We start from the raw sequence: 56,061 nt of genomic DNA on the forward strand, positions 1-56,061 counted from the left end.
CGTCTGGCAAGCCAGCTACGACCCCTTCGGCCAGCCCGCGAGCGTCACCGGAACGGTGGAACAGAACCTCCGCTTCCCCGGCCAGTATTTCCTCATCGAGTCAGGAATGGCCTACAACTGGCACCGCATCTACGACCCGGCAACGGGCAGAATGGTGGCAACCGCGGCCGAACCGGCGGAGCACTGCTGCGGCGCGCCGTCACGGCGCACGGCCCTGTTCGTGTCGAACACCAGCTGTGCCGGCCACCAGAACAGGTCGTCGCCCGAAGCCGAGCCCGTGATGGTGCGGATGGTGTGGACGTTCTGCGCGTCGCCGTTCTCGATGCCCTCGATGAGGCTGGTCGTTTCGGCGTTGTTCGCTTCGAGCGAGGCGGTGTCCGTCATGCTCTTGGGTGCGATCACCACGCCCTGCGAGTTGCCGGCCACCGGCGGTTCTCCGGTCCATGGACGAGGTTCAGCAACCAGACCCTACCTGGAAACCCCGGTAACCGCCGAAAGCCGTTCGCTCGCGACAGCGCTCCCCAAGGGCCCGCTTCGCGAACGGCTTAACCCCTAAATCCTACACCACGCCCGGGGACACGGCCAACACGATCTCGCAGGTCGACACGCGGAATTAACATGAAGAGCGGATCACCAAACCGTCCCCAAGGAAATCTGCGATTCCGGTAAGCTTGAAAATGCTCTATTTTCGTCCTTCAATGCAAAGGAGTTCCGTGGTCATGTCATTTTTGAAGAAGCTGTTCGGAAGCGGGCCGCCCGCGGAGAAAGGCCCTGCAAAGCCCAGCCGGACCCTCGACTACAATGGCTTCGTCATCGCCGCCACGCCCTACAAGGAAGGCGGCCAGTGGCAAACCTCCGGCACGGTGACCAAGACGGTGAACGGCGAGGTGAAGGAACACCGCTTCGTCCGCGCCGACCGCTTCGCCGACGCGGAGGCTGCCGCCGACCACGCCATCCTCAAGGGTCAGCAGATTGTCGACCAGCTGGGCGAGCGGGTGTTTTCCTGATCAGGCCAGAACGTAGTTGAAGCTGACGCTGATGCGATTGCCGCCGGCGCGGTTCACCGGCACTTCGTGACGGAGCCAGCTTTCCCATAGCATCAGCGTGCCCACCTCGGGCTTGAACGAGACATGCTGCTTCAGGTTCTGCGGCAGCTTCGCCAGCTTCGGCGGAGCGGCCATCATCAGACCCAGCCGCGGGTCCTCATAGACGATGGGGCCGGCACCTTTCGGCACCGCCACGTAGAACGTTCCGCTGATCACCGAGTTGGGGTGGATGTGCGAGGTGTGGTGGCCGCCCTCCGGCAGCACGTTCACCCACAGCGAGTCGCAGCGCGGCTTGGTGCCGCGCAAATCCCAGTGCAGCGCCCTGGCATAGGCGAGGCAGTGCTTATCCATGACCGTCACCAGCCGGGCGAATTCCGGGAAGCGCCAGGGCAGGTCATTGAGCGAGGCATAGGAAGTATAGCCCGCATAGCCATACTTCTCCGCCCATTTCTGCCCTGCGCCATCATCCATGGCGAGCGACATGGCGAGCGCCTCGATGGCGTTGGTGAGCTTCTGGGGCACGATCTTTTCCGCCCGGTAGAGGCGGGTGACGAAGAGATCGTGGGTTTTCGCGCCGGGAACCTTGGTTTGCGTCATGGCGTCCGGTTAGCCGAGGCCTCAGCCGCCTTCAAGCGCCTTGACGACGCTGCCGGCGATCGCGGATGCGTTCTGCTTTGTAAGGTCCTTGGTGATTTCCTTGAGGGTGACCTTGGCGAGCTGCGGTGTTACCGCCTTGCGCCAGACGCCCAGGGCCACAGGCGGAGCGACCACGATGATCTCGCTGAAGGCGCCCGCGCTCAGGTCCTTCGCCATGTCGGCGGCGATGGCCTGGACGAAGCGGTCCTCCGTCATCTGGTGATAGTCCGGCTGCTCGGCGGTGGAACGGCCATAGCCCACGCTTTCCATGACGCGCGAGGGCTTGTCGCTGGCCTGATCGCGGTTGGGCGGATTGTCCTGGTGGTAGGACCGCACCGGCTGCAGGTCCGGCTTGCCGGCATCCCCTGCATTGCGGAACACGGTGGCGCGGCCACCGTCGGTGACGAGCACGCGGGCGTTGTGATTCAGTCGCTTCATGACGATACCTCCATGGCTTGGTCCGAGAGGACACCCTGCCGCCGGTTCACGCCTTGCGCAGGATCAAAAATGGGGCGACACAGGAGACAGGGGAGGACTGTTACATGCGGAGGCTTGTGAGCTTCGAATCCCGCCGCCAGCCGGTGGTGAGCCGGACGGTCTTTTACGGGCGGCTGGCGCGCAACGCACTTTACTCGCTTGGCTTCGTCTCGGTGTCGCTGTTCGCCGGCGCCTGCGGCTACATTTATTTCGAAAACATGCGGCTGGTCGATGCTTTTGCCAATGCCTCGATGATCCTCGCCTCGATGGGGCCGCTGACGCCGTTGATGACCGATGGCGGCAAGATCTTCGCCTCGCTTTACGCGATCTTTTCCGGCCTGCTGCTCATCGGCATTTCTTCGCTGATGCTGGCGCCGGTGTTCCACCGCATCCTGCACCGCTTCCACGTCGACGAGCACGATACCGACCCGCCCCGCCGCAAGCGCTAGTCCTGCGACAGGATCAGCCCCGGCTCCCACGCCTCCGCCAGCCTGCGCCGTGCCGCGCGGGCGGCTGCAAGCGAGGCCGCGTTGATGACCGCAAGGCGGAAGCCGCCGGGTGGCATGGCGTGGTCATCCGGCCGCTTGTGCTCGTGGAAGGTGATCTGCAGGCTCCTGACCTCCGGCATGGCGCGTACCTCCGCCTGTAGGGCTGGCGAGGGATGACGGTAGGCGCTGCCATGCCGCGCGAAAAGCGGCATCGAGAAGCCATCACGCGGATTGCCGTCCGCGAAGGCCCAGCGCCCCGCCGCATAAAGCTGCGCCAGCGCTTCCACCCAGCCCTCGCCATAGAGATCGCACCATTGATCGGCGAAGCGCAGATGCGCCTCGATGATGACGCTGCCGATGGTCTCGAAATTCAGCATGCCGGTATAGCCCGCCATGTTGCCTGATACCCAGTCTGCGAGCTTGGCCGTGAGATAGGGAAAGGCCTCGGCATGGACTGTCCAGTAGCGGAACATGCCATCGTTCCACGTCGTTCCCGTGGCATGGCGGAGCCACGCGATGCGGCCATTCTCGATCGCACAGTCGGTCGAGACGTGGTCGCCCTCGAGCAGCGGCATCCACATGTGGCCGGGCTGGTAATGGTACTCCATCTCGGCGGCGGAGCGGATCACCCGGCTGCCGAGCCCCATACCTTTCAGATTGGTGACCGGCTTGGAGAAGACCGGGTAAGACGCTGGCATCACGCCATGCGGCCCGGCGGCAAGGCCCTGCGTCTCCGCCACTTTCAGCTTGTCATAGATCCAGCGATGCGCGGGGAAGAGCTGCCAGCAGTCGGAATCATCCGTCGGAATATCGACGTGATCCGGACACGGAACATGCTCGAAAAACTGCAGGCGCCACGGGTCGCGTTCGAGAACCGGCATGAGCCGAGATTATCACGCCCATGCCGGGCTGCAATCACGGCTGCTTAATTTCCCAGATGATGTTCACATCGGCTGCCAGCGTTTGCTCGCCGGCTGCGACCGGAACGGGCGCTGCATCGGCCTTCATCATCGTCGCACCGCGCACGAAGGGGACGGGCTGCGGCATCGTGGAAGAACCCTCGCTGATCTGCATAACGTTGCCGAGTTCGATGCCCATGGCGTCGGCATAGAGCTTGGCCTTGCGGGTGGCGTCCTGGGTGGCAAGCTTGCGCGCCTCGTCCATCGCCTCTTCGCGCTTCGAGACATCGAAGCTAATGCCGCTGACCTGGTTGGAGCCGGACTGCACCATCTTGTCGAGCAGGGCGCCCAGCGTATCGACCTTGCGCAGCTTCACTGTGACGTTGTTGGACACATCATAACCCACCAGCTTCGGCGCCTGGCCGTTGGAGAAATCATAGCGCGGCTGGACAGAGAAATCCGACGTCTGGATGTCCTTGCTCTCGATCCCGGCGTCCTTCAGCGCGGCGAACAGGCCGGTCATGGCCTTGGTGTTGGCGGCCAGCGCCTCGGCGGCGGTTGCGCCCTGCGTGGTCACGCCAGAGGTGACGAAGGCGATGTCCGGCGTGCTGCGGACTTCACCATGGCCTGTAAGCGAAACGATCCGGGGCATTTTGCCTCCATCGGCGAAAGCGGGGGAAACGGCGGCAAGCAGACCCATGATGGCGGCTGCGGCGAAACTCAGACGTTGCATGCTGTTCTCCTTAGGATGGTGCTTGGATGGCCAGGGATTGCGGCGCCAGTGGGGCATCAACGGAAAGGCGGCTCATCGAAGCTGCGGAGCTTGCGGGAGTGCAGCTGGCCCACATTGCCGCGCAGCTGTTCGATGGTTTCGAGCCCGATCAGCAGATGCTCCCCCACCGCCCGGTCATAGAAGGCATTGGCCGCACCCGGAAGCTTGATCTCGCCATGGAGCGGCTTGTCGGAAACGCAGAGCAGCGTGCCGTAGGGCACGCGGAAGCGATAGCCCTGGGCCGCCAGCGTGCCGGACTCCATGTCGACCGCAATGGCGCGGGACAGGTTGATGCGGCGCAGCTCCTGCGTCCAGCGCAATTCCCAGTTGCGGTCGTCGTTGGTGACCACGGTGCCGGTGCGCAGGCGCTCCTTCAGCGCGTCGCCCTGTTCGCCGGTGACGCGGGCGGCCGCCTGCTGGAGTGCCACCTGCACTTCGGCCAGCGCCGGGATCGGAATCTCCGGCGGCACCAGTTCGTCGAGGATATGATCCTGGCGGAGATAGCCGTGCGCCAGCACATAGTCGCCGATGCGCTGGCTCTGGCGCAAGCCGCCGCAATGGCCGACCATGAGCCAGCAATGCGGGCGCAGCACCGCCAGGTGATCGGTGATGTTCTTGGCATTGGAGGGACCGACGCCGATATTGACCAGCGTCACGCCCCCATGCCCGTCGCCCCGCGACAGATGATAGGCAGGCATCTGGAAGCGGTGCCATTGCGATCCGGCAATGATGGCGTCGGCCTCAGCGCCGGACATTCCGCGCGTGATCTTGCCGCCGCCCGGCAAGTAGAGAACGGACCATGGGCTGTCCTTCGAAAGCTGTTCGAGGCCCCATTTTACGAACTGGTCGACATAGCGGTGATAGTTGGTGAGCAGGATCCACGGCTGGATCGCACGCCAGTTGGTGCCGGTATAGTGCTGCAGCCGCTTCAGCGAATAGTCGACGCGCACCGCATCGAAGAGCGCCAGCGGCAGCGGGTGGCCGGGCCGGTGCGCCCAGTCGCCGTCCGGCACCTCGTCGCCCACCTGGGCGAGTTTGGGTGCAGGGAAATGCAGCGTGAGTTCTGCCGCCGTCACGCCGTTGCGCCCAAGATCATCGCCCTGGTCCAGCACGTAAGGATAGGGGATTTCCTGGTCGGACGGATGCACGGTGATGGCCGCGCCATAGTCCTTCACCAGGTAGCGCAGCTGTTCGGTCAGATAGCGCCCGAAATGCTCCGGGTGGGTGACGGTGCTGGCATAGGTGCCGGGCCCCTGGAACTTGGCATAGGCCCGGGCGATCCGCGGCTGCACGTCGCTGGCGCGGTATTCGACGCGGAGCTCCGGATAGGTGAAGCTGCGGCGCTCCTCCAGCGTGGGCGGCTCGCGCGTATCGAAATAGCGTTCCAGGCAGTCCTTGAGCCTCGTGGTGGACTGGCGGTAGAGCTCGACCAGCCGCTCCACGGCGGCTTCCGGCGACAGGTCATGTTCCATCGCCGGAGCCTATAGCATGGCGCAGCGAATTGCTGTAGCCATCCTGTCCCGTGGGGGCCCATAGCTCAATGGTTAGAGCTGACGGCTCATAACCGTTTGGTTCCAGGTTCGAGTCCTGGTGGGCCCACCACTCCATATCTCAATGTTCTGGCTCGTTTGTGTCCTCTGACGCGGTGTAGGAGGCCGCGCGCGCAGCCCCGGCGTAGCGCAGCGCGGTACGGATGCCAATGCCAGCGCGTATTACGACGATGGTTGCGCTGCGGGTAAGACCGACAAGAAGGCCGGACTGAGCATGGCCTACGAGCGTCACGCCGGCGCCTACGATACGGCGAACGCCAGTGCCTATGAGGCTGGCTACAACAAGTGTTGGATGAAGGCGAAGTAAGAAAACGGGAAGAATGCGCCTCCTCATAGCTCAAGACAGTGATGAGGACGGCGTACCGCAACGAGAAAGCCCATATCCCGTGTGCCTTGCTATCTGGCGCCTCTCTCGTATCGCAAGCGACTCTAATTGCCTGCACGATACGCCAAGAAATCACTGCGCAGTTTGCGGATCCCTTGCGGAAGGATCGGCTTCATACGGGTCGGGAGCGGTAATATCTGGGCTGCTGCCGTCGATTGCGGTCGGATCGCCCATTGGTGGGGCCATGCCATCGCTCTCCTCTGAGGGCGCTGCCTCCTCGCCTGGGGAAGAGAGGAAGATGATGGAGGTGGGTTTGCCGTCGGCTTTGAAACCAAGCGTGAAGGCGGCGCCCGGCAGCAACAGCCTCAGGGCGCGTTCGAGGCTGGCGCCGCGCAAGTGGTTCGGGTTGATCGTTGCCTCCTGGGGCTGTCCTTTGACGTTGGCGCCGGTGGCGGCGGCAAGCGCATCGATAAGTTCCGCTGCCGAGATCTGGTTCTCGATGTCGATGTCATATCCCTTGGCGGCGGGCGTCACCGTCACCTGGGCATAGGCCGGTGCGGCGGCAAAAATGCCCACCGCGGCGGGCAGGGCCCACCGCAACGACAAGCGGTCTCGTAACGTCCTTCTCGGCATCATGATCCAAGCGGCAGGTTGCGCTCTCGCGTTCCGGACAGCGCATCATAGGCGTTGGCAATGGCTGGAGCAACGGGCGGCGCTCCCACGCCCAGAACCTGGCGGGCGCCAAGGTCGTCGTCCTCGACGATGCCGCACACATGGTCTTCATAGAAAAGGCCAGCGATGCGAATGCGCTGATCAAGAAGCATATCGGGAGCCAGGCACCCTGCAAATGATGGGGCGGCAAAGCCTCCCATCACTTCACATATCCCGCCTTCACTTTCTTGATCTCCTCCTCGAGGATGATCGTGCAGGCCTCCTGGTCGGTCTTTGACTTGAAGCCCAGCCGCACCTTGCGGGCGCAAACGAACATGGCGGGTGAGGGAAGGTCGAATTCCTCCAGGCAGATGTTGTCGATGAGCGCGCCTTTCTCGCCGGTCATCAGCCACGTCACGCACCTCCTGAACATCGGGTCGTCGAATGGCGGCTCCTCGGCCGCCGTCGCGGCGTTGGCGAAGCACAGGGGGAGCAGGAGAAAAATGCCGGGCGTGCCCTTCATGCGAGCCTCCAGTTGGTGCCGGTTTCCCGGCCGCTGCCGGATGAACGCCTATTTCGCGAACAGTCGGATTCCAAGAGCCGTCGTCAGCCCCGCTACGGACCCGGTCAGCACCGTGCCCCACGCGAGGTCAATCACGGCGATCCGCGTCGTGAAGCCCTTCATCACCGCGAGGTTGGTGAGGTCATAGGTGCCATAGGCCACGAGGCCGAGGATCGCGCCATAGAGCACCGCCTGCCCGGCGGAACCACCCTGCACCGCGGGCCAAACGACCATTACCATCAGGCCGGTGACGTAGAGAATGTAGAACGCTCCGGCAGCGGCCATGTTGGGAGGCTGACGCAGCAGATCGCCGATTTCGCTCACATAGAAACCGCGGCCCAGCCACAGCAGCCAAACCATGTCGATGACGAGGAACAGGACCGCCGTGGCAATCCAGAGAATGATCCATTGTGTCAAGCCGCTCTCCTGTCCATTTGACGTCATTACGGACAGGAGGGCCGCAAGATCACATCAGGCCACCGCGCGTGCCAGCGCGCACTGCGACCAGAGCTCGGACAACGCCGTCACCAGGTGGTCGATGTCGGCGTCGGTGTGGAGCGGGGTGGGCGTAATGCGCAGCCTCTCCGTGCCGCGCGGCACAGTGGGATAGTTGATCGGCTGGATGTATATGCCGTGCCTCTCCAGCAGGATGTCGCTGATCCACTTGCACTTCTTGGCATCGCCCACCATCACGGGCACAATGTGGCTGTTGTTCGCCATATAGGGAACGCCCGCCTGATCGAGCTTCTTGCGGAGCTTGGCCACACGGTCCTTGTGGCGCATGCGCTCGAACTGGGAATTCTTCAGGTGGCGGATCGACGCGGCCGCGCCTGCCGCGCAATGGGGCGGCAGAGCGGTGGTGAAAATGAAGCCCGAGGCGAAGCTGCGGACGAAGTCGCACAGCGCGGCTGAGCCCGTGATATAGCCTCCCACCACGCCGAAGGCCTTGCCGAGCGTGCCCTCGATTACGGTCACGCGGTCCATCAGCCCTTCGCGCTCGGCAATTCCGGCGCCGCGGGGGCCATACATGCCCACAGCGTGCACTTCGTCGAGATAGGTCATGGCGCCGTACCTATCAGCGAGATCGCAGATCTCTTTGATCGGGCCGATGTCGCCATCCATCGAATAGACGGACTCGAAGGCGATCAGCTTCGGCCGTGACGGATCGGCAGCCTTCAACAGGCGCTCGAGGTCGTGCAGGTCATTGTGCCGGAAGATGTGGCGCTCGGCGCGGCTATGGCGGATGCCCTCGATCATCGAGGCATGGTTGCCGGCGTCCGAAAACACCATGCAGCCGGGAATGCAACTCGCCAGCGTGCCCAGCGCCGCCCAGTTGGACACATAACCTGACGTGAAGAGCAGGGCGCCTTCCTTGCCGTGAAGGTCTGCGAGTTCGCGTTCCAGTTCGACGTGGTAATGGTTTGTGCCGGAGATGTTGCGTGTGCCGCCCGCGCCCGCGCCGCAGCGGTCCAGTGCCTCATGCATTGCCGCAATGACAGCAGGGTTCTGGCCCATGCCCAGATAGTCGTTGGAGCACCAGACGGTGATCTCCTTCCTGTCCGATCCGTGGTGGGTGGCCCTGGGGAAGCTGCCCGCCTTCCGCTCAAGATCGGCGAAGACGCGATAGCGGCCCTCGGTCTTCAGCGCGTCGAGTTCGGTCTGGAAGAAGCTTTCATAGTCCATCGGGGGCACTCCGGAGGGCGGCTTTGAGGGGTGTATAGTCGAACCGGGGGGATATGGAATTGCGCGATTTCGCCGCGTCCCGCCGGGCGGGAAGGCTCCATTTCCACAGCTTTTCCACAGGCACTGGCAGCATCAGCATCCAGTGCTCGAAGAGGGCAAGGGTGGCTAGGGCGGCGAGCAGCGACCAGCCGCTGCGCTCTTCCGCCAGATCGGCGGCATGGGCCTGCTGGAACAGCAGGAAGGCTCCGACGGTGGCCGCAGAAATCGAGAAAGGAAACAGCAAATTCATGGACTTGCGGGTGAGGAAGCTCTTCAGCACCGCCATATGGGCGGGCACGAACTCCTCCGACACATTGCGTACGCCGAGAAACACGTTGAGCCTCGCCGAAAGGTGCATGGCCCAAAGCAGCAGATAGGCCCAGAGGCCCCAGTTGTTCACAGCTTCTCCACACAGGCTCCAGATGGCGAGCGCCACCGCCACGATGGCGATTTCGTGCCACAGGTTTACCCCCAGCGCGTGGCCGAAGTGCCGCCAGCCGGAGCATCCGGCGGGGCAGAGCTGCTTGCGCGGACCCGTCACATAGCCCGTATAGAGGCTCAGCTCCTGCCAGCCCCAGGCCAGCACGCCTGCGGTGAAGGCGGCATAGACCGAGAGGAGGGACGGATCATCCCTCTCGGCCCAGATTACCCACAGGGCGGCCGCCAGCACCACCGTGCCGCCCGCCATGCTCCACTTGAAAGTCCTCACCGGCAGCTGATCGAGATAGAAGATCACGCCGGTAGCGAACCACCAGAGCAGCAGGGCATAGGCGATGGGCAGCGCGTAATCCATCGATCACCAAGTTGGCGCGAGACGGATGTCGGCGGGAAGATCGTGCGACTTGGATGGGATGAGGAAGAGGCGCACCAAAGTCGCGCCCGCCGCCACTGCCGTCCATGCCTTGCCCAGCCTTGCCGTCATGCCACCCTTCTTCTGCCATACGGCGGCACGGTCATTGATCTTCCTCAATTTTTCGAGGCCGGCGAAGAAAGCGGGGTTGTCGATGTCGAGCTCCAGCGGGAACACTTGGCGCGAGATCTCGGAGGTGATCTTGAACACCTTATAGCCATATTGGGTGGGGTCGATCCCCAGCGCCTCATGGAAATGCGGCCGCTGGTGGTCGCGCACATACATGGTGGCGAAGACTGCCATCAGGAAGAACTTCACCCACAGCTTGTTGAGGCCGGACAGCAGTTCAGGATGCGCCCGCATCAGCAGGGCGAAGGCCTCGCCGTGGCGGAACTCGTCGTTGCACCACTGCTCGAACCACTTGAAGATGGGATGAATGCGCTTTTCCGGGTGCTGCTGCAGGTGCCGGAAGATAGTGATATAGCGCGCGTAGCCGATCTTCTCCGACAGGTAGGTCGCGTAGAATATGAACTTGGGCCGGAAGAAGGTATATCTCTTTGTCTTGGTCAGGAACCCTAAGTCAACGCCCAGGCCGAAATCCTTAAGCGTGTCGTTGATGAATCCGGCATGGCGGCCTTCGTCGCGCGCCATCAGGCGGAAGAGTTCGCACAGATCCGGATTGGTGCCGCGCTTCCTCATCTCGGAATAGAGCACGCAGCCGGAGAATTCGGCGGTGAGCGAGCTCACCAGGAAGTCGACGAGCTCTCGGCGCAGCCCTTCGGGCAGGGCGGCGAGATCGACATGGTCCCACTCGGCATTGCGCTTGAAGTGGCCCTTGTTGGGGTCGGACTGCATTTCGGCAATCAGCTTGTCCCACTCCTCGCGGACGGGCGTGACGTCGAGCTTGTCGAGCGCCTCGAAGTCGGTGGTGTAGAAGCGCGGACTCAGTACAGTCGATTCCTGTGCCTTGGCGAGCGTGTCTGCGGGCCTGATGCCCAGTGTCTCGATGGTCATTTTAAAGCTCCTCCCCCGAAAAGCTGAATTCCAACAGTTCCATGAATTCCAGATCGCCGGTGAGCTTCACCCACTTGCGCTCCAGCCAGTTGGCCCGCGTGATCGTCGCCTTGCGGCGCTCGGTCGCGGACTCGCCATAGGGCACGATGATCGGCTTGCCGTGGACGAGCACCTCATCGCCCGGCTCCACCATCACGCCGTCATCCAATTCCACATGTGCGGCGAGGCTCTCGAAAGTGTTCACCACGCGCACGGTGCACATCACGTCCTGCCTGTCCGGCGTGAAGATGTTCAACATCAGCCCTGGTCTCCTGTCGTTGGAAGGAAGCGGAGGAAGGAAGCGGCATTGTCACGGCCATAGGCCGCAAGGTCGAGCGATACGCCGGAGACGGTGTCGACCAGCAGCAATTGCCCATTGCTCAAATGCTCCAGGCGATAGGCGTCGGTCACCTTCGCCTGCCCGGTTTGCCGCATGCGGTTCAGCCCACGCAGCACGCCGGGGATGAAGCCTTCTGCGCTGGTGTGGGTGATGACGGCGCCGGTGGTGGCATCGATCACGGCGACGCCCTGTGCGCCGCTCTCGAAGCGCAGCAGGCGGCTTTGCGCGACCTCCGAGGCGCCGAGCGTCTGGACCGGTGAATAGCCGCTGAGCTTCGCCACCGAAACGGCCAGCAAGGCCGCCACCACCATGCCAACCGCCGCAATGGCTGCCAGCGAGGGCCCGAAGGGGCGGACGGGCTGCTGGGCGATGGCGTTTCTCATGCGGCCACCGGCTGACTGGTCTTGGCCGCACGTGCAGGCGCGGTCGCGATGGGCATTGCGGCAGGGGCGGTTCCGGCAAGCGCTGCGGCAAGCAGGTTTGCCACGTCATCGGCGCGTGCCAAGCAGCGCAGCGTCGGCTGCGGATGGGTGAAGTTGAAGGGCCGTGCATGGGGCCACAGAAGCAGATAGGCCACGCGCTCCGTCTTCGACACCTTCAGCGGAATGTCACCGGATCCATTGGCGAAGACGCGCAAGGCCGCTCCATCGATCTGCGCGAAGGGCAGGTTCAGCGTGACCGGCAGCGCCATGCCGATGCGCATCACCACGCGCTTCGTGGTGATGGTGTAAACGCTCGTCCGCGCGCTCAAGTAGGCCAGGCCGGACAACAGTGCCCCCGCCGCAAGGCCCATGGGCATCAGCCACTGAAAAGGCCGCGCCGCGTAAGCGAGGCTATCGCCCTCCGCCAGCCGAAGTGCCCCCGCGAGCAGGGTGAGCCCGGCGAAATACCAGATCACCTTGCGCACGTGGAAGGCATGCACCGCAAGGTCCTGCCAGCGCGGTGCACCCTGCCACAGCATGCGTTCGCCTTGCGGTAGCATCCGCGGCAGGCCGCGGACCGGCTCGAAGTCGAAATCGTCGTGATGCTCGGTCATACCAGCGGCTCGGCACGGTCAGGAATGGCGTAGAGATGGCCGCCCGCGTAGAAGGCGCAGATCTTATCCTCCTCGAGGCGCGTGACGACATCCGGGTTGCGAAGCCCCGGCACCTTGATGAACTGCTTCGAAGTGATGGACTTCACCTCGATACGCCGCTTGCCGCCCCAGATGCGGGCGAGCGTCGTGGGCAACAGCACGTTGCGGGTGCGGCCTTCCTTGTCGCTGACCTCCACTTCGAGGTAGCGCATGATGTATTCCGAGCGGTCCACCCACACATCCTTCACCGTGCCGCCCTGCTTGCCGTCGCAGCCGATCACCGGCATGCCGCGCGGATCGGGGTCGCGCTCTTCCACGTGCCAGTCCGGGTTGTTGCGCAAGGGCGAGAGCTTTGGCTCGCCGGTGAACAGCGCATCCGGAATGTCGAGGCGCTCGGCATAGGAGGCGGGCCCCACACCATCCACCATCGCGTCGCCATCGGGCTCCAACGGAGCGCCTGGCCATGGGCCGATGGGCGTGGCCTTGATTGGCCGGCCGTCATAAGGTTCGGCGCGTGGCGCCTGAACAGTGCTGCCGTCGGCGAGGAGATAGGTCTTGGGCGCGGGCACCGCCGGCCAGCCTTGCACCGTGATGTTGGCGGAGCGCTCCGACTCCAGCGGATAACCCTCGCGCTTGTCCTCCCGGTGGAGGTAGATGATGATCCCTGCGAGAAACGCCCAGAACACGTAGAGCACGACCTGGGCGACATCGACATACTGGGTCAAGGCTGCAGACATGGGTTCTCTCCTTCGGTCAGCCTGGATATTGCGCCAGGCCGAAGCCCGGCTGTCTCGTTGAGCGCCTGCCGCCCCGCACCAGCGGCCCGATGACGGCAAGCGTTGCGAACAGAAGCACGATTTCGATCTGATAAACGGTCACGTAGCCAGCGGCAGGTCCCGTTGTGGCTGAACCCAACTCGCCATGCATCGCAAGGTTCGACACCGCATCGCGCAGCATGCCGCTGATGCCCACGCCGAGGCCGGCCGCCGTCGCCTGCACGCCACCCCATGCGCCAAGCGCGAAGCCCGACATGGCGCCCGCACCGCTGGAGGCGAGGTCCATCGCCGCCGTCAGCATGCCAACCGAGAAAAGGCCGCCGCCCAGCCCGATGAAGAAGGCGCCGGTCTGGAACAATGAAACCAGTCCAAGCACGGCAGAGAAGATGACCGCTGCAAAGGCGAAAATTCCAGCGAGAATGCCCATCGAGGCGAGACGATAGGGATCGCCCCCCTTGCCGAGACGCCGCGCGGAAATGGCAAATCCCGCGAGCGTGCCGAGCGCCATGGTGGCGGTAAGCCATGTCGTCTGGCCGACGTTGAGGCCGAAGACCTGGCCACCGAAGGGCTCCAGCAGGATGTCCTGCATCGAGAAAGCGGCGGAGCCCAGGCCTACGCCGATCAGCAGGCGCTTAGCGCGGCCCGCGGCACTGAACTGCCGCCAGGCTTCGCCGAAGCTGATGGTTGCTGCATCCTTCGAAGTGAGTGACGGGTTGCGGGCTTCCTGCTTCCACATGGCGATGCCGTTCAGCACCACCGTGAGGACGGCGACGCCCTGGATGATCTGGATCAGCTGCTTCGCGGTGAAGTCATGCAACAGGCTGCCGAAGACCAGCGCGCTTATCACCATTCCGGCGAGCAGCATCACATAGAGCAGGGCGACGACGCGCGGTCTTGTCTCCTCCGAAGCGAGGTCGTTGGCCAGTGCAAGGCCGGCCGTCTGCGTTGTGTTGATGCCGGCGCCGATCAGCAGGAAGGCCAGTGCCGCACCCGCCTCACCCCATACTGCGGAGCCGTGGCCGTTTCCGGTGAGCACCAGCAACGCGAAGGGCAGGATTGCGAAGCCGCCGAACTGCATCATCGTGCCGAACCAGATATAGGGCACGCGCCGCCAGCCGAGTACAGACTTGTGGGTGTCCGACTTGAAGCCGATCAGCGCCCGGAACGGCGCGATCAGCACCGGGATCGACACCATAAGGCCCACGAGCCAGGCCGGCACACCCAGCTCGACGATCATCACGCGGTTCAGCGTGCCGGTGAGCAGCACCAAGGCCATACCAACGGAAACCTGGAACAGGGACAGCCGCAAGAGGCGCGACAAGGGCAGATCCTTGGTCGCGGCATCGGCGAAGGGCAGGAATCGGGGTCCGATCTGCTGCAGCGCCGAAATCATCTTGCGGTTAATCATCATCATGTGCGCTTCAGCTCCTGCGCATGGGAGATGTAGAAGCCGCTGGAGACGCGCGCATTGCGGCCCGGGCGCCAGCCGGCGAGATGCTCGGAGCGGCTGATGCCCGTGTAAAGCGAAGACGTCGCATGCGGCACGATACGGGGCGAGCGGTCGCTTCGCGGAAAGGCCTTGCCGATGAAATGCATGGCGGCGAGTGCCCGTGTGCGCGGCGCATAGGTGAAGTGGATGCCGCTGCGGCTCATTTCGGCGAGCCTCGCCAGCATGCCGATCATGTCGGGCAGGCTGTAGTGGATGAGCGAGTCCATCGCCACGATATGGTCGAAGGTGCCGAGCTTCTTGTCGAGCATGTCGCCCGCCATGAAATGGATGCGGCCATGGCCCAGCTTCTCTGGCAGGCGTTCCTTGGCGATTCCGACGAGGGTGGGGGAAATATCCACCGCCGTCACGTCGGCGCCACGCTTGGCTGCTTCCACGGCAAGGGCGCCCGTCCCACAACCGGCATCGAGGATGCGCGCACCGCGCAGGTCCTGCGGCAGGAAGGAGAGGAGTGTGGCCCGCATGCGGTCCCGGCCGGCGCGCACCGTGGCGCGGATGCCGCTCACCGGTGCATCCGAAGTGAGCTTCTGCCAGGCGTGCGCAGCCGTCCTGTCGAAGTAGGTTTCGATCTCGCCGCGTCGCTCAAGATAGCTGTCGCTCATCAGTCGAACCCCAGGAAATCGAAGATGTCGCGGTCTTTCATCGATCTCGCCTCGCAGGGTTCGTAACCCGCCCAGAGCTGTGCCGCGAGGCGCATGTACTCGTTCTGCACGCGGTCGACCTCCGGCGAGGACGGCATCTCGAACAGCGTCGACTTCTTGAGGCGGCTCAGCCGGATCGCATCGACGTCCGGCAGGTGCGCGATGCGCTTGAGGCCGGTGGCCTCCGCGAAGCGGTCAATCTGATCGGTGTCCTTGGAGCGGTTGGCGATCACGCCGCCCACCCGCACGCCGTAGTTCTTCGCCTTGGCATTGATGGCCGCGACGATGCGGTTCATTGCGAAGATCGAGTCGAAGTCGTTGGCTGTGACGATCAGCGCGCGGTCAGCATGCTGCAGCGGCGAGGCGAAGCCACCGCAGACCACGTCGCCCAGCACGTCGAAGATCACCACGTCCGTGTCTTCCAGCAGGTGATGCTCCTTTAGCAGCTTCACCGTCTGGCCGACCACATAGCCGCCGCAGCCGGTCCCGGCGGGCGGCCCGCCGGCCTCGACGCACATCACGCCATTATAGCCCTGAAATACGAAATCCTCGGGGCGGAGTTCTTCGGAGTGAAACTCCACCTGCTCCAGAATGTCGATGACGGTCGGCACAAGGCTCTTGGTCAACGTAAAGGTCGAGTCATGCTTGGGATCGCAGCCGATCTGCAACACCCGCTTGCCGAGTTTCGAGAAGGCCACGGAGAGGTTGGACGATGTCGTGCTCTTGCCGATGCCGCCTTTACCATACACCGAGAACACCTTGGCAGTACCGATGGAAGCGGTGGGGTCGAGGTGCACTTGCACGCTGCCTTCGCCGTCTCCGCGCTGAGCCACCCGTGGCTTGCGATCGATCACCAATGTCATGCCGCAACCTCCACCCCAATGCCTTCGAGCCTGTCTTCGAGTTCTTCCCCGGCGCGTTCGAGCGCGGCGAGGGTTTCAGCGTCCGGCGACCAGAAGTCGCGCCGCTGCGCTTCGAGCAATCTGTTGACCACTTTCATCGCCGCCTTCGGGTTCAGGGAGGCCAGCCGGTCGCGCATCTTCTCATCCAGCACGTAGGTCTGGGTGAACTGCTGATAGACCCATGGCGCAACCTGACCGGTGGTCGCCGACCAGCCAACCGTGTTGGTGAGGTGGCATTCGATGTGGCGAACGCCCTCGTGGCCGTGCTTCAGCATGCCCTCATACCATTTCGGATTCAGCACGCGGGTGCGGCTTTCAAGGGCCACTTGGTCGGCTAGCGTCCGAACCACGCCGGCGCCGCGCGTCTGGTCGCCGATGTAGACGGGCACCGCTTCGCCACGCTGCTTTTCCGCTGCGCGGCTGATGCCGCCGAGCGAGTCGAAATAGTGATCGATGGTGGTGACGCCGAGTTCGACGCTCTCGAGGTTCTGATAGGCAAGATCGACGCTGGACAGCACCGATGCCATCAGCGTCGACTGCTGGGCCACCTGGCCGTCGCGGCCATGGGCGAAGCTCTTGCGCTTGGCGAAGAGATCGCCAAGCTCATCCTCGTCTTCCCAGCGGCCGCTGTCGACGAGCATGTTGACGTTGGACCCATAGGCGCCGTCGGCGTTGGAGAACACGCGCAGCGCCGCGGTCTCGAGGTCGCAACCTGTCGCCTTCATGTGTTCCCGGGCATGCTTGCGCACGAAATTTTGTGTTTCCGGCTCATCTGCTGAAGCGGCGAGCCAGCAGGCCTCCGCCAGCATGCGTGTCTGCAATGGCAGCAGGTCGCGGAAGATGCCGGAGAGTGTCAGCATCACGTCGATGCGCGGACGGCCGAGTTCTTCGATCGTCAGCAGGCTTGCGCCGCACAACCGGCCGAAACTGTCGAAGCGCGGCGCAGCACCCAGCAGCGCCAGCGCCTGGGCGATCGGGCCGCCCTCGCTCTTGAGATTGTCTGTGCCCCACAGCACCAGCGCCACGGTTTCCGGCAGCGGCTTGCCGGCGGCCACATGGGTGTCGAGCAGCAGCTGCGCCTGGCGCGCGCCGTCCTTCACCGCGAAGGCGGAGGGGATACGGAAGGGATCGAAGCCATGCAGGTTGCGCCCTGTCGGCAGGATATTGGGAGAGCGGATCAAGTCGCCACCCGGCACGGGGCGGATGAAGCGGGCATCGAGCGCCCGGAGAAGCCCGTCGATCTCATGGTCCTCGGAGAGGAGGCGGTCCATCTCCGCGAGGTCAGTGGCGGTGCCGGCCTCGGCCACGCTCGCCAATGTCTCGCGCCGGGCCTCGGCATCCATCGCCTGGCCGACGACGTGCAGGCCATGCGGGATCAGGGTGTATTCGAGTTCGAGGATCTGCTGTTGCAGCGCATGAACCTTCGCCTCCGGATCATCCCATTCTGGTTCAGCAGTGGCGAGGTCGACGGTTGCCGCCTGGGCCTGGATGAGGCGGGCGAGGTCATGGCGCTCCGCCGCCATCGGCTCCAGCCCGCGCCAGCGGCCGATCGAGGCCTTGAGGTCGATGAGGCCGCGGTAGAGGCCGGCCTGCGCCAGCGGAGGTGTCAGGTAGCTTACCAGCGTGGCACCGGCGCGGCGCTTCGCGATGGTGCCTTCCGATGGGTTGTTGGCGGCATAGAGATAGAGGTTCGGAACATCGCCGATCAGCCGGTCGGGCCAGCACTGGGCCGAGAGGCCGGACTGCTTACCGGGCATGAATTCGAGCGCCCCATGCGTGCCAAAATGGAGAACAGCCGAGGCGCCGAAATCCTCGCGCAGGTAACGGTAGAAGGCAGAGAAGGCATGGGTCGGTGTGAAGCTCTTCTCGAACAGCAGCCGCATCGGGTCGCCCTCATAGCCAAAGGCGGGCTGGATGCCGACCAGCACATTGCCGAAGCGCTCGCCCAGCACATGGATGGAGGATCCATCCGCCTGCTGGCGGCCGGGGGCGGGGCCCCACTGCGCCTCGATCTCGCGCAGGTATGTTTCGCGCCGCACGTGATCGTCCGCGGCGATGCGGTGAACAACATTGGCATCGGAGCCGAAACGCTCAGCATTGCCCTTCAGGATGCGCTCCTGCAGCTCCTGCACCGAGCCTGGCAGCTCGACATCGTAGCCATCGGCCTTCATCGCGGTCAGCGTGTTAAACAGCGACTCGAACACCGACAGGAAGGCCGCGGTGCCCACCGCACCGGCATTCGGTGGGAAGTTGAACAGCACGATGGCGATCTTGCGCTCGGCCTTGGCGGTCTGCCGCAGCGCCACCTGCTTGGCGACACGGGAGGCCAGCATCGAGGCCCGCTCAGCATGAATCCGCATGCCGCGCTCGCCCTGGTCGGCCACCGAACGGCCGCCGAACACCACGCCACCGGCAGCGCCGTCAAGCTCGGGGATGGCAATCATCATGGTTGTCTCGATTGGGTGCAGCCCGCGTTCGGACTCCTCCCATTCCTCGAGCGTCTGGAATTCCACGGGTTGGGCCGCGAGATAGGGCACGTCGAGCCGTGCCAGCATGTCCTCCGCAGCGCGTGCATCATTGTAGGCTGGCCCGCCCACCAGCGAGAAACCCGAGAGCGAGACCAGCGCATCGATCGCCGGCTTGCCGTTCTTCATGAAGAAGCGTTCGATCGCCGGGCGCTGGTCAAGGCCTGTGGCGAAGGCCGGGATCACCTTCAGGCCGCGCGATTCGAAGGCCGCTATCACCCCGTCATAGTGTGCCGTGTCGCCTGACAGAACGTAGGAACGCATCAGAAGGAGCCCAACCGTGCCCTTGCGGACGGTGGGCGGTGAGGGCAGCGCATCTGCTGTCTCGCTCATGCGTATGGCAAGACGCGGGTGATAGACGCCCACTTCCGGGTAGGTTTGCGGCTCGCGATAAGAAATGCCGCGCATGCTCTTGCGCGGACCGTCCGCGAATTTCGATACGAGGAAGCGGACGAGCTGCCCGATGTTTTCTTCCGAACCCGCCAGCCAATATTGCATGGCGAGGAAATAGGCGCGCACGTCCTGGGCGGAGCCGGGGATGAAGCGCAGGATCTTGGGCAGCCGCTTCAGCATCGCCAGCTGCTTTTCGCCAGCCGTGGCCTTTTCTGTGTCCTTGTTGGTCTTCGACCCGCGCAGCTTCTTCAGCAGGTTGACGATGGTGCCCTGGCTGCCATTCATCGCAAAGCGGCCGGCGCGGGTGAGCTTGATCACTTCGCCCGCCGACATGAAGCACACCATGGCATCGCAGGCCTCGCGCCGCGCCTGGAGTGCGGGCATCACCGCCTGGATATGGTCTTCCATGAACAGCATGGTGGCGATGACGATGTCGCCCTTGCCGATGTCCTCGATGCAGGCGGCGAGCGAATCCGGGTTGGTGCCCCAGTTCGAGGCGGCATGGACCGACAGTGTCAGCCCCGGCACCTCGCGCGCCAGCTGCGCGTTGACGCGGGCCACCGCCCCGGTGATGTGGTTGTCGAGGGTGACGATCACCACATGGGCTTTCGCCCTATCGGCTGTAGTGTGCTTTGGCATCATACAGCGTCTCGATGGTGATGAGGTTGATGCCGCGCTCGGTGGCGAAGCGTTCGGTATTGCGGCGCGCCTTGCCGCGCACGAAGAATGGAACTTTCTGCAATTCCTTTTCGGCTTCGGGCGCCCAGCCGCCCTCGGCGGGCTGAGTGGCCGTTGCTTGAGCGGCAACAGGCTTGGCTGCGCCATGGCCGAGGTGCGAGGCGGCAGCCTTATCATTGAACTCGAAGTCGTTGCGGAACATGTGGAGCAGGTGCTCCTCCAGCCCCATCATCAGCGGGTGAACCCAGCTGTCGAAAATGACGTTGGCGCCCTCGAAGCCCATCTGCGGCGAATAGCGGGCGGGAAAATCCTGCACGTGAACGGGCGCCGAAATCACCGCGCAGGGGAAGCCGAGCTTCTTGGCGATGTGGCGCTCCATCTGCGTGCCGAGCACCAGTTCCGGCTGCAGCTCGGCGACCTTCGCCTCGACTTCGAGATAATCGTCGGTGATCAGCGCCTCGAGGCCAAGCTTCTGTGCCGCCTCGCGCACCGGCCGCGCGAATTCGCGCGAGTAGGTGCCAAGGCCCACGACTTCGAAGCCGAGCTCCTCCTTGGCGATCCGCGCCGCCGCCAGCGCATGGGTTGCATCGCCGAAGATGAAGACGCGCTTGCCGGTGAGATAGGTCGAATCGACCGAGCGTGAATACCACGGCAGGCGCGACTCACCCGCCTTCAGGGCGGCATCTGCGTCGAGCCCGGCCAGTTTCGCCACCTGGGCGATGAAATCGCGCGTGGCGGCAACGCCGATTGGCACGATGCTTGTCATCGGCTGCTTGAAGTTGCGCTCCAGCCAGCGGCCGGCCACCTCGGCTGCTTCCGGGTAGAGCACCACGTTGAAGGCGGCGTCTGGAATGCGCCGGATATCGTCCGGCGTCGCGTCGAGCGGGGCCACCACGTTGACCGCAATGCCCATGCTTTCCAGCAGCTTCACGATTTCGGCGAGGTCGTCACGATGGCGGAAGCCCAACGCAGTGGGGCCGAGGATGTTGCAGCTCCGCGGGTTCACCTCCGCCTCGCGGCGCGGCTGCGCCAGCGCGCGGACGATTTGGTAGAACGTCTCGGAGGCGCCCCAGTTCTCCTTCTTCTGATAGGAGGGGAGCTCGAGCGGGATCACCGGGATCGGCAGGGCCAGCGCCTTGGCGAGGCCTCCGGGATCGTCCTGGATCAGTTCTGCCGTGCAGGAAGCGCCGACGATCATCGCCTGCGGCTGGAAGCGGGCATAGGCGTCGGCCGCCGCGGTCTTGAACAGTTCCGCCGTGTCACCGCCCAGGTCGCGGGCCTGGAAGGTGGTGTAGGTGACGGGTGGACGCGCGCTGCGCCGCTCGATCATGGTGAACAGCAGGTCGGCATAGGTGTCGCCCTGCGGCGCATGCAGCACATAGTGCAGGCCTTGCATCGCGGTCGCGATGCGCATGGCGCCAATGTGCGGCGGGCCTTCATAGGTCCAGAGGGTGAGCTGCATCTCTAGACCCCCAGCCTGGTGCGGCGGTCCATGGGCCTGGAGAAAAGGCGGGCGAGGTCGCCGGCCTGCTCATAGCCATGGATCGGCGTGAACACGAGTTCAATCGACCATTTCGTGGTGAAGCCCTCGGCCTCCAGCGGATTGGCGAGGCCCAGGCCGCAAACCACGAGATCGGGCCTCGCTTCGCGGCAGCGGTCCAGCTGCTTCTCGACGTCCTGTCCTTCGCTGACGACGGTGCCGGCGGGAAGTTGGCCGATCTCTTGCGCGAGGTGCGCGCGCTGCAGGTAGGGCGTTCCCACCTCGACCGGCTCCATGCCGAGCTCCTGCGAGACGAATCGCGCCAGCGGAATTTCCAGCTGCGAGTCGGGGAAGAAGAAGATGCGCTTTCCCTCCAGCATCTCGCGGTGAGGCTCCATCGCCAGCTTGGCGCGGATGTGGCCAGCCTCGGTCGCTGCGCGCAACTTCGATTCGGCAATGCCGAAGGCATCGGCCGCCGCCCGGAACCAGCCCGTGGTGCCCTCAGCGCCGAGCGGGAAGGGGGCGGGAATATGGATCGCTCCACGCTCGTCCAGCGCGCGGGCCGTGTCGTTCAGGAAGGGCTGGGCGAGCAGGTATTTGGTGCCCGGCGCGATGGCGGGCATGGAGCCCGCGGTGCGCGCGGGCAGGAAGCCCACATCGGTCAGCCCCATGCCGGCGAAGATCCGGCGGAACTGGTCTTCGGCCACATCAGAGAGTGCCCCCGCCACGAGGAGCGGGGGCACATAGCCGTTGGCTGGAAGGGGGGAGAAGGGTACCAGCGCGGCTAAACAGGCGTCTTCACCCTGGGTGAAGGTCGTCTCGATTCCGCTGCCGGAGTAATTCAGCACACGGACCTTTGGGGAATGGACCTGGGACAGGCGCGCCGCGGCGCGCTTCAGGTCGAGCTTGATCACCTCGGAGGGGCAGGAGCCGACGAGGAACAGCATCTTGATGTCGGGCCGGCGTTCGAGCAGGCGGTTCACCACGCGGTCAAGTTCGGCGTCGATCTCGGAGAGACCCGCGAGGTCGCGCTCGTCGATGATGGCGGTGGCAAAGCGCGGCTCGGCGAAAATCATGACACCCGCGGCCGACTGGATGAGATGGGCGCAGGTGCGCGATCCGACGACAAGGAAGAACGCGTCCTGAATCTTCCGGTGCAGCCACACGATGCCGGTGAGGCCGCAGAACACCTCGCGCTGCCCGCGCTCGCGCAGCACCGGAATGTCGTTGCAGGAGGAAGGAGCCGCGCGGAAGGGCAGGTTCATGAGGCCGCTCCCGCCGATTGCAGGCGTGCCGCGCGCAGCTTCAACAGGAACTGCGCGGCATTCGTCACATAGGCGGCATAGGCCACGAGGGCGAGCCACATGAGACCCCGCTCAGTCAGCCAGCCCTTCAGCAGGCAAATCAGATAGGCGGTGTGGAGCGCGATGACGCCGAAGCTCACCACGTCCTCCCAGAAGAAGGCGGGCGCGAAGAGGTATTTGCCGAAAACATCCCTCTCCCACAGCGAGCCCGTCACCATGATGGTGTAGAGCAGCATGGTCTTGAGAATGACCGAGGCATTGGCGAGTTCCGCGCCTTCGCCCGTTAGGAGGGTGCGCAGAACGAGGCCGAGACTCACCAGGAAGACCAGGAACTGAAGGGGTGCGAGGATGGCTTGCACCAGCGTCCAGGGAGAGGAATCGCGGCGCTTCCGCTGGGCGTCGGTGTAAAGCCCCGTCCGGATTTTGTGCTGGCCGCCAAGCACTTGCATTGTCTCTTCTCCCGGGCCCGCTGCACTCCCGCTCAAAGCGGGGTGAAGGATTGCAGCCCAGCTTCGGAAGCTAGTCCCCATAAAAATAAGTGTCAATACTTGTTGACGTCTAGATTTTGGTACATAGTGCGTCGCGCTGGGGTGGTGCCTCGGCTTGCCGTGCGTCCTGCCCTCCCGGGGAGAGCCGGGCTGGCGCAGAAGGTCTGGACCAGGAGCGATTTGCGACATCAGGAGCGGTTTGCGACATTATGAGCACGCTTGAGGGTTTTGCCGCACAGGGAGGAGAGGTTTGAACGACGCCTCTCCATTCCGCGTGCCGACCATTTCGCCGGAGCTGGTGGAAAGCTTCACCGGCATGGTGTTTGACGGCCAGGAGGCTGACTTCGAGCAGATGGTGGAGCAGCTGCTGGCGGGCGGCGCGTCGCCGGAATCGCTGATGTTGGAGCTGCTCGCGCCGGCGGCGCGGCTGATGGGCGAGCACTGGTGCCAGGACAGCCGCGATTTCGTGGAGGTGACGCTGGGCATGGCCAGGCTGCAGCAGCTGGTGCGACAGTTCCGGCTGCCGTCCACGCCCCGGGTCCAACTGCGCGGCCATGCCTTGCTCGTACCCGTGCCGGGCGAACAGCACACATTCGGATTGCGCGTGGTTGAGGAACACCTGCTGCGCGCCGGCTGGAAGGTCACCGTCCACATCGCGGCGGGCGAGGCCGATATTGCGCGCCTTGCGGCTGAGGAATTCTATGATTTCGTCGGGCTTTCCCTGTCATCCGAGCGTCTGCTCCCCGCCCTGCGCCAGGCGGCGCGCAGCCTGCGGCCGGCGGCGCGGAACCGGAACCTGCGGATCGCCGCCGGGGGCGTTCTGTTCGATGGGCTGGACCTTGCGCCCGGCGAGATTGGCGCCGATGCCATCGTGACGGACGCGCGGGATGCCGTGAACCAGGCCCAGGAGTGGTCCAGCCTGGCGGGTGCGGAGTGACGCATGTTCCCAGCCGCCGCAGCCCATGGAAGGACAAGGACGTGACGCTCAAGAGCGCGCCCTCTCACCCGAGGGACCGGGAGGCCAGTCTGGCCGGGCTGCTGCAGCAGCTGGACGCGGGAGAATCCGCGCTGCTCCTCTCGGCCGCCGCTGACATCGCGCTGGTCATCAACCCGGACGGCGCGCTGGCGGACAAGATCTTCGCCGGCGCCGAGTTTCCGGCGGACCTCATCGCCAGCTGGCCCGGAAAGGCCTGGACCGAGGTCTCGACCGTCGAGAGCCGGCCCAAGATCCAGCAGATGCTGCAGGAGGCCGCGATGGGCCTGCCGCCGCGCTGGCGCCAGATCAACCACCAGCAGCCGGATGGGCCAGATATTCCCGTGCGTTACGCGGTGATGAGGGCGGGGAGCGGCGGGCAATTCCTGGCCATCGGCCGCGACCTGCGCCAGGTGGCCGCCGTGCAGCAGAAGCTGCTCGCCGCCGAACAGTCGATCGAGCAGGAATACGCCAGACTCCGCCACGCCGAAACGCGCTACCGCCTGCTGATGCAGGTCTCCTCCGAGGCGATCGTGGTGGTCGACCAGCGCACAGGCCGCATCGTGGAGGCCAATGCCGCGGCCGCCAATCTGATCAACAAGCCCTTGAAAAGGCTCGGCGGTTCGCAATTCGCCGCGATCTTCGACGGCCCCGACCAGGCCCGCGTCGAGGAGCTGATGACCGCGCTCCGCGCCACCGGCCGGGCGGACGACGTGGCGCTCACGCTGGAGGGCCGCCATCGGCAGGCGGTGCTCGGCGCCACCATCTTCCGCCAGGAAAACGCCAGCTTCTACCTGATGCGGCTGCAGCCCATGGCGGCGGGCGCCAGCGGCATCGTCGTCTCCAGGGGCCAGGCCGCCGTGGTCAACGCGGTGCGCGACCTGCCGGAGGCCTTCGTGGTGACGGACCTCGACCGCCGCATCATCTCCGCCAATCCGGCCTTCCTCGACGCCGCGCAACTGGGCTCGGAGGAGCAGGCGCGGGGCGAGCCGGTGGACCGCTGGCTGGGCCGCGCCGGCGTCGATATCTCCGTTCTTTTCAACAGCCTGGCCGAACATGGCGCGGTGCGCCAGTTCCACACCGTGCTGCGCGGCCAGTTCGGCACCGCGGAGGACGTGGAGGTCTCGGCCGCCGCCACCCCGCCCGCCGCCCCCGCCTGCTACGGCTTCTCGATCAGGCGCGCCAGCCGCCGCGCGGCCGAGCCCGACCCCGCCCGCCGCAGCCTGCTGCGCTCGGTGGAGGAGATGACCAGGCTGGTCGGCAAGGTGCCGCTGAAGGATCTGGTGCGCGAGACCACCGACATCATCGAACGCCTGTGCATCGAGGCCGCCCTGCAGCTCTCGGAGAACAACCGCGCCAGTGCCGCGGACATGCTGGGCCTCTCCCGCCAGAGCCTCTACGTCAAACTCCACCGCTACGGCATCGAGGACAAGCCGGGGGCGGAGGAGCAGTAGCCCGCCGTCCGGCCGGCCGCGCCGCCCGCGCCGTCCGGTTGCGCGCGCGGATGCTTGTCATGTAGCAAGAGCGTTGCAAAAGCGTTGCAAAAGCGTTGCCGCCGTAGCCCCGCGGATGCCCGGTCCCATGCAACAGACTCATGTCGCCGCCGGAGCACTCCGGTTGCGCGTGTAAAGGATTGCAGGAGGCGGTTGCATATCTGCATAACTGGCGCTTGATTCGAATGACACCGCGATCTGTCAAATCAGCACGTCAGTTTTTCGCGCTTTCGCATGTCATGGCTTGTTGCCAACCGTCAATTCACTTGAGAAATGCAACCTGTGAGCTAAGAACCTTTCTCAAAGGAATGATCTTCGGAACTCTCATGTCAGCGGATCTCGTGTCGTCAGAGAACAGTTTGGCCTTGTCCCACGAAAACAGCAGCGCAGGCGGGCCTGCCGAGCAAGATCAAGAGGTGGACCTCGGTACACCTCACGATGACGGAGAGCGGCGAGAGCGGTCGCCGAAGCCGCATCTGAATAACTTCGTGTATGAAGCCATCGCCGCAAGCGCTCTGCCCAAGCCCGACATCGACGTGCCGCTCGTCCGCCACTTTGCCCAATGTGCCGAGGATGTGATTGTCGTCGCCCTGTTGCAATCCCTGGCACAGGAGCGCGGGCTTGAGCTTTGGCGGGAGCGCTATCTGGAGATCGGTGCGAATCATCCAATTGCCACGAGCGCGACCTATCTGCTGAGAGAAGAACTTGGCATGCGTGGCGTCTTGGTCGAAGCCAATCCCGCGCTGATCGACGACCTCAAGGCGGCTCGGCCAGGCGATACAATCATTCACAGCGCCGTAGTGCCCAAGGATGGCGACACGACCGAGCTGTTTGTCTCTAACAACAGCGAGCTGACGTCTCTTTCCCGCTCGTTCGTGGAGAATTGGGCAGGTGGAACCGTCGGATTGAAGAAAGTCGAAACCGTTCCGGCGATCCGCATGAATGCGCTTCTGGAGCAACGCTTTGCCGTTCAGGCCCCGATCTTCCTCTCTGTCGATGTCGAAGGCCTCGATCTGGAATTGCTGAAGGACGTGGATTGGGACCGTTGGCGACCGCTAATTGTGCAGGCTGAACCGTCCGAGCAATTCATCGCCGACAATGCCCGGCAGATTGCCGGCTTCATGAAGTCCCGCGGCTACGTGCCATTGGCGCGTACGCCCGTGAACCAAATCTTCCTGGATAGACGCGCCCTGCGGACCGATCTCCGGCACGCCAATAGTCCCGTTTCAGATCGAAGCAAGAACAATGACGTGGCCGCCCTCAGTGTCGGCGTGGTGATGCGTACGAAGGATCGAGCCGTTCTGTTGCGTCGTGCACTGGAGAGCGTCAAGAGCCAAAGCCACGCCAACTGGCAACTAGTGATCGTGAATGACGGTGGCGATGAGGCGCCTGTCGATTGGCTTGTCGGCCAGATCTTCCAGCATGACGAACGAGTGACCGTCATTCACCATGCCGAATCCCGGGGCATGGAAGCTGCCTCCAACGCCGGGCTGGCCATCCTTAATACCGAGTATGCCGTTATCCACGATGATGACGATAGCTGGGCGCCCGAATTCATGTCTTCTATGACCGCTGCAATCACCCGACAGCGGCAAAGATTCGCATCAATCAGGGGCATAGCCTGCCGCGTCAACGCAGTCTTCGAAAACGTGGTTAGCAACGAGATCATTATCGAGCGAGTGAAGCCTTGGAAGTCTTCGCATTCAGACTCACTTGAAGAGGGTTTTCTCAGCATTCAGAAGATGCTGGTAAGAAATCAGTTCCCGCCAATTGCTTTCATGTTCGAACTGGAGTCGGCTCGTGCCGCCGGACTATTCGACGAGAGCCTGCCTGTACTTGGCGATTGGGACTTCCACACCCGGTTCCTGCTCAAGTATGACATCTGGGTTCATGCTGAATACCTAAGCTTTTATCATCACCGGGAAGCGGCCAAAGGGGCTCTTGGCAACACAGTGCATGCAGGCGCTCATCTTCACCGGCTATACGGTCAGAAAATCCGCAATGATCGAATTCGGGCTGCTGCCGGACAAGATGGGTGTAATCTCATGCTCATGATGATTCCGATGGAAGTTCAGGAGCACACCCAGAATGAAATCGGCGACGTGCTTTGGAAGCTGCGCCATATTGGCGACGAGAACCGCCCTTCTTCAATCAAAAGGATGCTGGTCTCGCTCTGGGACAGCTTGCCGCCCCGCGTGCAGAAGGGAATCGAACCCTTTGCGGACTGGGTGGACCGGGTGGTGAAATAAGCCGATCCGTCCAGTGACCATATTCGATCTCATCTCATTCGACATCTTCGATACGCTCGTGCATCGCCGGGTGGGGGCGCCCGTCGATATCTTCGAAGCGGTTCGCCTTTCGGTTTTCCAGAAGCCGATTGCGCTTCTGAATCACGACCGGCTCTTGGCCTTCTGCCAGCAACGGGTTCAAGCGGAACGCGAGGCACGTGAAGCGCGCGTGGCGCGCATGGGCGATGACGGCGAAGTTCTGTTCGACGAAATCTACGACTGTTATCAGGAGCTGTCGGGTTGCAGTTCCGAATTGCGGAATCTGCTGCAGCAGACCGAACTGCGCATGGAAAGGACGTTCCTCTTTGACAGCCCGGAAGGCATGGTAAAATTCGAGGAACTCAAGCCGCAGGCGCGGCAGCTGGCCTTCTTGTCCGACATGTACTTGCCGTCAGAATGGCTGCGGCAGCTGCTGGTGGATCTGGGTTTCCAGGGCGTGCAGTCGGTGCCCATCTTCGTCTCCGGTGAGGAGCGCCGGAGCAAGCACGCCGGCGGATTATATGACGTGGTGCGCGACCGCCTGAAACTGGCAAAGGGGGCCCGCTGGCTGCATGTAGGCGACAACCCCCATGCCGATGTTGCGAAGGCGAGGGCACACGGCATCGAAACCCTGCATGCCCAATGGGCCGAAGTGGACAATCGGTGGCTTCCTTCAAACCCGCCGCGCAGTGAATATCTTGTCCGCAGCATCGTTAAGTTCTTGTCGCAGCCACAGTCCCGAGGTTCATTCCCGGACGAACCCTATGCGGCTATCGGTTATCAGAGCTTCGGTCCTGCCATATTTGGCTTCATGTTGTGGCTTCTGGCCAAAGTGCGGGAGACCAAGCTCGGGAAGCTGGTCTTCGTCGCCCGCGACGGGTGGTTGCCATTTCAACTCTTCCAATCGTTGCGGCATGAGGTTGGCCTCGGTGACGTTGGGGCGTCTTATATCCACTTTTCGAGGCAGGCAGGGCTTCTCACTGGCATTAAGAGCTGGGATACTGATCGGTGGTGGCCACTTGATGGCCGGGGAAAGCGCGTGATTGATGAAGTGATAGCTTCGGTCGGACTTGACATCGCCGGTCTTACTCACTTGCTGGAACGGCATGGGCTCAAGTCGGGAGATGAAGTGACAGCTGAAAGACGAGATCCAGCGCGCAGGCTGCTGGCAGAGTCTTTTCAATCTATTCTTACGGCATCCCGGCACAAGCGTGAAAAATTCGCTCCTTATTTGGAGAGTTACTTCATTCCCGGCGAGAGGACGGGGATTGTCGATATTGGGTGGAACGGAAGCATTCAGAGATATCTCGGTGAAAGCCTGGACGGCCGCTACTTCAAGGAACAGTTCACAGGATTGTTTCTTGGCCTGCACTCCACTGCAACTATAGACCGGGACAGGGGTTTGAAGATGCAAGGCTGGCTTGTGGATTTTGGGAATCCACCGCACGTCCAGCAGTATTTATTTGCGGGTGGCGTGGAACTGCTGGAATTCGCGCTCACCGCCGATCACGGCACGACCTTGGGCTTTGCCATTAACGAGCAGGGTGGTGTCGAACCGGTGCTGGAGGAGCTTCAGCCCGGGGAAGCGATTTACCGTGAGCGGGCCATGAAAGTGCAGGCGGGCATTCGCAAGTTTGTCGATGATTACCGGTTTCTGCTCCGCGAATTTGATCCTGCGGTGATCTGTTCGACCGCATGGAGCCTCCCGTTTGAGCGTCTGGTTCTAGATCCGAGCAGACGCGAAATCGACTTGCTGGCGGACCTCACGCATTCGGACGCCGTGGGCCATACGTCGTCGCGCATTCCGCTGGCTGCGCGGCAGGGGCTGAGAACCCGGTGGTCGCCCGGCGCGCTGGCGCGGGCACGCGAAGCGTCATTCTGGAAAGCCGCCTTCGACCGCCTGAACCGGTAGTTGGCTGCGGAGCGAATGTCAGAGATAGTTGACACATTAATGTGTCAGCCATATCCTTCCCGCCCATGGCGAACCTGGCTTCCACCCGGACTGCTCCCTCCCTGCCGCAGGCTGCGGCGGTGGTGCGGTTGCTGAAGCCTGTGACGTGGTTTCCGCCCATGTGGGCCTTTGCCTGCGGGGCGGTGTCGTCCGGGGTTTCGCTTGGCGACCGTTGGGGTTTGGTGCTGGCGGGCATGGCGCTGTCCGGCCCGCTCGTCTGCGGCGCCAGCCAGGCGGTGAATGACTGGTTCGACCGGCATGTGGACGCCATCAACGAGCCGGGGCGGCCGATTCCGTCTGGCCGCGTTCCGGGGCGCTGGGGGCTTTATATCGCGATCATCTGGACCGCGGTGTCGCTGGCGGTGGCGCTGGCGCTGGGGCCTGTCGTGTTCTGGGCGGCCTCGTTCGGCATGGCCATGGCCTGGGCCTATTCCGCGCCGCCCTTCCGGCTGAAAGCGAATGGCTGGTGGGGCAATGCCGCCGTGGGCCTGTGTTACGAGGGGCTGCCGTGGTTCACCGGGGCGGCGGTGCTGCTGGCGGGGGTTCCGGGCTGGCCCATCGTCACGCTGGCGCTGCTCTATTCGGCGGGTGCCCACGGCATCATGACGCTCAATGACTTCAAGGCCATCGAAGGCGACACCAGGATGGGCGTGCGCTCGCTGCCGGTGCAGCTGGGCGTTGAGGGTGCGGCGCGCACTGCCTGCGCGGTGATGGCGCTGCCGCAGCTGGCGGTGATCGGGCTGCTGTTCTTCTGGGGCAAGCCCCTTCATGCGGCGGCGGTGCTTGGCCTTCTCGCCGTGCAGCTGGTGATGATGAGGCGCTTCCTGGCACAGCCCGTTCAGCGGGCGCTGTGGTATTCGGGGCTCGGCGTCACGCTCTATGTGTCGGGCATGATGGTGAGCGCCTTTGCGCTGAGGGCGCTCGCATGATGTCCTGGGCGGGCATCGCGCGCTTCGGGCTGGTGCAGGCGGCGCTGGGCGCCATCGTGGTGCTGACGACCTCGACCATCAACCGCGTGATGATCGTGGAGCTGGCCCTGCCGGCGATCGTGCCCGGGCTGCTGGTGACCTGGCATTATGCGCTGCAGGTGCTGAGGCCGTCGTGGGGGCATGGCTCCGACAGGGGCGGGCGGCGCACGCCGTGGATTATCGCCGGCATGGGCGCGCTGGCGCTGGGCGGCTTCGGCGCGGCGCTCTCGGTGCATCTCATGGGGCAGAACATGATGGCGGGGACGGTGGCGGCCATCCTCTCCTTCACGCTGATCGGGGCGGGCGTGGGGGCGGCGGGCACGTCGCTCCTCGTGCTGCTGGCTGCCCAGGTGGAGGAGCGGCGGCGCGCCGCGGCGGCCACCATCGTCTGGATCATGATGATCGCGGGCTTCATCCTCACCGCCGGGCTCGCGGGGCACTTCCTCGATCCCTTCTCCAGCGAACGGCTGATGGCGGTGGCGGGCTCGGTCTGCGCCGGGTCCTTCCTGCTCACGCTCGTTGCGGTGCGCGGGCTCGAGACCGGCCGCGTGGCCGCGGCGACGCAGGCGGACAAGGTTCCCTTCGCCCGGGCCATCGCCGAAGTCTGGGCGGACCGCGCGGCGCGGCGCTTCGCCATCTTCATCTTCGTGTCGATGCTCGCCTATTCGGCGCAGGACCTCATCCTCGAGCCCTTCGCCGGCCTCGTCTTCGGGCTGACGCCGGGCCAGTCGACAAAGCTTTCGGGCGTGCAGAATGCGGGCGTTCTGCTGGGCATGGTGCTGGTGGGCGCGGCCTCCACGCTTCTGCCGCGGCTGATGACGCTGAGGAGCTGGACCGTGCTCGGCTGCATCGGCTCGGCGCTGGCGTTGATCGGCCTCGTCATGGCGGCGAAGGTTGGGCCGGGCTGGCCGCTGCGGCCCTCGGTCCTCGCGCTGGGCTTCTGCAACGGCGTGTTCGCGGTCGCCGCCATCGGCTCGATGTTCAGCATGGCGAACTCGGGCGCCGCGCGCGGCGGCGTGCGCATGGGGCTGTTCGGCGCCGCGCAGGCCATTGCCTTCGGCATCGGCGGCTTCGCGGGAACGGCGCTGGCCGACCTCTCGCGCCTGGCGTTCGGCTCGCCGGTGATGGCCTATGCGACGGTCTTCGCGGTGGAGGCGGGCTTCTTCATCTTCGCGGCGGCGCTGGCCGCGGCGGTGGGGGCGAAGGACGGATTCGGACAGGCGGCAAACCCCCTGGTGCTCGCGGCGCGCCACCAGGCAAGCGGGAGTTGATCTCATGCTGGCGGAAACGGTGTATGACCTGGTGGTGGTGGGCGGCGGCCCTTCCGGAGCCACGGCCGCGCATGACGCGGCGAAGGCGGGCCTGTCGGTGGTGCTGCTCGACCGGGCCGGGCGCATCAAGCCCTGCGGCGGGGCCATTCCGCCGCGCTGCATCCGCGACTTCGAGATTCCGCCGGAGATGCTGGTGGCGCGCATCTTCTCCGCCCGCATCATTTCCCCCTCGGACCGCAAGGTCGACATGCCGGTGACCAATTCCTATGTCGGCATGGTGGACCGCGGACCCTTCGACGAATGGCTGCGCGAACGCGCCGCGGAGGCCGGGGCGGAGCGGCGCACCGGCACGTACGAAAGCTTCTCGCGCGATGGCTATGGCACCGCCACCGTCCATTACAAGGACAAGGACGGAAAGGAAGCCAAGCTGCGCGCCCGCTGCGTGATTGGCGCGGATGGCGCGCTGTCGCGCGTCGGCAAGGACACGGTGCCGGGCGCCCACAAGATCCCTTACGTCTTCGCCTATCACGAAATCATCGAGGAGCCCGGGACGCGCTCCGCGGAATATGAGCCCGACCGCTGCGACGTCTATTACCGCGGCAGCCTGTCGCCCGATTTCTATGCCTGGGTCTTCCCGCATGGAAAGACCATGAGCGTTGGCACCGGCAGCGCCCACAAGGGCTTCTCGCTGAAAGGCGCTGTTGCCGATCTGCGCCGGCAGATGGGCTTCGATGGCCAGACCATCCGCCGCGAGGGCGCGCCCATTCCCATGAAGCCGCTGAAGCGCTGGGACAATGGCCGCGACGTGGTGCTGGCGGGCGATGCCGCGGGCGTGGTGGCGCCCTCTTCGGGCGAGGGCATCTATTACGCCATGCTGGGCGGCAGGCTGGCGGCGGATGCGGCGATCGCCTTCCTGAAGACGGGTGACGCGCGCCAGCTCGCCACCGCGCGCAAGCGCTTCATGAAGGAGCATGGCCGCGTCTTCTTCATTCTCGGCATCATGCAGTATTTCTGGTATTCGAGCGACAAGCGCCGCGAAAGCTTCGTCAAGATGTGCGAGGACAAGGACGTGCAGCGCCTGACCTGGGAATCCTACACGGAGAAAAAGCTCTCCCGCAAAGGCCCCATGGCGCATGTGAAGATTTTCCTTAAAGACATGGCGCATCTTCTGGGCATCGCGCGCCCCACATGAGCTGGCCGGCGGATTTCCTCTGGCCGCTGGGCATCGCCTCGGTGGCCGCCATCGTGGTCGCCATCGCCGGCGCGGTGCTGACCGAGACCGGCCCCTGGTACGGCAATCTGAAGAAGCCCTCCTGGAAGCCGCCGGACTGGGCCTTCGGGCCGGTGTGGACCACGATCTTCGTCTTGACCGTGATCGCCACCGCGCTCGCCTGGCAGGCCGCGGCGGGAACGGGCGCGCGGCCGCTGATTTTCTGGGCGCTCGCCATCAATGCCGTGGTCAACATCGCGTGGAGCGGCATCTTCTTCAAGCTGCGGCGGCCGGACTGGGCGCTGCGCGAGGTGGTGCTGCTGTGGTGTTCGGTGCTGAGCCTCGTCCTGGTGCTCGGTTCGGTCTCGGCTTGGGCGGGAGTCCTGCTGTTGCCTTATCTGCTGTGGGTGTCGGCCGCCTCCGTCCTGAACCTGCGCATCGTTCAGATGAACGGGCCTTTCGGGTGACCGCGCCATGGAACAGTTCGTGGCAAGCGGCCAGGTTGCGACGGTGATGCTGGTGGTCCTGGCCATCGAGATTGCCGTCGCGGGCTACTACTACTCCCGGCGGAAGCAGAGGACGTTCCTCCTGTTGTCCTTCGTGGCGAATGGCCTTTCCGGGGCATCGCTGGTGCTGGCGCTGCGCGCCGCGCTGCAGCAATCGGGATGGCTCTTTGTCGCAATCTACCTCGTGGGGGGACTGCTTGCGCATCTGGCCGATGTGGTTCTAAGACTTTATTGCACAAGACATGCTGACGGCGTGCCTTCGACCGAGTGACCGACAACCCCCCTTGAAGGAAATTCCGATGATCAAGAAAGCCGTTTTCGCCGCACTGGCCTCCGCCGTGCTGTTCGCCGCTCCGGCCCTCACTCTTCCGGCCCATGCCGCGGGCGATGCCGCCGCCGGCGCGAAAGTCTTCGCCCAGTGCAAGGCCTGCCACGAAAACGAGAAGGGCGTGAACAAAATCGGCCCGACGCTGAAGGGCGTCGTCGGCCGCAAGGCCGCCTCGGCGCCGGATTTCAAGTATTCCGCCGCCATGCTCAAGAAGGGTGAGGAAGGCGTGGTCTGGGACGAGGCGACCCTGACCGCCTACCTGCCCAATCCCAAGGCCTATGTGCCCGGCACCAAGATGGCCTTCGCTGGCCTGAAGAAGCCCGAGGACGTGGCCAACGTCATCGCCTATCTCGCGGCCCATCCCTGACCTCCCGGCCCGCATGACGGGCTCAGGCGTATGACCGCATGAGCGAGATCGAGCGCCGCAAGCGCGACCACATCGACGTCGTGCTCTCCGGTGCGGCACGCCATAGCGGGCCCGCCGGCTTTGACGCGATCCGCTTCCGGCACGATGCGCTGCCGGAGGTGGATTACGAAGCAATCGACCTCTCCACCTCGTTCCTCGGACGCCCGCTGCGGCTGCCGTTCCTCGCCTCGTCCATGACCGGTGGGCCGGAGGTTTCCGACCGCATTAACCGCGCCATCGCGGAAGCCGCCGAGCAGATGGGCTTTGCCATGGGCGTGGGCTCGCAGCGCATTTCGCTGACGACGCCGGACCGCTCCGGCCTGGGGCCGGAGCTGCGCCGCATCGCTCCCTCCATCCCGATCTACGGCAATCTTGGCGCCATCCAGCTCGTCAACGGCATGGGGATCGGGGAGGCGCGCCGCGCGGTCGAACAGCTCGGGGCGGATGCGCTGATTCTGCACCTGAACTCGGTGCAGGAGGCGGTGCAGCCCGGCGGTGACCGCAACTGGTCGGGTGTTCAGTCAGCGATCGGAAAGCTGTGCCGGGCACTCGGCGTGCCGGTCATCGCCAAGGAAGTCGGCAGCGGCATCTCCGGCACGGTGGCGCGGCGCCTGGTCGATTGCGGCGTGGCGGCGATCGATGTTGCAGGCGCGGGCGGCACCAGCTGGGCCGCCGTGGAAGGCGCGCGGCTGGCGGGCGCTCCGGAGCAGAACTTCGGCGAGATCTTCCGCGACTGGGGCATCCCGACGCCGGTGTGCATTGCCGAAGTGCGGGCGGCCTGTCCGGACGTTCCCCTCATTGCCTCGGGCGGCATCCGCCACGGCCTCGACGCCGCCAAGGCCATCCGGCTGGGGGCCGATCTGACGGCCCAGGCGGCGTCACTTCTGCCCGCCGCCATGCAGGGCACGGAGGCCGTGGTGGCCCATGTCCAGTCCTTCGCCGGCGCGCTCCGGATCGCCTGCCTGGCGACGGGGTCGAAGCACCTGACGGCGCTTCGCGGGGCGGCGTTGCTGTAGCGCAGCGGACGGTCATACGGTATCGCAATGTGTTCCCCCCCCCCCCCCCCCCCCCCCGAGGAGGGGAATTATATACTTGACAAGTACGCCCCGGACTCCTAAAAAGGACCCAAGGAGTTAGTTTAATGTCCATTTTTTCCGCCCCGCATTTCCATAACGAAGCCGCAGCGATTGCTCGGCTTGAGGAAATCGTGTGGCCGGAAGGCCCGCATTGCCCCCGCTGTGGCGGCTTCGACCGGATCACTCTGGTGAAGGGTGGCCGTGCAGGGCTTCGCCGCTGTGGCCCCTGCAAGCGCGAGTTCACCGTGACGGTTGGCACCGTCTTTGAGCGCAGCCACGTCAAACTGCATCTGTGGTTTCAGGCGGCTCACCTGATGGCTTCTAGCAAGAAGGGCATCAGCGCCCACCAACTGCACCGCACCCTTGGCGTTACGTACAAAACCGCCTGGTTTATGGAACACCGCCTGCGCGAAGCGATGGCGAACGGCTCCATCATCCCTCTTGGCGGCGAAGGCAAAACCCTAGAAGCCGATACCACCTACATTGGCGGCAAGGAAAAGAACAAGCACAAGGTCAAGCGCGCTGAGAAGCCCCAGATCGGCGGCATGGGCAAGCAGATCGTCCATACGCTGGTTGAGCGTGGCGGCGCTGCGCGCTCTCACCACATTCCGTCCATCAGCGGCAAGACCCTCCGCCCGATCTTGAACAAGCACGCCCACCGCGCCTCCCATTTCATGATAGACACGGCTGGCGGCTACTATCAGGTCGGTAAAGAGTTTGCTTCCCACAGCATGGTGGACCACGGCATCGACGAACAAGTGCGCGGTAACGTCCACAGCAACACCGTTGAAGGCTGCTTTAGCGTCCTGAAACGCGGGATTGTGGGTACGTTCCACCACGTGAGCGAGCAGCACCTTCACCGCTATCTCGCAGAGTTTGACTTCAGGTACAGCAACCGATCCGCTTTAGGGGTCGGAGATGAGGCTCGCGCTGATCGTGCACTTCGTGGTATCGTTGGGAAGCGGTTAACCTACCGGGACTCGTCAGTTCCCGGCACCGCAAGAGAGTAGGAACGGTGGCGGAACGGGTTAAAGTAACAGTCCGCGCGTCTGGTGCGCATCCTGACGTCCTGACGATTCTGGACGCCATGCGGCAAGTATTGGATTTTTTTCAGCTTCTTGCCAAAGAAGGTGAGCCGGGAATCGAATGGCGGTTGTCCAAAGCAAGCACCAATAGCCCCTTCTACATCGTAGGAGAGGCTGTCAGTCTTCATGCCGGTGTTGATGTTACAGTTGTGGCGAGATCTCAGAAACAGGCGCTGGAACACAGTCTTCGTGACATTGTTTCTAATCGTCTGCCCATTGATCCATTGTTCGACATCAAAATTGCCAAACGGTTTTTTGAAAGAAATACAAACGGCATAGGCGTAACTGAAATTGACTTTGAGACTGGTGATATAATCAAAGTTACCCCTCAAGTAGCACGTCAGGCAGTTGAAACGATTGTTAGACAACCTGAAAACGCCCTTTACGAGTTTGTCCGCCCAACAGAGGAAGTAGGGTCCATCGAGGGGACTCTTTTCTACGTTGGAACTCATCGGAAAGCGCCAGCAGTGCAGATCATTGACTCTCGTACCAAAGAGAAAGTGTGGTGCAGATTGAGTGCCGAACTTGAGCGCAGCTTCGATGGCAAGACTACATTTGACGATGTGTGGAAACACCGCCGTGTACGGATTAGAGGGCGAATTAAATACAAAGATGACGGCGCAATAGACTACGTTCTCTCTAGCGACATTACGAAAATAGTCGAGCGCCAAGTATCTCTCGATGAGATACAAGACCGTGAGTTTACGGGCGGATTGTCTGTAGTCGAATACTTGGATCGGTTTAGGGACGGTTCTCTTGGCTGACAAGCCCCGCTACTACTGGGACGCCTGCGCATGGATTTCTTTAATCCAGAAAGAAACGGGCAGATTTGAAAACCTCGCCTACGTTATTGACGAGGCAAAGGCGGGGAGCGCTGAGATATGGACGTCATACTTTACCCTTGCTGAGGTGTATAAGCGCCCCTGCGGACACCCGACTGCCAGTGGCCTTGCACCCGACGAGGATACTGTATTCGAGGCCTATATCCTTCAGGATTTTGTTCAACGGGTCCAAGTTGATTTTGACGTGGGCGTGCTTGCGCGCCGACTCTTGAGGACATACCCAACCATTGTTAAGCCGCAAGATGGCATCCACTTAGCCACTGCACTGTTAAACAATATTGATGAACTCCACACGTACGACCGCGAAAATCTTTTAGGTTTGTCTGGGCAAATCAAACGCCAAGATGGCGGAAAATTATTGATTAATGCACCCCCAAAGCGCCCGCAGCCCAAGAAGGCACCAGCGCCGCTATTAGAGGGGTTGGAGAAAGAACTTGATGAAGAAGGCGACCAAGCCGCCAGCGGAAAAAGTGCGGGCTGACAGCCTTGCGCAGTCTGCGGCATTCATCGCAAAGGCCGAGGAACTTGAAGCCGATGGCGACGAGTCAGCGGCTGTCAAGATCATGGGTCGCATGGCTCAGATGAAACCCGCGCCGCGGCCCTCCAAGTCGAAAGATGAGTAGCTGGCCAAAGTCAGGTTTCAGTCCCTACTTGTTAAGTATATAATTCTCCCGAGGAGGAGGAGAGGAATAACAAAGAGGGCCGCTTCAGGCGATATGCAATCGAGCATCGTGGAGGCAAGTGGAATCGCTTGCGAAGCGAAAGATGCTCCAGAGTCGAAAGCCGGCGCAACTTTACGTCCTCAAGCGCGGATACACCTGAGGACCCGTTGCGCCCGCCCTGCTGCGGGGACGGCGGAAGGACACGGGTGTGACGGTTCCGCCTACTGGTCCAGCACCTCGAAATGCGCCTCGACCGTCACGCCGTTGTTGATCGGCAGCATGTCCTGCGGGCAGGCGGAGAATACGACGATGGCGTCCATCTCGGCGCGGAACACCACATAGTCGCACGGCTTGCACAGGCAGTTGCCCCATTCGAGATCGCCATTCTCCTTCCACGGAATATTCATGAACAGGTTGAGCGAGTCGGGCGTATAGGGAATGTACAGGCCGAGCTCCGCCAGGCCCGCATGCATGTTGTCGCGGCAATTGTCGTGGTAGTGCGTGCAGCCGAGGAGCCCGTAGCGCTCGTTGTCGCACGGCGCGATCAGCGTGTCGTGGCGGCCGGGGCTTGCGTCCTTCGTCATGGTCAGGATCGGGCGGCGGCGGTTGGTGATCATCTTGTCGCCCTCGACGGGGAAAAGCCTGGTCCAGAAGGCCCGGCAGTGCTCCATGCCGAGGTATTCGCGCAGGTCTCCGGCGTTGAAGGCCCAGAAATCGACGACCTGGTTGCCATGGGTGTTGATCACCTTCACCGACTGGCCTTTGTTCACGCGAACGGCCTTGCCGCGGCGGGCGGGAATGAGTTGAAGCGTGCTGCTCACGGGGTCTTCCTCCTGATATGGGATGCCATCCATAATCAAGATCGGCCTCATCGGCCAGTGCGGGATGGGCGCGCCGCGCGTTCTCCAGTGCCGCGAAGAACTGGAATTCCATTTCCTGCAGGCTGGCGGCCAGTTCCGTTTTCCCGCTCTCCACCTTGACGAAAGGGGTGGTGGCGGGGGGCCTGCGTTGCTGGAGCCTGTCCGGCCTTGAGGCCTCTCAGTACGGCGCCGGTGACGGCAGCGACGGTCTGGTTTGCCCGCGCGTCGCAGAGTTGCACGGGCGCAGGTGTGTTTTGCGCCGGGGCGGCCGAAACGGGCGCCAGCAGCTGCAGCACCGCCGCCAGTGAAATCTGCCGCAGCTGCCGCCATGAACATCCAACAACTTTTTATAGCAGGATGGTTGTGGCGAAATGAGCCGGTTGGCGTTGCCCGGACGGCCTTTATGCCGCGGCTCCTGGCGGCGCCCCTCTGGCCGTCTCAGCCCAGGGTCTGGGGCTCCCGCCATGAATTGAGGGCGGAGAGTTGCGGTGTCTTCTTGATCTGGTGGCGGTCCATGCGCCGCAAGACGCCGTCAAGAAACGTTACGGCCTCGGCAAGGAATGGCCCCTTGTTCAGCATCACGCATTCGGCGCGCTGGCCCATGGCGGCATCGGTGGCCTCGGCGCGGGTGGCTGCACCGTCCTTCACCATGCTGTCCAGCACCTGCGTTGCCCACACCACAGGCACATGCGCGGCTTCGCACAGCCACAGGATTTCCTCCTGGATTTCCGGCAGGCGTTCGAGCCCGATCTCGACGGCGAGGTCGCCGCGCGCGATCATCACCGCGACCGGCGTTTCGGCCGCGGCCTGCACGATGAGGCGCGGCAGGTTCTTCACCGCCAGCGGCGTCTCGATCTTCAGCATCAGCGCGGGCAGCGCGCGCCCACCGCGCCGCGCCTCGAGCTCCGCCAGCAGTTGCGTCACGTCGGAGGGGCGCTGCACGAAGGAATAGCCCACGATGTCGGCATGCGAGGCCACGAAATCGAGGTTGGCGATGTCCTCCCCGGTCAGCGCTGCCACCGGCAATTCGACGCCGGGCAGGTTCACGCCCTTCTCGGGCTTCAGCCTTTCGCCCTTGTCGCGGGCGCTGAACACTTCAAGGGTGGCGCGCCGGCCCTCGACGCCCGCCACGCGGGCGCCGATCTTGCCGTCGTTGATCCACACCGTGTGGCCGGGCGCCATCACGTCGAGCAGCACCGGCGGGCACAGCGTCGCCTCCGCCACACCCCTCTTCGTTTGCAGCCGGTCGCACAGCACAAAACGGTCGCCGCGGAACAGCCGTCCGGCGGCAGCGGCCTCGTTCACCTCGCCAATGCGAATCTTCGGGCCGCCAAGGTCCATTAGTATGCGCACGTCCCGGTTCAGCGTGGCGGCGGCCTCGCGCACATGGGCAATCATCGCCGACCACGCTTCGGCACTGTCATGCGCACAGTTGATGCGCGCCACGTCCGCGCCCGCGGCAATCACCCGGAAAGCGATACTGCGGTCCTCGGCGGCTTCCGCCGGCAGGGTCACCATAATGCGCGTGCGCGGGCCATCGGGGTCCCGCCCAAGGATGTCGCTCTGCCGCTTTTCCAGCAGGGCCGCGCCCTCGCTGAAACGCCGCGGGTTCGGCCGGTCCACCGGCCAGCTGGCCGCAATCGCCGAAAGTGTCGCCAGCACCGCCTGCAGGCTGGCCAGCACATGCGCCTCCGAGCGCCCGAGGGAGGACAGCCCAAGCTGGCTCAGCCGCTCCTGCAGCGGGCGGATGTTAAAGCGGCGGAACGCGAGATAATGCGCCAGATTCTCAGCCGAGGGCAGGAATTCCGTGCGCTTGATGGCGGGTTGCCAGCCCTCCATCATCGCCCGTCCCTCGCTCAGCACGCGGGAGTGGATGTCCGCCAGCTCCGACAGAACGGCGCGGGCCTCCTCTTCGGGCGTGGTAGCGGGCGGATGTTGCTGCATTCCCTACGATAGGTGGGTTTGGATGACTGTTTTGCAACAAGGGCGGCTGGCAGCCCCCAGCAAAGCCTCAAATCCTGGAAAGGCCCAAGTCCTTTATCCCCGCCCAAAACCTGCTAGAAGCCCGCTCAAACCCTTGATTTGCACCGAGACGCCTCATGTCCGACGACAAGCCGCAGAAGACCGACCGCTACCGGGACACCGTGTTCCTGCCCAGGACCTCCTTCGCCATGAAGGCCGGCCTGCCGCAGAAGGAGCCGGAGCTCTTGAAGCGGTGGGAGGCGATGGACCTTTACGGCACGTTGCGCCGGCAGTCGGCCGGGCGGCCCAAATACGTGCTGCATGACGGGCCCCCTTACGCCAACGGCCACCTGCACATCGGCCACGCCCTCAACAAGATCCTGAAGGACATCGTGACCCGCTCGCGCCAGATGCAGGGTTATGACTCGAACTATGTCCCCGGCTGGGACTGCCACGGGCTTCCCATCGAGTGGAAGATCGAGGAACAGTACCGCGAGAAGGGCAAGAACAAGGACGAGGTGCCGATCAACGACTTCCGCAAGGAATGCCGCGCCTTCGCCGAGCACTGGATCAATGTCCAGCGCGAGGAGTTCAAGCGGCTGGGCGTCACGGGCGACTGGGACAATCCTTATCTCACCATGAACTTCCGCGCCGAAGCGCTGATCGCCAAAGAGCTTTTGAAGTTCGCCGCGTCGGGCCAGCTCTACCGCGGCTCCAAGCCCGTCATGTGGTCGGTGGTCGAGAAGACGGCCCTGGCGGAAGCGGAGGTCGAGTATCAGGATTATCAGTCTGACACGATCTGGGTGAAGTTTCCGGTGCGCCAGGGCCCGCAGAACCTGCTCGGCATCTCGGTGGTCATTTGGACCACCACGCCCTGGACCATCCCCGGCAACCGCGCGGTCAGCTTCTCGTCGAGGATCGGCTACGGCCTCTATGAAGTGACCGCGGCACCCGAGGGCAACTGGGCCAAGGCGGGCGACAAGCTCATCCTCGCCGACCGCCTCGCCGAGGAGGTGATGAAGGCGGCGAAGGTCGAGAGCTTTACGCGCCATGGCGATGTCGATCCGACGGGCCTCATCCTCGGCCATCCGCTGGCCCATCTCGGCTATTCCTTCGGCGTGCCGATGCTCGATGGCGGCCACGTGACGGACGACACCGGCACAGGTTTCGTGCACACTGCACCGGGCCATGGTGCGGACGACTACAATATCTGGGCCGCCAGCGAAGCCTATCTGAAGGACAAGGGCATCTCCGCCACCATCCCCTTCACGGTGGATGCCGATGGCTTCTACACCAAGGATGCGCCGGGCTTCACGGGCAAGCGCGTCATCACCGGCACGGGCGAGAAGGGCGACGCGAACGACGCGGTCATCCGTGCACTGACGGAAGCGGGCGCGCTCATCTCGCGCGGCCGCCTCAGGCACCAGTATCCGCATAGCTGGCGCTCCAGGAAGCCGGTCATCTTCCGCAACACGCCGCAGTGGTTCATCTCCATGTCGAGCCACGGGCTTCGCGACGTGGCGCTGAAGGCGATCGACGAGACGAAGTTCTATCCGCCAGGCGGCCAGAACCGGCTGCGCGCCATGATCGAGCAGCGGCCGGACTGGGTCATCTCGCGCCAGCGCGCCTGGGGCGTTCCCATCGCCGTCTTCGTCAACCGCGGGACGGGCGAGATCCTCAACGATCCGAAGGTCAACCAGCGCATCGTCGATGCCTTCTCGCAAGAGGGGGCTGATGCCTGGTTCGCGGAGGGCGCTGCCCAGCGCTTCCTCGGGCCGGATTATTCCATCCTCGAATGGGAGCAGGTGCGGGACATTCTGGATGTCTGGTTCGATTCCGGCTCCACCCACGCCTTTGTGCTGGAGCAGCGGCCGGACCTCAAGTGGCCGGCCGACATCTATCTCGAAGGCTCGGACCAGCACCGCGGCTGGTTCCATTCCTCGTTGCTCGAAGCCTGCGGCACGCGTGGCCGCGCCCCCTATGACGCTGTGCTGACCCACGGCTTCGTCGTCGCCGAGGACGGCCGCAAGATGTCGAAGTCGCTGGGCAACATCGTGGCCCCTCAGGACGTCATCAGGCAGTCGGGTGCGGACATCCTGCGCCTGTGGGTGGCCTCCGCCGACTACGCCGAAGACCTGCGCCTCGGGCCGGAAATTCTCAAGACCAACATCGAGGCCTACCGCAAGCTGCGCAACACCATGCGCTATATCCTCGGCGCGGTGGACGGGCTTCAGGACTGGGAGTTCGTGCCCGCCAAGGACATGCCGGAGCTCGAGCGCTACATCCTCCACCGCCTGCATGAGCTTGAAGGCCAGGTGCGCCAGGCCTATGCGCTGTTCGACTACAAGCGCCTCTTCGCGCTTCTGACCAATTTCATGACGGCCGATCTCTCGGCCTTCTATTTCGACATCCGCAAGGACTCGCTCTATTGCGACGCCTGGTCGAGCCTCAGGCGCCGCTCCTGCCGCACGGTGATGGACCAGCTGTTCCATTGCCTCACCACCTGGTGGGCGCCGGTGCTGGCCTTCACCATGGACGAGGTCTGGCTCTCGCGCTTCCCCGCCGAAGGCTCCTCCGTGCACCTGATGCAGTTCGCCCGCTGCCCGGATGAATGGGCCGCACTGGAGCTTGCCGCCAAGTGGGACAAGATCCGCGAGGTCCGATCAGTGGTTACCGGCGCGCTCGAAATCGAGCGCCAGATCAAGAAGACCATCGGCTCGGCGCTCGAAGCCGCCCCCGAGGTCTATGTCTCGAACCCCGGCCTGCTGGCGGCGCTGGACGGCGTCGACCTTGCCGAGATCTCCATCACCTCGGCGGCGAAGCTGATCTCGGGCGAAGGGCCGGAAGACGGGTTTCGGCTCGATACCGTCAAGGGCGTGGCCGTGGTCTTCAGGCCGGCGGAGGGCCGGCGCTGCGCCCGGTCCTGGAAGATCTCGCCCGGCGTCGGTAGCGACCCGCAATTCCCCGACATCACGCCGCGGGACGCCGATGCGGTGCGCGAGTGGCAGGCCCGTTTCGAAAAGACCGTCTGATGAAGTGGCGGTTCTGGGGTCCGCTCGCGCCGCTGACGCTGGGTCTGGCCGTTGCCGTCTTCGGCATCGACCAGTTGCACAAGTTCTGGATGCTGGATGTCTACGGCATCATCGAAAAAGCACCCGTCCGCATCACCAATTTCTTCGATCTGGTGATGGTGTGGAACACCGGCGTGTCCTACGGTTTGTTCTCCACCCACCTGCAAGAGTGGCTGGTGGCGCTCACCCTCTTGATCGTTATCCTGCTCTGGATCTGGGCCTGCGGGGCACAGCGCGCCATGACCGCGGCAGCACTCGGCCTGGTCATCGGCGGCGCCCTGGGCAATGCCTTCGACCGTTTGACGCGGGGCGCGGTGGCCGACTTTTTTCACTTTCATTATCAAAGTTTTAGTTGGTATGTGTTCAATGTGGCGGACATTGCGATCGTTGCCGGCGTGGCGCTGCTGATGTATGAATCGGTTGTAATCGGCGAGCGCGGCAACCGCCGCGGAAAAGCCTGATTTCGACGGCAACTAAAGGACCGGTTTGACAAGGGTATCTGGATGAATCGTGCCGGTGCAACCGTGCTGCTTTGCATGATGGGGCTCAGCCTTGCGGGCTGCGGCAGCTCGATGCGCAGCTACCTCGAAAAGGACACCCCGGCCGAAGCCCTCAACGCCCGGCAGGACCTCACCATGCCGCCGGACCTGCGCCTGCCGCAGCCCGGCACCACCACCGCGCCGCCCGATCCTGGCGCCGCCAGCGCGCCCGCCACGCAGACGGCCTCGCTCGCCACGCCGCCCGCCACGCCCGCCTATGCCGCCCCCAAAGCCGCTGCCCCCGCGGTTGCCGCCGGCGATCCCAAGGACGCGATTTACACCGCCGCCGGCATCTCGGTTTACAACCCCGACGGCACGCGCAAAACCGACCAGCAGCTGCGCGAGGAACTTCAGAACTACTACATTGCCCAGAAGAAGGCCAAGAACCCGAACTACGGTACTTTCATGAATATCGGCAACATTTTCAAGGACGAATAGCCGTCCCTGGGCCGGGCGCATGGCGCGGCCTTCATCACCCCCGAGGAGTTCCATGACACTGTTCAAGCGACTGGTCCCTGTCGTGTTCGCCGTGCTGGCCGCTGCCGGCCCCGCGCGCGCGCTCGACATCGACGTCACCTCCTTCAAGCTCGCCAATGGCATGCAGGTGGTGGTGATCCCCGATCGCCGCGCCCCCGTCGTCACCCACATGGTGTGGTACAAGACCGGTGCAGCCGACGAGGCGCAGGGCAAGGCCGGTGTGGCCCACCTTCTCGAGCACCTGATGTTCAAGGGCACGCCCAAGCATCCGGACGGCGCATTCAGCCGCATCGTGCGCGCCAATGGCGGCGACGAGAACGCCTTCACCACGCAGGATTACACCGCCTATTTCCAGAAAGTGATGAAGGACCGGCTGCCGCTGGTCATGGAGCTCGAGGCCGACCGCATGCAGAATCTCGAATTAACCGACGAGACCGTGCTGCCGGAACGCGCCGTCGTGCTGGAGGAGCGCCGCCAGCGCATCGACAACGAACCTGCTGGCCTGCTCAATGAGCAGATGGACGCCGCGATGTTCGCCGCGCACCCCTATGGCAAGCCTGTGATCGGCTGGATGAACCAGGTCTCGAAGCTCACCCGCCAGGATGCGATGGACTTCTATGCCGCGCATTACGAGCCGGAGAACGCCATCCTCATCGTCGCCGGCGACGTGACGCCGGAGGAAGTGAAAACCCTGGCGGAGCGCCATTACGGCCCCCTCAAGAACAAGCGGCCGGCGCCCGAACGGGTGCGCGCCGAGGAGCCGCCGCCCAATGCCGAGCGCCGTGTCACCATGACGGACCCGCGCGTCAGCTCGCCCAGCTGGCAGCGCCGGTATCTGACGCCCGCCGCGCGCCAGATGCCGCAGCGCGAGGAACTCGCCATGTCGCTCCTGGCGGATATCGTCGGCGGCAGCAACCAGAGCCGCTTCTACCAGACGCTCAGCCTCGAGAAGAAGCTTGCCGCCTATTCCGGCGCCTGGTTCGATGCCGACCAGCTCGACTACGGCAGTTTCGGCCTCTATGCCGCGCCCAATCCGGGCGTCACCATCGAGGCCGTCGAAAAGGAGGTCGACGCCATCCTTGCCGGCGTGGTTGCCACGGGCGTCACCCAGGAAGAGCTGGACCGCAGCCGCAACAACATGATCGCCAGTTCCGTCTATCTGCTCGACTCGCAGGACAAGCTGGCGCGCACGTTCGGCGTGGCGCTGGCCACCGGCCAGACCATCGATGACGTGCTGAACTGGGAGAAGGACCTGGCGGCGGTCACCGTCGATGACGTCAACAAGGCCGCCCATGCGGTTCTTGACCGGCGCGCCTCGGTCACCGGCGTGCTGCTGCCGGAAGCCAAGAGCCAGTGAGAAAGAAGATGATAAGGATGCCCAACGCCCTTCGCGGCCTGCTGCTGTTCGCCGGCTTGCTCTTCGCCTCGGCGGTCAACGCCAATGCCTTCACCATCCAGGAGGTGACGAGCCCCGGCGGCATCAAGGCCTGGCTTGTCGAGGAACATGCCATTCCGCTGATGGCGATGAACTATTCGTTCAAGGGCGGCACCGAGCTGGAGCCCGCGGGCAAAGAGGGCGTGTTCAATTTCCTCACCGGCATGCTGGACGAGGGCGCGGGCGACATGCTCTCGGCCGGTTTCCAGAAGAAGCGCGACGAACTCGCCTTCCGCATGTCCTTCGATGCCGGCAGCGACTTCTTCGAGGGCAGCTTCCAGACCATCACGAAGAACCGCGACGCCTCTGCCGATCTTCTCAGGCTCGCCATCACCTCGCCGCGCTTCGACGCGGAGCCTTTGGAGCGCGTGCGCCAGCAGTTCCTGTTGGACGTCAAGGAGAAGGAAAAGGACCCCCAGTCCATGGCCTGGCAGGCCTGGATGGATGACATTCTCCCCGGCGATCCCTATTCGCGCCCCGATGAAGGTACGGAGGCCACGGTCTCGTCCATCACCGCGGATGACCTGAAGGCGGCGCACCGCCGCATCTTCAACCGCGACACGCTGCAGGTCGCCGTGGTGGGCGACATCACGGCGAAGGAGCTGGGCCCCTTGCTCGACAAGGTGTTCGGCGGCCTGCCCGAAACCGCGCCCGGGCAGCCGGAGCTGCCGGAGGCGAAGCCCGCCATGGGACCGAAACTGAGGGTCATCGACCGCGACATGCCGCAGAGCGTCATCGTTTTCGGCACCGAGGGCATAGAGCGCGATGACAAGGACTTCATTCCGGCCTTCGTGATGTCCGAAATCCTCGGTTCGGGCGGCCTGACCTCGCGGCTGTCGGAAGAGATCCGGGAAAAGCGCGGCCTGACCTATGGCGTCAGCTATGGCCTCAGCCCCATGGGCCGCGCCGGTCTCTACACCGGCTCGCTGCAGACCAAGAATGAGTCCGCCGGCGAGGCGCTGGACGCGGCCCGCGAGGTGATCAGGAAATATGCCGAAGAAGGCCCGGGCCAGAAGGATCTCGATGACGCCAAGACCTTCCTCACCGGCTCCTATGCACTGCGCTTTTCGTCCAATTCCGCCATCGCCAACCAGCTGCTCGGCATCCAGCAGCAGAATCTGGGCATCGATTACGTGCAGAAGCGCAATGCGCTGGTCGAGGCCGTGACGCTGGACCAGGTGAAGGCCCAGGCCAGGCGCCTGCTGCACCCGGACCGGCTGATCGTCACCGTGGTCGGCAAGCCGCAAGGCGTGAAGTAGCCGCCTCGCGGCTCCCTTGCTAAACTGACGGCATGCGAATCCGCAGGCTGTCAGAAGGAACGGTGAACCGCATCGCGGCGGGCGAGGTGATCGAGCGCCCGGCGAGCGTGGTGAAGGAGCTCGTCGAGAACGCCATCGACGCTGGCGCCACCCAGATCGACGTCGCCTTCCGCGGCGGCGGCAAGAGCCTGATCCGCGTTTCGGATGACGGAATAGGCATGGGGCCGGAGGATCTGGCGCTTGCCGCCGAACGCCATGCCACGTCGAAGCTTGCCGATGACGACCTCGTCGGCATCCGCTTCCTTGGCTTCCGCGGCGAGGCGCTGGCGTCCATCGGCGCGGTGAGCCGCCTCGCCATTTCGTCACGGCCACGTGGCGGCGGCGATGCGCATGTCATCGCCGTCGAGGGCGGCCATCTCACGCCGCCGCGGCCCGCGGCGCTGAACCTCGGCACCGAGATCGACGTCAGGGACCTGTTCTTCGCCACCCCCGCCCGCCTCAAGTTCCTCAAGGCCGACCGCACCGAGATGGTGGAGGCGGCCGAGGTTGTGCGCCGCATGGCGCTGGCACATCCGGAAATCGGCTTCGCCTTCGTCACTGAAGAGCGCCGCCTCGTCGATGTGCCGAAGGGGGAGGGCGAGGAAGCGCGCATTCGCCATATCCTCGGGGCGGAGTTCATGGAGAATGCCGTGTCCTTCGAGCTCGAACGCGAGGGCGTGCGCTTGCGCGGTCATGCCGGGCTTCCCACCGCGGCGCGCGCCAACTCCGCCCAGCAATACATGTTCGTTAACGGACGCAGCGTGCGCGACAAGCTGATCTCCGGCGCCATTCGCGGCGCTTATGCCGATGTGCTGCCCCCGGGCCGCTTTCCCGCGCTGGTGCTCTTCCTCGATTGCCCGCCGGACCGCGTGGACGTGAACGTGCATCCCACCAAGGCCGAGGTGCGTTTCCGCGACGGCGGCCTCGTCCGCGGTCTCATCGTCAGCGCCATCCGCGATGCGCTGGCGGGCAAGCGCCAGCCTGACACGGGACTGGCGCGCCAGACCGCCTCGTCCTTCCGCCCCACCATGCCGCGCCCCTTCAATCACCGCGGCTTCGACGAGGAGGAAAAACAGGCGGCCCTCGCCATGAACATGCCGCCGGCGTCCGCGCCCCTCCCCGAGCCGCAGGTGGCGCAGCCCGATTATCCGCTCGGGCAAGCCCGCGCCCAGATCCACGATAATTACATCGTCGCGCAGACGAAGGACGGCTTCGTGCTCGTCGACCAGCACGCCGCCCATGAGCGACTGGTCTACGAGCGTCTGAAGCGCGAGCGGGCGGAGCGCGGCATCGAAACCCAGCCTTTGCTGGCGCCCGAGGTCGTCGATCTCGACCCTGTGGATGTGGAGCGCCTCGCCGCGGCAGCGGAGATGCTGGCGAAAACGGGCCTTACACTCGAGGCCTTCGGCGACGGCGCGGTCCTGGTGCGTGAGGTGCCCGCCGCCCTCGGCAAGGCGGATGTTGCCGGGATCGTCCGCGACGTGGCCGATGAACTGGCCGAGCTTGGTGTGACGACCAGCGTCGAGGAGCGCATCAACCACGTGCTGGCCACCATGGCCTGCCACAACTCGGTCCGCTCCGGCCGCAGGCTCCGCCCCGAAGAAATGAACGCGCTTCTCCGTGAGATGGAGGCAACGCCCAACTCCGGCCAATGCAACCACGGGCGGCCAACCTTCATCGAGTTGAAACTGGCGGAAATCGAGAAGCTTTTCGGACGACGCTAGCGCAACGGGCCCTCAAGTGCATCCGCGCCTGAGGGCGGAAAGTCGCGCCGGCTTCTGACTCCGGAGGCTCTTTCTCTTCGCCAGCGGTTCCACTTGCCCGCACGATGTTCTAGATCGGCCCGGCGCGCCTCGCCGGAATCTGGCTATACCGCGCTCACCCGATACTGCGCCGTCTCCAGCCAGGCCGGGTTGATCTCAACACCCCAGCCCGGCGCATCGGTCACCGTCGCCTTGCCGTCCTCGATCCGGTAGGGCTCGCCAAGGAACAGGTCATACTGCCAAGGGTAGTAGTCCTCCCCCTCAATCGAGAATTCGAGATATCTTCCCGCATTCGGAATGGCCCGCAGCAAATGCATGGTGCACATCGTCACCAGCGACAGGTTCGCCGCATGCGGCGTCACCGGCAGGCCCGCCTTCTCCGCCATCCGGCACACATGCAGCGTCCGCAGCATGCCGCCCATGTACATGACGTCCGGCTGCACGACGTCCACCGCGCGCATGCCGATCATGGTTTCCCAGGACGTGAACTCGCAGTCCTGTTCGCCGCCGGTGACGTCGATGGAGAGTGCATCCGTCACCTGCTTCGTCCAGGCGAATTCCCAGTAGGGGCAGGGCTCCTCGAAATGCCCGATGCCCTCGGCCTCCAGGAGCCGCCCCACCTCGATCGCCCGCTTTGGCGTATAGCAGCTGTTGGCGTCGACGAGCTTGGCCACGCCATCGCCCAGCGCGCGCGACACGGTGGGCACGATCTCCTCGGTGCGGCCCGGCCATTCGTCCCTGTCGCGCCCGCATTCGGAGCCGACGCGCCACTTGAAGGCATCGAAGCCCTTCTCGTCGCGCAAGCGGCACAGCCTTGCGGCCTCATCCTTCGGCGTGATGTCGCGCTTCATCGAGGAGGCATAGGCGCGGAGCTTGCCCGGCGTGCCGCCGAGCAGCACGGCGACGGGCTTTCCCTCCAGCTTGCCGCGCAGGTCGAGGAGCGCGGTGTCGAGGCCCGTCATGGCGCGGCGGAGGTAGGAGCCCGGATATTTGTGCTCGCGCTCGCTGATAATGGCCAGCGTATCGGCAAAATCCAGCGCTTCGGCGCCCAGCGCATGGCGCGCCACCTGGCGGTGGAAGATTTCGCAGGTGATGTCGGCATTATAGGTCGAGACCTGGCCCCATCCCTGGTGGCCGGTGTCGGCTGTTGCCCGGACGAAACCGACGAACTCGTTGCAGAAGGTCTCAAGCTTCGTGATCTTCACGTCAGTCTCCCCGGTAAAATCTTATCTTCGTATCGCCATAGTCCCGCTCGTCGATCAGCGCGAGGCCTGCAATGTCCTTGACCTCGGCCTTCTGCTGCTCTTCCAGCACGACGATGCCGCCGGGGTTGAGCCAGTCACCGGCAATCAGCGAGGCCAGTGCCTTCTCCCCCAGTCCCTTGCCATATGGCGGGTCGGCGAAGACGAGGTCGAAGCGCGGCTGCGGAGAACAGGACCCGAGTGCCGTCGCATCGCGCCGCCAGATCTTCACGAGCCCGATCACCCCCAGCGCATCGGCATTCTTGCGGATGAGCCCGCGCGCTTCCGCGCTGTCCTCCACGAACTGGCAGAAGCGCGCGCCTCGCGAAACGGCCTCGAGCCCCATGGCGCCCGTCCCGGCAAACAGGTCCAGCACACGCGCGCCATCGAGCGGCAACCCGCCGATGCCATGCGCCAGAATGTTGAACACCGATTCCCGCACCCGGTCCGTGGTGGGCCGTGTCGCCGAACCGGAGGGCGGGGCGATGCTATGGCCTTTGAACTTTCCACCGACGATGCGCATCATCTTCCTTCTTGAAGAATTTCTCCCCGACCGAGGACTTCATGGCGCGCGCCGGCACCTCCTCGATGCCGCCACGCGGCAGCTCGCCCAGCTGGAAGGGCCCGAAGGCGGTGCGGATCAGCCGGTTCACCTGCAGGCCCAGGTGCTCGCAGATGCGCTTCACTTCGCGGTTCTTGCCTTCCTTGATGGCGATGGTCAGCCAGGTATTGCCGCCTTGCACGCGCTCGATTTTCGCCTCGATGGGGCCGTAGCGCACGCCCCCGGCCTCCACGCCCTTTTCGAGCTTTGCGAGCGAAGCCTCATCGACATGCCCGAAGGCCCGCACGCGGTACTTGCGGGTCCATCCCGTGGCGGGCAGTTCGAGAAAGCGCGCCAGCCCGCCGTCATTGGTCAGCAGCAGCAGCCCCTCGGTATTGATGTCCAGCCGCCCGATGGAGACGACGCGCGGCAACTGCTGGCGCAGCTTGTCGAACACTGTGGGCCGGCCTTCTGGATCATGGTTCGACACCACCAGTCCGCCCGGCTTGTGATAGCGCCACAGCTTGGTGGCCTCCTTCTGCGGCAGCGGCTGGCCGTCGATCAAGATCACGTCGTTGTCCGTCACGTTGGTGGCGGCCGAGGTCAGAACCTTGCCGTTCATCTTGACCCGGCCCTCGCCGATCAGCCGTTCGGCATCGCGCCTGGAGCAGATGCCGGCCCGGGCGATCACCTTGGCGATGCGTTCCCCCTCGAATTCGCTCATCTTGACCCGTCACCCATATGGCCTCAATTGGCACGATGCGACTGAATCTGCCAGCCCCCCTCGCGATCGCCTTCGAAGAAGCGGAAGCCGCCGCCCTTCGCGGCGAGGTTCCAGTGGGCGCCGTGGTGGCCGGCAAGGCCGGCAACGTCATCGCAAGAGCAGGAAACCGCACGCTGGAACGGAAGGACCCCACGGCCCACGCCGAGCTGCTGGCGATCCGCGCGGCGGCCGGAATCCTGGGCTCGGAGCGCCTTGTCGATTGCGACCTCTTCGTCACGCTTGAACCCTGCGCCATGTGTGCAGCGGCGATTTCCTTCGCCCGCATCCGCCGCCTCTATTTCGCGGCGGGCGACGAAAAGATGGGGGCGGTGGAGCACGGCCCCCGCTTCTATGGGCAGCCCACCTGCCACCACGCGCCGGACGTCTACGGCGGGCTGGGCGAGGAGCGGGCAAAGGCGATGCTGAAGGACTTCTTCAAGGCGAAGCGGCCGTGAGTCTCTTCTCGAGTTCCCGCTTCAGCTGCTCTTTTGCCGGCTGCGCCTGCTCCAGCACCTCCCGGATGCGGAAGTAATCGCCGGCGGAAAACGAGTCGATCGCCGGCCGCACATAGATGTCCGGAGGACTGATCTGCCGCCGCAGGCTGGCCACCTGGTTGAACAGGATGAGGATGGACCCCACCGCCAGATCCATGTTGGTGCGGTTCTTGCGATTGGCTTCGCGCGGCCGCCCGGTGACGTCGACGGCGACCACGATGTCCACGCCATCGCGTACATGGTCGAATGGCACCGGATTGGTGACACCGCCATCGACATAGCTGTGCCCGTCATAGTGCGGGCCGAGGATGACGCCCGGGATGGCAATCGAGGCGCCCAACGCTTTCACGAGGGACCCGCGTTCGATAACGCGCTCCTCCATCGCATCGAAGTCGGTGGCGATCACCTTGAAGGGAATTGCCAGATCCTCGATCATCTCCGGCAAGGTTTCCGGCAGCACCAGCGAGGCGAGCCTCTCGCCATGCACATGCAACGAGGCGAAGCCGCGCAGTGCGAGGAGCTCGAAGGGATTGACCCGCTTCTGCCCGAAGGCGAATTTCAGAGCTCCGATGCGGTCCGACAGCAGCAGCTCGGCGCGCTCGCGGATTTCCTTGGCCGTCAGCCCGCCGGCATAACCAGCCCCCAGCAGCGCGCCGATGGAGCAGCCGGCGATCACCTTCGGCTTGATGCCCAGTTCGTCGAACACTTCGAGCACCGGAATGTGGGCGAGCCCGCGCGCGCTGCCGCCGCCCAGTGCAAGGCCAATCGATGGTTCGCTCATGCGCCTGCCTTTCGTGCGAAGGACCATGCCGTCTCGGCGAGCGGCCGCACCTGCCGCGCCATGGCTGCTGCATCCCCATTGGCCGCCGTGCCATCCCGGACGCGGCCCAGAATGCCCTGCAGGATCGCCGCGAGACGGAAGAAGTTATAAGCCATGTAGATCGGCAGATCCGGAATGCCGCTTCGCCCGGTGCGGCGGCAATAATCCGCGATGTAGGCGTCGATAGCCGGAACGCCAGGCTCCCGCTCGTGCCCCAGCAGCGAGCCGACGCCAGCGCCCGTTTCCGACACCGGCATGAACCATTGCATCAGGTGATAGGTGAAATCCGCCAGCGGATCGCCCAGCGTCGAGAGTTCCCAGTCCAGCACCGCGATCACACGGGGTTCCGCCGGATGGACGATGCAGTTATCCAGCCGGAAATCGCCATGCACGATGGCGGCACCGGAGTCAGCGGGGCATGCGTCCGGAAGCCATGCAATGAGGCTGTTCATCTCCGCGATCGTTTCGGTTTCGGAGGCACGATACTGTTCGCTCCAGCGCTTGATCTGGCGGGCCACATAACCCTGCGGCTTGCCGAAGCCGCCAAGTCCGAGCGCCAAGGGATCGAGCAGGTGCAGCTGCGCGATGGCGGCGTTGAGCGAGTCGAACAGTGCCGCGCGTTCCGTGCCCGAAAGACCCGGCGCATGCGGCTCCCAGAACACCCGGCCCCCGGCATGCGCCATCACATAGAAAGCGGCGCCGATGATGCCGTCATCGGCGCATAGGTGTAGCGGCCGCGCCACCGGGAACCCGGCGCGCGCCAGCGCCTCCGTCACCCGATACTCGCGCTCGATGGCATGGGCCGAAGGCAGCAGCTTGCCGAAGGGCTTGCGCCGCAGCACGTAGGATCCACCGTGCGTCGTCAGCTTGTAGGTAGGGTTCGACTGGCCGCCCTTGAAGCGCGCCAGCGTCAGCGGCCCGGCAAAGCCGTCAAGGTTCCGCGAAAGATAGGCCTCCAGCGCAGCGGCATCAATGTCGGAGGCGGTGGTGCCGGAGAAGGCCTGCTGCCGGTCAATGCGCATGGCGGCCCAGGAATGGCGGCAGCGCGTCCACTCCGGCATGCCGGCGCCGGTATTCGCGCGTGCCGGGGAAGAGTGTGCTCATAGGTGGGCAGATTACACCGCTTGACCAGCTCACGCAAAGTTCAGCGCGTCTCCCCGCGCGCCAGCGCCCGCCAGGCAATGTCGCGGCGGCAGAAGCCGTCGGGCCAGTCGATGCGGTCGACCGCGGCATAGGCCCGGTCGCGCGCCTCGCGAACGGTTGCACCGCGCGCCGTCACGTTCAGCACGCGCCCGCCATTGGCGACGATTGCGCCGTCCCTCTCCGCCGTGCCCGCGTGGAAGATCTCCACGCCCTCCATGGCGGCGGCGCCTTCGAGGCCGCGGATCTCGGTGCCCTTCACCGCGCCGCCCGGATAGCCCTGCGCACACATGACGACGGTCAGCGCCACGTCGTCGAACCACCGCGCCGAGACCTTGTCGAGGGTGCCGTCGCAGCAGGCGAGCAGCAGGGTGACGAGATCATCCTTCAGCCGCATCATCAACACCTGGGCTTCCGGGTCGCCGAAGCGGCAGTTGTATTCGATGAGCTTGGGGCCGTCCCCGGTGAGGATGAGCCCGGCATAGAGCACGCCGGCATAGGGGTGCCCCATCTCTTGCAGCGCGCGGATCGTGGGCTTGACGATTTTCTCCAGCGCCTCGTCGCACAGCGCGGGCGTCATGCAGGGGGCAGGGGAATAGGCGCCCATGCCGCCGGTGTTGGGGCCCGTGTCGCCGTCGCCCACGCGCTTGTGGTCCTGCGCGGTGGCGAGCGGCAGGGCGTGTTTCCCGTCGGTCAGCACGAAGAAGCTCGCCTCCTCGCCTTCGAGGAATTCCTCGATCACGCATCCGGCCCCGCAGAACTTGCCTGAGAAAATGTCTTCGACGGCTGCGCGCGCTTCCGCCATGTCCAGCGCCACGGTAACGCCCTTGCCCGCCGCGAGCCCATCCGCCTTGATGACGATGGGGGCGCCATGCGTTTCGAGATATGCAAGCGCTGCCGCCTTGTCCTGGAACCGGCCATAGGCTGCGGTGGGAATGCCGTATTTGGCGCAGATGTCTTTGGTGAAGCCCTTGGAGCCTTCGAGCTGGGCAGGAAACTTCTTCGGCCCGAAGCACTTGATCCCCGCAGCGGCGAGGTCATCCGCCAGCCCCGCCACAAGCGGCGCCTCGGGACCCACCACCACGAGGCCGATGTTCTCCGCCCGGCAGAAGGCGGTCACCGCGGCATGGTCGGCGACCTCCAGCTCGACGTTGCGGGCGATCTGGCCAATGCCGGGGTTTCCGGGCGCCACGAACAGCCTGTCGCAAAGCGGGCTCGCCGCAATCGCCCAGGCCAGTGCGTGTTCCCGGCCGCCCGATCCGATGAGAAGAATGTTCATGGCTGCACCCGTTCTTGATTTCGCCCGCCTTTTTGCATTTGATGCGTGTGAATCAAAGCGCGGAATTTGCCATGTCCACCATCTGGGATCATGATCCGGAAACCGGCGAGATCATCGAGACCGGCGGCTCCAATTCCGGGGAATACTCGGTCTCGGAGATCGCCAACGCTCTGAAGCGCACGCTGGAGGACACCTTCGGA

The 56,061-nt window shown here is 64.3% G+C and carries 56 protein-coding genes and 1 tRNA gene (1 of these 57 only partly in view); 25 read left to right on the forward strand and 32 right to left on the reverse strand.

Translation table 11 applies throughout. The features are described from left to right. Positions 1 to 129: 129 nt before the first annotated feature. Positions 130 to 426 (reverse strand): hypothetical protein, encoded by a 297-nt coding sequence (locus IOC82_RS01290; RefSeq protein ID WP_290544366.1) that lies wholly within the window; start codon positions 424 to 426, stop codon positions 130 to 132. A gap of 293 nt (positions 427 to 719) precedes the next feature. Between IOC82_RS01290 and IOC82_RS01295 the strand changes: the two genes are divergently transcribed. Further along, positions 720 to 1,007, forward strand: coding sequence for an HlyU family transcriptional regulator (locus tag IOC82_RS01295; protein ID WP_290544367.1), 288 nt, complete (start codon positions 720 to 722; stop codon positions 1,005 to 1,007). On the opposite strand, the gene IOC82_RS01300 is transcribed toward IOC82_RS01295, so the two are convergent. Next, positions 1,008 to 1,643 carry a TIGR02466 family protein gene (locus tag IOC82_RS01300; RefSeq protein ID WP_290544368.1) on the reverse strand — a complete coding sequence of 212 codons (636 nt, stop codon included), beginning with the start codon at positions 1,641 to 1,643 and terminating at the stop codon, positions 1,008 to 1,010. It abuts the gene before it with no gap. A gap of 21 nt (positions 1,644 to 1,664) precedes the next feature. Further along, positions 1,665 to 2,120 (reverse strand): host attachment protein, encoded by a 456-nt coding sequence (locus tag IOC82_RS01305; RefSeq protein WP_290544369.1) that lies wholly within the window; start codon positions 2,118 to 2,120, stop codon positions 1,665 to 1,667. Positions 2,121 to 2,224: 104 nt separating this feature from the next. On the opposite strand from IOC82_RS01305, the gene IOC82_RS01310 reads away from it, so the two are divergent. Continuing rightward, positions 2,225 to 2,608 (forward strand): hypothetical protein, encoded by a 384-nt coding sequence (locus tag IOC82_RS01310; protein ID WP_290544370.1) that lies wholly within the window; start codon positions 2,225 to 2,227, stop codon positions 2,606 to 2,608. Here IOC82_RS01310 and IOC82_RS01315 read toward each other — a convergent pair. From IOC82_RS01315 to IOC82_RS01325, 3 genes are read right to left on the reverse strand one after another with little or no spacing between them, the layout of a single operon-like run. Continuing rightward, positions 2,605 to 3,528, reverse strand: coding sequence for a hypothetical protein (locus tag IOC82_RS01315; RefSeq protein ID WP_290544371.1), 924 nt, complete (start codon positions 3,526 to 3,528; stop codon positions 2,605 to 2,607). The genes IOC82_RS01310 and IOC82_RS01315 overlap by 4 nt on opposite strands. 34 nt (positions 3,529 to 3,562) lie before the next feature. Further along, positions 3,563 to 4,279, reverse strand: a complete 717-nt coding sequence (locus IOC82_RS01320; RefSeq protein ID WP_290544372.1) for an SIMPL domain-containing protein — start codon at positions 4,277 to 4,279, stop codon at positions 3,563 to 3,565. Positions 4,280 to 4,335: 56 nt separating this feature from the next. Continuing rightward, positions 4,336 to 5,790, reverse strand: a complete 1,455-nt coding sequence (locus IOC82_RS01325) for an AMP nucleosidase (protein ID WP_290544373.1) — start codon at positions 5,788 to 5,790, stop codon at positions 4,336 to 4,338. 54 nt (positions 5,791 to 5,844) lie between these two features. Between IOC82_RS01325 and IOC82_RS01330 the strand changes: the two genes are divergently transcribed. Beyond that, positions 5,845 to 5,920: transfer RNA gene (locus tag IOC82_RS01330), tRNA-Ile, on the forward strand. 405 nt (positions 5,921 to 6,325) lie between these two features. On the opposite strand, the gene IOC82_RS01335 is transcribed toward IOC82_RS01330, so the two are convergent. Genes IOC82_RS01335 through bchF form a run of 18 tightly spaced genes read right to left on the reverse strand, consistent with a single transcriptional unit; the run spans position 6,326 to position 23,101 of the window. Next, a complete protein-coding gene (locus tag IOC82_RS01335; protein ID WP_290544374.1) occupies positions 6,326 to 6,799 on the reverse strand; it encodes a hypothetical protein in 474 nt (157 codons plus the stop codon). A gap of 26 nt (positions 6,800 to 6,825) precedes the next feature. Next, entirely contained in the window at positions 6,826 to 7,017 is a 192-nt protein-coding gene (locus IOC82_RS01340; protein WP_290544375.1) for a hypothetical protein, read from the reverse strand. A gap of 47 nt (positions 7,018 to 7,064) precedes the next feature. After that, on the reverse strand, positions 7,065 to 7,367 hold the full coding sequence (locus IOC82_RS01345) for a hypothetical protein (RefSeq protein WP_290544376.1): 303 nt from the start codon (positions 7,365 to 7,367) through the stop codon (positions 7,065 to 7,067). A 48-nt stretch (positions 7,368 to 7,415) separates the two neighbouring features. Continuing rightward, positions 7,416 to 7,823, reverse strand: a complete 408-nt coding sequence (locus IOC82_RS01350; protein WP_290544377.1) for a DUF2177 family protein — start codon at positions 7,821 to 7,823, stop codon at positions 7,416 to 7,418. A 54-nt stretch (positions 7,824 to 7,877) separates the two neighbouring features. Then, positions 7,878 to 9,089, reverse strand: coding sequence for a 5-aminolevulinate synthase (gene hemA / locus IOC82_RS01355; RefSeq protein WP_290544378.1), 1,212 nt, complete (start codon positions 9,087 to 9,089; stop codon positions 7,878 to 7,880). Beyond that, positions 9,079 to 9,921: a putative photosynthetic complex assembly protein PuhE gene (gene puhE, locus IOC82_RS01360; protein ID WP_290544379.1), complete on the reverse strand. Its 843-nt coding sequence runs from the start codon at positions 9,919 to 9,921 to the stop codon at positions 9,079 to 9,081. Before puhE ends, hemA begins: the two co-directional genes overlap by 11 nt. A gap of 3 nt (positions 9,922 to 9,924) precedes the next feature. Continuing rightward, entirely contained in the window at positions 9,925 to 10,992 is a 1,068-nt protein-coding gene (acsF, locus tag IOC82_RS01365) for a magnesium-protoporphyrin IX monomethyl ester (oxidative) cyclase (RefSeq protein ID WP_290544380.1), read from the reverse strand. A 1-nt stretch (position 10,993) separates the two neighbouring features. Further along, a complete protein-coding gene (locus IOC82_RS01370; RefSeq protein WP_290544381.1) occupies positions 10,994 to 11,290 on the reverse strand; it encodes a hypothetical protein in 297 nt (98 codons plus the stop codon). Next, positions 11,290 to 11,754 (reverse strand): photosynthetic complex assembly protein PuhC, encoded by a 465-nt coding sequence (gene puhC / locus IOC82_RS01375; RefSeq protein ID WP_290544382.1) that lies wholly within the window; start codon positions 11,752 to 11,754, stop codon positions 11,290 to 11,292. The genes IOC82_RS01370 and puhC overlap by 1 nt, the downstream gene beginning before the upstream one ends. Beyond that, entirely contained in the window at positions 11,751 to 12,407 is a 657-nt protein-coding gene (gene puhB, locus IOC82_RS01380; protein WP_290544383.1) for a photosynthetic complex putative assembly protein PuhB, read from the reverse strand. The genes puhC and puhB overlap by 4 nt, the downstream gene beginning before the upstream one ends. Beyond that, complete coding sequence (puhA, locus tag IOC82_RS01385; protein ID WP_290544384.1) at positions 12,404 to 13,183, reverse strand: photosynthetic reaction center subunit H; 780 nt, start codon at positions 13,181 to 13,183, stop codon at positions 12,404 to 12,406. The genes puhB and puhA overlap by 4 nt, the downstream gene beginning before the upstream one ends. Before the next feature lie 16 nt (positions 13,184 to 13,199). Further along, positions 13,200 to 14,636 (reverse strand): BCD family MFS transporter, encoded by a 1,437-nt coding sequence (locus tag IOC82_RS01390; RefSeq protein ID WP_290544385.1) that lies wholly within the window; start codon positions 14,634 to 14,636, stop codon positions 13,200 to 13,202. Next, positions 14,633 to 15,334, reverse strand: a complete 702-nt coding sequence (gene bchM, locus IOC82_RS01395) for a magnesium protoporphyrin IX methyltransferase (protein WP_290544697.1) — start codon at positions 15,332 to 15,334, stop codon at positions 14,633 to 14,635. Before bchM ends, IOC82_RS01390 begins: the two co-directional genes overlap by 4 nt. Beyond that, the gene (bchL, locus tag IOC82_RS01400) at positions 15,331 to 16,233 is read right to left on the reverse strand and encodes a ferredoxin:protochlorophyllide reductase (ATP-dependent) iron-sulfur ATP-binding protein (RefSeq protein WP_290544386.1); all 903 of its coding nucleotides are present in this window, start codon (positions 16,231 to 16,233) and stop codon (positions 15,331 to 15,333) included. The genes bchM and bchL overlap by 4 nt, the downstream gene beginning before the upstream one ends. After that, a complete protein-coding gene (locus tag IOC82_RS01405) occupies positions 16,230 to 19,829 on the reverse strand; it encodes a magnesium chelatase subunit H (protein ID WP_290544387.1) in 3,600 nt (1,199 codons plus the stop codon). The genes bchL and IOC82_RS01405 overlap by 4 nt, the downstream gene beginning before the upstream one ends. Next, positions 19,804 to 21,330 (reverse strand): ferredoxin:protochlorophyllide reductase (ATP-dependent) subunit B, encoded by a 1,527-nt coding sequence (gene bchB, locus IOC82_RS01410; RefSeq protein WP_290544388.1) that lies wholly within the window; start codon positions 21,328 to 21,330, stop codon positions 19,804 to 19,806. The genes IOC82_RS01405 and bchB overlap by 26 nt, the downstream gene beginning before the upstream one ends. A gap of 2 nt (positions 21,331 to 21,332) precedes the next feature. Continuing rightward, positions 21,333 to 22,613, reverse strand: a complete 1,281-nt coding sequence (locus IOC82_RS01415) for a ferredoxin:protochlorophyllide reductase (ATP-dependent) subunit N (protein ID WP_290544389.1) — start codon at positions 22,611 to 22,613, stop codon at positions 21,333 to 21,335. Then, a complete protein-coding gene (gene bchF / locus IOC82_RS01420; protein WP_290544390.1) occupies positions 22,610 to 23,101 on the reverse strand; it encodes a 2-vinyl bacteriochlorophyllide hydratase in 492 nt (163 codons plus the stop codon). The genes IOC82_RS01415 and bchF overlap by 4 nt, the downstream gene beginning before the upstream one ends. A gap of 289 nt (positions 23,102 to 23,390) precedes the next feature. On the opposite strand from bchF, the gene IOC82_RS01425 reads away from it, so the two are divergent. The 14 genes from IOC82_RS01425 (at position 23,391) to IOC82_RS01490 (ending at position 37,997) form a co-directional block, all read left to right on the forward strand. After that, the gene (locus IOC82_RS01425) at positions 23,391 to 24,077 is read left to right on the forward strand and encodes a B12-binding domain-containing protein (protein ID WP_290544391.1); all 687 of its coding nucleotides are present in this window, start codon (positions 23,391 to 23,393) and stop codon (positions 24,075 to 24,077) included. Continuing rightward, on the forward strand, positions 24,074 to 25,567 hold the full coding sequence (gene ppsR / locus IOC82_RS01430) for a transcriptional regulator PpsR (protein ID WP_290544392.1): 1,494 nt from the start codon (positions 24,074 to 24,076) through the stop codon (positions 25,565 to 25,567). Before IOC82_RS01425 ends, ppsR begins: the two co-directional genes overlap by 4 nt. Positions 25,568 to 25,932: 365 nt before the next feature. Beyond that, on the forward strand, positions 25,933 to 27,855 hold the full coding sequence (locus IOC82_RS01435; protein WP_290544393.1) for a glycosyltransferase: 1,923 nt from the start codon (positions 25,933 to 25,935) through the stop codon (positions 27,853 to 27,855). 13 nt (positions 27,856 to 27,868) lie between these two features. Next, positions 27,869 to 29,785 carry a hypothetical protein gene (locus IOC82_RS01440; RefSeq protein WP_290544394.1) on the forward strand — a complete coding sequence of 639 codons (1,917 nt, stop codon included), beginning with the start codon at positions 27,869 to 27,871 and terminating at the stop codon, positions 29,783 to 29,785. 65 nt (positions 29,786 to 29,850) lie between these two features. Beyond that, positions 29,851 to 30,753, forward strand: a complete 903-nt coding sequence (gene chlG / locus IOC82_RS01445; protein WP_290544395.1) for a chlorophyll synthase ChlG — start codon at positions 29,851 to 29,853, stop codon at positions 30,751 to 30,753. Beyond that, on the forward strand, positions 30,750 to 32,063 hold the full coding sequence (locus tag IOC82_RS01450; protein WP_290544396.1) for a BCD family MFS transporter: 1,314 nt from the start codon (positions 30,750 to 30,752) through the stop codon (positions 32,061 to 32,063). Before chlG ends, IOC82_RS01450 begins: the two co-directional genes overlap by 4 nt. 4 nt (positions 32,064 to 32,067) lie before the next feature. Further along, complete coding sequence (locus IOC82_RS01455) at positions 32,068 to 33,255, forward strand: geranylgeranyl diphosphate reductase (RefSeq protein WP_290544397.1); 1,188 nt, start codon at positions 32,068 to 32,070, stop codon at positions 33,253 to 33,255. Continuing rightward, entirely contained in the window at positions 33,252 to 33,740 is a 489-nt protein-coding gene (locus tag IOC82_RS01460; RefSeq protein ID WP_290544398.1) for a TspO/MBR family protein, read from the forward strand. Before IOC82_RS01455 ends, IOC82_RS01460 begins: the two co-directional genes overlap by 4 nt. A 7-nt stretch (positions 33,741 to 33,747) precedes the next feature. After that, positions 33,748 to 34,050 (forward strand): hypothetical protein, encoded by a 303-nt coding sequence (locus IOC82_RS01465; protein ID WP_290544399.1) that lies wholly within the window; start codon positions 33,748 to 33,750, stop codon positions 34,048 to 34,050. A 28-nt stretch (positions 34,051 to 34,078) separates the two neighbouring features. Next, positions 34,079 to 34,474: a cytochrome c family protein gene (locus IOC82_RS01470; RefSeq protein ID WP_290544400.1), complete on the forward strand. Its 396-nt coding sequence runs from the start codon at positions 34,079 to 34,081 to the stop codon at positions 34,472 to 34,474. Positions 34,475 to 34,512: 38 nt separating this feature from the next. Continuing rightward, a complete protein-coding gene (gene fni, locus IOC82_RS01475) occupies positions 34,513 to 35,529 on the forward strand; it encodes a type 2 isopentenyl-diphosphate Delta-isomerase (RefSeq protein WP_290544401.1) in 1,017 nt (338 codons plus the stop codon). A 125-nt stretch (positions 35,530 to 35,654) separates the two neighbouring features. Next, on the forward strand, positions 35,655 to 36,599 hold the full coding sequence (locus IOC82_RS01480; protein ID WP_290544402.1) for an IS1595 family transposase: 945 nt from the start codon (positions 35,655 to 35,657) through the stop codon (positions 36,597 to 36,599). Positions 36,600 to 36,604: 5 nt separating this feature from the next. Beyond that, positions 36,605 to 37,438 carry a hypothetical protein gene (locus IOC82_RS01485; protein ID WP_290544403.1) on the forward strand — a complete coding sequence of 278 codons (834 nt, stop codon included), beginning with the start codon at positions 36,605 to 36,607 and terminating at the stop codon, positions 37,436 to 37,438. Beyond that, positions 37,431 to 37,997: a PIN domain-containing protein gene (locus IOC82_RS01490; protein ID WP_290544404.1), complete on the forward strand. Its 567-nt coding sequence runs from the start codon at positions 37,431 to 37,433 to the stop codon at positions 37,995 to 37,997. The genes IOC82_RS01485 and IOC82_RS01490 overlap by 8 nt, the downstream gene beginning before the upstream one ends. Before the next feature lie 402 nt (positions 37,998 to 38,399). Here IOC82_RS01490 and IOC82_RS01495 read toward each other — a convergent pair whose 3' ends face one another. Continuing rightward, on the reverse strand, positions 38,400 to 38,999 hold the full coding sequence (locus IOC82_RS01495) for an urea carboxylase-associated family protein (protein WP_290544405.1): 600 nt from the start codon (positions 38,997 to 38,999) through the stop codon (positions 38,400 to 38,402). Positions 39,000 to 39,476: 477 nt separating this feature from the next. Then, entirely contained in the window at positions 39,477 to 40,982 is a 1,506-nt protein-coding gene (locus IOC82_RS01500; protein WP_290544406.1) for a pyruvate kinase, read from the reverse strand. A gap of 155 nt (positions 40,983 to 41,137) precedes the next feature. On the opposite strand from IOC82_RS01500, the gene ileS reads away from it, so the two are divergent. From ileS to mutL, 6 genes are read left to right on the forward strand one after another with little or no spacing between them, the layout of a single operon-like run. Further along, positions 41,138 to 44,032 (forward strand): isoleucine--tRNA ligase, encoded by a 2,895-nt coding sequence (gene ileS / locus IOC82_RS01505; RefSeq protein WP_290544407.1) that lies wholly within the window; start codon positions 41,138 to 41,140, stop codon positions 44,030 to 44,032. After that, positions 44,032 to 44,532, forward strand: coding sequence for a signal peptidase II (lspA, locus tag IOC82_RS01510; RefSeq protein ID WP_290544408.1), 501 nt, complete (start codon positions 44,032 to 44,034; stop codon positions 44,530 to 44,532). Before ileS ends, lspA begins: the two co-directional genes overlap by 1 nt. Positions 44,533 to 44,574: 42 nt before the next feature. After that, the gene (locus IOC82_RS01515) at positions 44,575 to 45,048 is read left to right on the forward strand and encodes a hypothetical protein (protein ID WP_290544409.1); all 474 of its coding nucleotides are present in this window, start codon (positions 44,575 to 44,577) and stop codon (positions 45,046 to 45,048) included. Positions 45,049 to 45,100: 52 nt separating this feature from the next. Beyond that, complete coding sequence (locus IOC82_RS01520; protein ID WP_290544410.1) at positions 45,101 to 46,444, forward strand: pitrilysin family protein; 1,344 nt, start codon at positions 45,101 to 45,103, stop codon at positions 46,442 to 46,444. Positions 46,445 to 46,461: 17 nt separating this feature from the next. Beyond that, positions 46,462 to 47,781, forward strand: a complete 1,320-nt coding sequence (locus tag IOC82_RS01525; protein ID WP_290544411.1) for a pitrilysin family protein — start codon at positions 46,462 to 46,464, stop codon at positions 47,779 to 47,781. A 32-nt stretch (positions 47,782 to 47,813) separates the two neighbouring features. After that, positions 47,814 to 49,544: a DNA mismatch repair endonuclease MutL gene (mutL, locus tag IOC82_RS01530; RefSeq protein ID WP_290544412.1), complete on the forward strand. Its 1,731-nt coding sequence runs from the start codon at positions 47,814 to 47,816 to the stop codon at positions 49,542 to 49,544. A 143-nt stretch (positions 49,545 to 49,687) separates the two neighbouring features. Here mutL and IOC82_RS01535 read toward each other — a convergent pair whose 3' ends face one another. From IOC82_RS01535 to IOC82_RS01545, 3 genes are read right to left on the reverse strand one after another with little or no spacing between them, the layout of a single operon-like run. Then, positions 49,688 to 50,788, reverse strand: coding sequence for a mandelate racemase/muconate lactonizing enzyme family protein (locus tag IOC82_RS01535; protein WP_290544413.1), 1,101 nt, complete (start codon positions 50,786 to 50,788; stop codon positions 49,688 to 49,690). A gap of 1 nt (position 50,789) precedes the next feature. Beyond that, positions 50,790 to 51,347 (reverse strand): 16S rRNA (guanine(966)-N(2))-methyltransferase RsmD, encoded by a 558-nt coding sequence (gene rsmD / locus IOC82_RS01540; RefSeq protein ID WP_290544698.1) that lies wholly within the window; start codon positions 51,345 to 51,347, stop codon positions 50,790 to 50,792. Beyond that, a complete protein-coding gene (locus tag IOC82_RS01545) occupies positions 51,313 to 52,089 on the reverse strand; it encodes a pseudouridine synthase (protein WP_366935627.1) in 777 nt (258 codons plus the stop codon). Before IOC82_RS01545 ends, rsmD begins: the two co-directional genes overlap by 35 nt. 35 nt (positions 52,090 to 52,124) lie before the next feature. On the opposite strand from IOC82_RS01545, the gene IOC82_RS01550 reads away from it, so the two are divergent. Next, on the forward strand, positions 52,125 to 52,583 hold the full coding sequence (locus IOC82_RS01550; protein ID WP_290544414.1) for a nucleoside deaminase: 459 nt from the start codon (positions 52,125 to 52,127) through the stop codon (positions 52,581 to 52,583). On the opposite strand, the gene IOC82_RS01555 is transcribed toward IOC82_RS01550, so the two are convergent. The 3 genes from IOC82_RS01555 to purD form a co-directional block, all read right to left on the reverse strand. Beyond that, complete coding sequence (locus tag IOC82_RS01555; protein ID WP_290544415.1) at positions 52,564 to 53,403, reverse strand: patatin-like phospholipase family protein; 840 nt, start codon at positions 53,401 to 53,403, stop codon at positions 52,564 to 52,566. The genes IOC82_RS01550 and IOC82_RS01555 overlap by 20 nt on opposite strands. Beyond that, positions 53,400 to 54,503, reverse strand: coding sequence for a phosphotransferase family protein (locus tag IOC82_RS01560; RefSeq protein ID WP_290544416.1), 1,104 nt, complete (start codon positions 54,501 to 54,503; stop codon positions 53,400 to 53,402). The genes IOC82_RS01555 and IOC82_RS01560 overlap by 4 nt, the downstream gene beginning before the upstream one ends. Positions 54,504 to 54,586: 83 nt before the next feature. Further along, complete coding sequence (purD, locus tag IOC82_RS01565; RefSeq protein WP_290544417.1) at positions 54,587 to 55,861, reverse strand: phosphoribosylamine--glycine ligase; 1,275 nt, start codon at positions 55,859 to 55,861, stop codon at positions 54,587 to 54,589. Positions 55,862 to 55,932: 71 nt separating this feature from the next. Here purD and xseA point away from each other — a divergent pair, with 71 nt between their 5' ends. Beyond that, positions 55,933 to 56,061, forward strand: partial view of an exodeoxyribonuclease VII large subunit gene (gene xseA, locus IOC82_RS01570; RefSeq protein ID WP_290544418.1) — the 5' end (the start) only. It continues 1,269 nt past the right edge of the window; 129 of the gene's 1,398 nt are visible here — the first part of the coding sequence; it begins with the start codon at positions 55,933 to 55,935; its stop codon lies beyond the right edge, outside the window.

The organism is Aestuariivirga sp. (assembly GCF_020252395.1).
GTDB lineage: Bacteria > Pseudomonadota > Alphaproteobacteria > Rhizobiales > Aestuariivirgaceae > Aestuariivirga.

Bases quoted from the DNA above. Each gene is read 5' to 3' on its own strand.
- IOC82_RS01310 (WP_290544370.1), top strand. From the start codon at position 2,225: ATGCGGAGGCTTGTGAGCTTCGAATCCCGCCGCCAGCCGGTGGTGAGC.
- IOC82_RS01345 (WP_290544376.1), bottom strand. From the start codon at position 7,367: ATGAAGGGCACGCCCGGCATTTTTCTCCTGCTCCCCCTGTGCTTCGCC.
- IOC82_RS01460 (WP_290544398.1), top strand. From the start codon at position 33,252: ATGAGCTGGCCGGCGGATTTCCTCTGGCCGCTGGGCATCGCCTCGGTG.
- IOC82_RS01315 (WP_290544371.1), bottom strand. From the start codon at position 3,528: ATGCCGGTTCTCGAACGCGACCCGTGGCGCCTGCAGTTTTTCGAGCAT.
- IOC82_RS01520 (WP_290544410.1), top strand. From the start codon at position 45,101: ATGACACTGTTCAAGCGACTGGTCCCTGTCGTGTTCGCCGTGCTGGCC.
- IOC82_RS01325 (WP_290544373.1), bottom strand. From the start codon at position 5,790: ATGGAACATGACCTGTCGCCGGAAGCCGCCGTGGAGCGGCTGGTCGAG.
- IOC82_RS01525 (WP_290544411.1), top strand. From the start codon at position 46,462: ATGCCCAACGCCCTTCGCGGCCTGCTGCTGTTCGCCGGCTTGCTCTTC.
- IOC82_RS01500 (WP_290544406.1), bottom strand. From the start codon at position 40,982: ATGCAGCAACATCCGCCCGCTACCACGCCCGAAGAGGAGGCCCGCGCC.
- IOC82_RS01515 (WP_290544409.1), top strand. From the start codon at position 44,575: ATGAATCGTGCCGGTGCAACCGTGCTGCTTTGCATGATGGGGCTCAGC.
- IOC82_RS01465 (WP_290544399.1), top strand. From the start codon at position 33,748: ATGGAACAGTTCGTGGCAAGCGGCCAGGTTGCGACGGTGATGCTGGTG.
- IOC82_RS01545 (WP_366935627.1), bottom strand. From the start codon at position 52,089: ATGAGCGAATTCGAGGGGGAACGCATCGCCAAGGTGATCGCCCGGGCC.
- IOC82_RS01435 (WP_290544393.1), top strand. From the start codon at position 25,933: ATGTCAGCGGATCTCGTGTCGTCAGAGAACAGTTTGGCCTTGTCCCAC.
- IOC82_RS01305 (WP_290544369.1), bottom strand. From the start codon at position 2,120: ATGAAGCGACTGAATCACAACGCCCGCGTGCTCGTCACCGACGGTGGC.
- IOC82_RS01470 (WP_290544400.1), top strand. From the start codon at position 34,079: ATGATCAAGAAAGCCGTTTTCGCCGCACTGGCCTCCGCCGTGCTGTTC.
- bchF (WP_290544390.1), bottom strand. From the start codon at position 23,101: ATGCAAGTGCTTGGCGGCCAGCACAAAATCCGGACGGGGCTTTACACC.
- fni (WP_290544401.1), top strand. From the start codon at position 34,513: ATGAGCGAGATCGAGCGCCGCAAGCGCGACCACATCGACGTCGTGCTC.
- IOC82_RS01340 (WP_290544375.1), bottom strand. From the start codon at position 7,017: ATGCTTCTTGATCAGCGCATTCGCATCGCTGGCCTTTTCTATGAAGAC.
- IOC82_RS01320 (WP_290544372.1), bottom strand. From the start codon at position 4,279: ATGCAACGTCTGAGTTTCGCCGCAGCCGCCATCATGGGTCTGCTTGCC.
- IOC82_RS01560 (WP_290544416.1), bottom strand. From the start codon at position 54,503: ATGCCGGAGTGGACGCGCTGCCGCCATTCCTGGGCCGCCATGCGCATT.
- IOC82_RS01455 (WP_290544397.1), top strand. From the start codon at position 32,068: ATGCTGGCGGAAACGGTGTATGACCTGGTGGTGGTGGGCGGCGGCCCT.
- bchB (WP_290544388.1), bottom strand. From the start codon at position 21,330: ATGCAGCTCACCCTCTGGACCTATGAAGGCCCGCCGCACATTGGCGCC.
- IOC82_RS01480 (WP_290544402.1), top strand. From the start codon at position 35,655: ATGTCCATTTTTTCCGCCCCGCATTTCCATAACGAAGCCGCAGCGATT.
- mutL (WP_290544412.1), top strand. From the start codon at position 47,814: ATGCGAATCCGCAGGCTGTCAGAAGGAACGGTGAACCGCATCGCGGCG.
- IOC82_RS01295 (WP_290544367.1), top strand. From the start codon at position 720: ATGTCATTTTTGAAGAAGCTGTTCGGAAGCGGGCCGCCCGCGGAGAAA.
- rsmD (WP_290544698.1), bottom strand. From the start codon at position 51,347: ATGCGCATCGTCGGTGGAAAGTTCAAAGGCCATAGCATCGCCCCGCCC.
- IOC82_RS01550 (WP_290544414.1), top strand. From the start codon at position 52,125: ATGCGACTGAATCTGCCAGCCCCCCTCGCGATCGCCTTCGAAGAAGCG.
- IOC82_RS01450 (WP_290544396.1), top strand. From the start codon at position 30,750: ATGATGTCCTGGGCGGGCATCGCGCGCTTCGGGCTGGTGCAGGCGGCG.
- IOC82_RS01370 (WP_290544381.1), bottom strand. From the start codon at position 11,290: ATGTTGAACATCTTCACGCCGGACAGGCAGGACGTGATGTGCACCGTG.
- IOC82_RS01300 (WP_290544368.1), bottom strand. From the start codon at position 1,643: ATGACGCAAACCAAGGTTCCCGGCGCGAAAACCCACGATCTCTTCGTC.
- puhA (WP_290544384.1), bottom strand. From the start codon at position 13,183: ATGTCTGCAGCCTTGACCCAGTATGTCGATGTCGCCCAGGTCGTGCTC.
- chlG (WP_290544395.1), top strand. From the start codon at position 29,851: ATGGCGAACCTGGCTTCCACCCGGACTGCTCCCTCCCTGCCGCAGGCT.
- bchL (WP_290544386.1), bottom strand. From the start codon at position 16,233: ATGACATTGGTGATCGATCGCAAGCCACGGGTGGCTCAGCGCGGAGAC.
- IOC82_RS01390 (WP_290544385.1), bottom strand. From the start codon at position 14,636: ATGATGATGATTAACCGCAAGATGATTTCGGCGCTGCAGCAGATCGGA.
- IOC82_RS01405 (WP_290544387.1), bottom strand. From the start codon at position 19,829: ATGCCAAAGCACACTACAGCCGATAGGGCGAAAGCCCATGTGGTGATC.
- IOC82_RS01555 (WP_290544415.1), bottom strand. From the start codon at position 53,403: ATGAGCGAACCATCGATTGGCCTTGCACTGGGCGGCGGCAGCGCGCGC.
- puhC (WP_290544382.1), bottom strand. From the start codon at position 11,754: ATGAGAAACGCCATCGCCCAGCAGCCCGTCCGCCCCTTCGGGCCCTCG.
- acsF (WP_290544380.1), bottom strand. From the start codon at position 10,992: ATGACCATCGAGACACTGGGCATCAGGCCCGCAGACACGCTCGCCAAG.
- IOC82_RS01415 (WP_290544389.1), bottom strand. From the start codon at position 22,613: ATGAACCTGCCCTTCCGCGCGGCTCCTTCCTCCTGCAACGACATTCCG.
- ileS (WP_290544407.1), top strand. From the start codon at position 41,138: ATGTCCGACGACAAGCCGCAGAAGACCGACCGCTACCGGGACACCGTG.
- purD (WP_290544417.1), bottom strand. From the start codon at position 55,861: ATGAACATTCTTCTCATCGGATCGGGCGGCCGGGAACACGCACTGGCC.
- puhB (WP_290544383.1), bottom strand. From the start codon at position 12,407: ATGACCGAGCATCACGACGATTTCGACTTCGAGCCGGTCCGCGGCCTG.
- puhE (WP_290544379.1), bottom strand. From the start codon at position 9,921: ATGGATTACGCGCTGCCCATCGCCTATGCCCTGCTGCTCTGGTGGTTC.
- lspA (WP_290544408.1), top strand. From the start codon at position 44,032: ATGAAGTGGCGGTTCTGGGGTCCGCTCGCGCCGCTGACGCTGGGTCTG.
- hemA (WP_290544378.1), bottom strand. From the start codon at position 9,089: ATGGACTATGAAAGCTTCTTCCAGACCGAACTCGACGCGCTGAAGACC.